The sequence below is a fragment of the Pseudomonas sp. 008 genome (genome assembly GCF_016861935.1).
Classification (GTDB): domain Bacteria; phylum Pseudomonadota; class Gammaproteobacteria; order Pseudomonadales; family Pseudomonadaceae; genus Aquipseudomonas.
In genome coordinates, this window is the sequence record NZ_BOMA01000018.1 from 54,484 (window position 1) to 109,587 (window position 55,104).

The following is a 55,104-nucleotide window of genomic DNA, read 5'->3' on the forward strand; positions in this document are numbered from 1 at the left end:
TCTAGAAAAGATAGTTTTAGCCGGGGTATTTCATGATCTTGGTATATGGACGGCCAAGACGTTTGATTATTTGCCCCCGTCAGAGCAATTGGCAGAAGACTTCCTTCAGGAAATCGACAAGCTGGATTGGGCACAAGAAATTATCTTGATCATTCGCAACCACCATAAAATAACTCGGTCCCATAGCGATCCACAGAACCTTGCAGAGGTATTTCGCAAAGCCGATTGGATCGACGTCTCCCGCGGTGCGGTTGCTTTTGGACTCTCACGACAGAAGCGACGTGAGATATTCTCGGCCTTTCCAGATGCAGGATTTCACATTCGCTTAGTTCAGCTTTCGCTCAAACGACTGCTAACAAACCCACTGAGCCCACTGCCAATGATACGGCTCTGAATTTAGTGAGCCCACCCAGGCTGTGGTGATCACAATACTTCCAGACATTGAGCGCTTTTTTTGGGGGGGCCGCCCATACAGGAACACCCATACCACATAAATATAGGAATACCGACTTGCAAGAGTATGGGAGCGCCCGTAATACTTCGCGGATGGAATTTAAAGAAAGACTCAAAATCGCCCGTCGCCATGCCGGTCTGAACCAGACCGAGCTTGCCGAGCGCGCCGGCCTCACGCAGACATCAATTTCCGACCTTGAGCGCGGCAAATCGAAGGCAACGGCCTTTGCTGCTCAGATTGCTTCGGTCTGTGGTGTCTCCCCTATGTGGCTCGCTGAAGGCAGTGGCGACATGCTTAAAGGTGTTGCAGTAGCCGCTGAGCGCACTCAACCAAACGTGGCAATGTCAGACATTGAGGCATGGGATGACGAAACCCCGCTCGATGACGACGAGGTTTACGTGCCATTTCTCCAGGAAGTGGAGTTAGCAGCGGGCTCCGGCCGATTCGCGATTGCCGAAAGCGCCAGCGCCAGGCTGCGCTTCTTTAAGAAAGACCTTCGCCACAACAACGTTCAGTTCAGCAACGCGAAGTGCGTCGCGGTGAGCGGCAACAGCATGCTGCCGGTGCTGCGCGACGGTGCCACGGTTGGCGTCAACGTCGGCAAGAACACGTTGAGCGATATCGTCGACGGCGAGATGTACGCGATCAACCACCACGGCCAGCTAAGGGTCAAACAGGTATACCGCACGCCCACCGGAATTCGCCTGCGAAGCTTTAACCGAGACGAGCATCCGGACGAGGACTACACGTTCCAGCAAATCCAGGAGCAGCAGATTTCGATTCTGGGGCATGTGTTCTGGTGGGCGATGTATTCGCGTTGAAGGAATGGCATTTCAAATGGAAGTGAAGGTACGCCTGCCACAGATTGCCGGCCTTTTGCTGGCAGCACTCCTTTCGGGCTGCAGCAGCGCACCGAAGGAAAAAACGGAATTCGAGAAGCAAATTGACTCGGCGCCGATGCCCACCACTGAGGCTGATCGGCTGGAGCAATGCGAATATCTCAGCGACCTGCTTTATTTTGAAATGCAGGATATTGCCGGCTTGAACGGGTTTTCTGCTGCTTTCAAGCCTTTTGACCCTTCGAAATCCCAAGCACTTATCCGGCGCATGGATTCGATACGCTGCACCAAAGCAGAAAGTCGGAATTGGCTCCAACGTGCAGTCTTAGCAAAATAGATCAAATACACGCGCTGCTGAACGCCGTTCCTCGATGCCTGGGCGAGCTTGAGGCGTTCGTCGTACTGCGCGTGGCTGCACTCCCAAGAAGAATTTCAGCGCATCCAATCTCACCAAATACAGACCCCCTCTCACCATAAGAATGTGGGGGCGGCGGAATTATGGGAATACCCATTGACACGAATTACGGGAATACCTATATTTTAATTCAAGCCAACGCATCACAGGCCCAGCAGCACCAAAAGTAAGGCTCAACTGAGCAAAGGGTGACATCAAATGAAATAGGGAAATGACCATGACCGTAGACATCAGCAACTACACAATCGCTACACCGCTTCCAATCTCCGACACCAACCCGATCGCGCTTGAATTGATCGGCTGGCGGGCACTGCTTGAATGCCCGGAAGTTGTTTCGATGCTTCCAGATGGCTCGCTGCAAATGACGGCGCCGACGCTCGGTGCTTCGAGCAAGAGCACCCTGCGGACGCGCTGCGAGTGGAAAGAGCCAGGCTATTGGTTGTTCGCCAGCGCTGCTGACCACTGGAACCGACAAGAAATGCGAGTCACGAAGGTCAACTCGCTGCAGAAGGTTGTGATCAGCCAGATTCATGTTCAGGGTTCGGAAAGGCCACCTGTAAAAGTGTTTTGGAACAAAGGCCGAATCACGATGGGATTTCGATCGAGCTATCTCCAGGAAGACCCGGTGAACACGACGATTCTGGAAGACGTGCCACTCGGTGCACTTTTCAAAATCAACATTCACGCCAATTCGAGCGGCGCTGTATCCGTCTCGGCGAGCTGTAATGGCGTCAAATCCACCTCTGCAATCATGCGCCTCGACAACACCTGGGACACGAAAACTCTCGCCTTCCACGGCGGTGTGTACAACCAGATCGATTACTCCGACACCACTGACCCGCAAGACGGTTCGGTCTGCATCATCAGCGACCTTTCCATCACCCACCTCTGAAATCGCGCATTTCGTGCGAGCATGACAACCAGCGTCACGTCAGCCTGACGATAACTGCCCGCCCCTCTCAATGAGAGCGCATCGGAGTGTGATCTGTAGCAAAGCAGGCACCTGACCGGTAATCAGGCCAACCACTGAGTACGCCGGGCAGAGACCGGCGCAGGCAGAGCCAGAGGTGACGACCTCGCGCAGATCACCCCGATGCGTACGGCACGGATGAGTGCAGCCGAGTAGATATCCGAGCGAAATGCTCAACACGTCTCGAACTAAACAGACCACAAAAAGACTGCCCGGATGGGTCAATCATCACGACCTTGAAACCGCAAACGGTATTGCCCCGGGCTCTCCCCCGTCCATTTTTTGAAGGCGCGGTGAAACGCACTCGGCTCCTGAAACCCCAACTGTTCGGCAATATCGCTGATGTTCGCCTTAGTCTGGCGCAACCGTTCAAACGCCACCCCGCGCCGCACTTCATCCTTGATTTCCTGATACGAACAGCCTTCACGTCCCAGTTTCCGGCGAAAGGTACTGGGGCTCAGATGCTGTTCCAGGGCGAAGTCCTGCAAGGTCGGCCATTCGCTGTAATGGCTATGGCGCAGGCGCTGATGAACCTGCGATGCCAGCCCATGCTGGTTGCGGAAGCGGATCACCAGCCATTGCGGTGCGGTGCGCAAAAACACTTTCAGCGAGGCAAGGTCCTGAACCACCGGCAGCCGCAAGTAGTGACTGGCGAACTCGATTTCGGTGTGTTCGGTGCCAAAGGTCAGGTTGGGGCCCCAGAGCAAGGCGTCATCACGCAGCGACAAACGCTGATGACGAAAGTCCGCACGATCGATGGGAATTCGCCGCCCGCCCAGCCAACACAGCAGACTGATCATCAACACCAGAAACGTTTCTTCGCCCAGCCGGCTGACCTCGCTGTTCTGCGAGCGGGTCTGCAAGCTGATGACCGCACGCTTGCCACGCACACTCAACGTGCCGCGAAAATCACGCAGGAACAAGGCGAAATTGGCCAGGCACTGACGCATGGCTTTTTCCAGCGTCGGCTCCTGAATCAATGCCCGACAGATCAAGGCAAAACTGCCCGGCGGCATACCATGGGAGTCCAACTGGAAAAATTCATCGTTCAACTCACGAATCTGCGCCAGCCACAACGCGGCGAAAGCCGTGGCCGGCACCCGTGCTGTCGGCTGATCCATCAGTGCCGGATCAATTCCCACCTGTTCAAGGAGTGACCGCAGACGCTGCGGCTTCTCACGCAACGCATGGATCATGGGATACATGAAGTAAACCGCCACCGAATCCGTTTCCCGCATTTGAATGCCTCTCTCGTTACATCTGAACATGGCAAAAAACGCCATCACCCTTGAACAGTTTTGGCATAGGCCAGCGGCGCTGCTGATTCTAGACTCGTGCTCAACAAAAAAGACCTGTTCAAGAGAGCCAACATGAACCATTCCGATATTTTTGTAGTGAGCGCTGTCCGCTCTGCCATCGGCAGCTTTGGCGGTTCACTCAAGGATGTACCGCCTATTCAGTTGGCAACCGATGTTTGCCGCGCTGCTATCGAACGATCTGGCCTGGCGCCCGAGCACATCGGTCATGCGGTGATGGGACATGTGATCCCGACCGAGGCACGCGATGCCTACATCTCCCGGGTCGTAGCGATGAATGCCGGTCTGCCGAAAGAGACCCCGGCCTTCAACGTCAACCGTCTTTGCGGTTCGGGTTTACAAGCGATTGTCAGTGCCGCGCAAAGTTTGATGCTGGGGGATGCGGGCGCTGCGCTGGCGGGTGGCGTCGAGTCCATGAGCCGAGGCGCATACCTGTTGCCGCAGGCACGTTGGGGTGCACGAATGGGCGACATGCAGGCCATCGATTACATGCTTGGAGTACTGCAAGACCCGTTTGCCGGTTTCCATATGGGGATCACCGCTGAAAATATCGCCGAGCACTATGGCATCACACGTCAGGTCCAGGATGAGTTGGCGCTTCTCAGCCAACAGCGTGCTGCCCGGGCGATTGCCGAGGGGCGTTTTTCCGGGCAGATCGTGCCGATTGAAGTCGCGACCCGCAAAGGGACGGTTTCGTTTGCGACGGATGAGCATGTACGGGCTGAGGTCAACGTCGAGCAATTGAGCCGCATGAAACCGGCGTTCAAAAAGGACGGTACCGTCACCGCCGGCAACGCGTCTGGTCTCAATGATGGTGCCGGCGCACTGATCATGGCCACCGGTCAAACTGTTCAGGAACAGGGCCTCAAGCCCATGGCTCGACTGGTGGGTTATGCCCACGCAGGCGTTGAGCCCTCAATGATGGGGCTGGGACCGATTCCCGCCACCCGTTTGGTGCTCAAGCGTGCCGGCCTGACCGTTGCCGACCTTGACGTGATCGAGTCCAACGAAGCCTTCGCCGCCCAGGCCTGTGCCGTAGCGCAAGAGCTGGGCTTCGATCCGCAGAAGGTCAACCCCAACGGTTCGGGCATCTCGCTGGGCCATCCGGTGGGCGCCACTGGCGCGATCATCGCCACCAAAGCCATTCATGAACTGCACCGCTGTCAGGGCCGTTATGCCCTGGCGACCATGTGCATCGGTGGCGGCCAAGGCATCGCCGTGTTGTTCGAACGGGTTTGATCACAGGGACATACGCATGAACCTACAGAATATTGGCGTTATCGGCGCCGGCACCATGGGCAATGGCATCGCGCAAGTCTGCGCCTTGGCCGGCTTCAACGTAACCTTGATCGACATTTCCGAGAGTGCTCTGCAAAAGGCAATCGCGACCGTCGATAAAAATCTCGATCGCCAGATCGCCAAAGACACGCTCACGCTTGAGCAAAAGCTCGCTGCCCTCGACAAGATTCGCACCAGCACTGATTACGGCAGCCTGCTGAACGCGCAACTGGTGATCGAAGCCGCCACCGAAAACCTCGATCTGAAACTGCGCGTGTTGCAACAGATCGCCGCGCAGGTCAGCGCCGAGTGCGTGATCGCTTCCAACACGTCGTCGCTGTCCATTACCCAACTGGCAGCCAGCGTGAGCCAGCCTGAGCGTTTCATCGGCCTGCACTTTTTCAACCCGGTGCCGGTGATGGGCCTGATCGAAGTGATTCGTGGCCTGCAAACCAGCGATGCTACTCACGCCCTGGCGTTGGACATGGCAAAGACCCTCGGCAAGACCGCGATCACCGCGGGCAACCGTCCGGGATTCGTGGTCAACCGGATTCTGGTGCCGATGATCAATGAAGCGATCCTGGTGTTTCAGGAAGGCCTGGCCAGCGCCGAAGACATCGACGCCGGCATGCGCCTGGGTTGCAACCAGCCGATCGGGCCGCTGGCTCTGGCGGATCTGATCGGTCTGGACACGGTGCTGGCCATTCTTGAAGCGTTTTACGACGGCTTCAATGACAGCAAATATCGCCCTGCACCGCTGCTCAAGGAAATGGTCGCCGCTGGTTACCTGGGGCGCAAAACGGGACGTGGCTTCCATGCCTATGCCTGAGCGTTGCTCACGGTTTGCCGAGTACCGGGGCAAGGTGCTGGAGCTGTTTGCCAGCAAGGGTTTCGGTCAGGTCGGCATGCGTGAGCTGGCGACGAGCCTGGGGCTCACTCCAGGCTCGTTGTATCACCATTACCCCAGCAAACAGCACTTGCTGCTCGACTTGATCGAGGAGTTCTACGAGGAGCTATTGGCAACCTTGGGGCGCCTTGAGCAACAGGCGCCGGCAAAACGCGACAGGCTCAACAGCCTGATCCGCGCCCACCAAAATCTGCACCAGGAAATGCCCTGGCATTTTCGACTGGCGGAGCGCGACAGTGGCTGCCTCAACGAGGAGCAGCAGGAACAGGTTCGCCACTTGCGCGAGCAATACGAACGCAAATTGCTGCTGATGCTCGGAGCCAAACCCCGCGTGAGCGAACCGGCGCAACGGGCCGCAGGTCGAGCCATTGCAGCCTTGCTCAACAGCGCGCCCAGTTGGCTGATGCACTATTCGCTGGATGAACAAGAGCGCGATAATTTGATGGAAAACATGGTGAGTGGCGCCATCGAGCGATTATTGGCGCCAAAGACGCGTAATTGGGTGACGACTGCCAACGCGGGCGACAGTACGAAGCAGCCAACTACGAAATAAGCGGCTCTTCCTTGAACTGTACCGCCAGCAGATTCCGTACGACAAAGCCCCGATTATTCGGGGCTTTGTCATTTCTGGGGATACCTGCTGAGTGAGCCGGCAGACGTCGGAACAGTCGAGGGCTGCGGTCTTTTAACCCTCCAGCGCCCTTTGTTTACTGGGTGACTACAATCTTCCCGATCATCTGCGGGTGCAGCGCACAAAAATACTCGAACTCTCCCGGCGTATTGAACACCCAGGAAAAACTGTCATTCGTATCCAGCGCCCCCGAGCGAAACACCTTGTGGGTTTCTGCCACCGTGTGCGGAATCTGGTCGTCATTCACCCACGTCACTTTGGTGCCCACGGCCACGGTCAAATCCTTGGGTGCAAACATGAACTCCTTGATATCGATCTTCACCTCCTGAGCCCACGCCGGCATCGACAGCATCAGGCACACCACCGCCAACAGTCGCGTTTTCATCTGACCGCCCTCCCCTAGACCAGTGTCGAATCAATCAGCGCCAGCGGATGATCGCCCTGTGTCGCTCGCACATCGGTGATCCCCAGATAATTGCGCAATTGATCGGCGGCCACCGTCATCGGCCCCGGTGCCGGCGCCGCACCCGGTGCAGGTTGTGGGTAAGCCGTGCCACGGGCGGTGTGGAAGGTGATGTTGCCTTCGACTTTCTGGATAACCTGATGGATGTGCCCGTTCAATACCGTCACTGAACCGTACTTGCGCAGCATCGCAATCGCCTGATCACCATCCTCGGTGCCCCAGCCCCACGGCTGATAAATCGTCCACAGCGGAATGTGGGTAAACACGACGATGGGTGTACTGGTCTTCACTGCCCGCAAATCATCGGCCAGCCAGGCCAGTTGATCGGCCCCAAGGGTGGCTTCGTGACCGGCCTGGAAGTTGAAGACGTTTACCAGTGCGATGAAATGCACCCCGTGGTCATCGAAGCTGTACCAGCCGTTGCCTTTGGTGCCCTTGCCGTATCGCTCCAGGTAAAGCTTGCCGCCGCCCTCATCGAGGGTGTCGTGTTCACCTGGCACGTAATGCACGGTGGAAGGCAGGCCCTTGAGCAACTGTGCCGCCGTGTCGAACTCCTCAGGCTTGGACAGGTGCGTAATGTCGCCGGTATGCAGAATCAGCGACGGCGGTTTTGGCAGCTTGATGACCTTGTCGATCGCCACCTGCAATGTCTTTGCCGGCTCCGGGTTGGCTTCCTTGTTGAAGCCGATGTGCGAGTCGCTGATCTGCACGAAGTGAAACGTGCTGGCCAGTGCCTTGGGGTCGGCGACGTTGCCTGCCTCATCCAGCGCAAAGGCCCGGGGAATGCCGCCGCTCAGGGCCCAGATGACCCCTGCCCCGGCCCACGCCGAGCACTTGAGCAGCGTTCGGCGGTCAGGGTTCAGCAAGTCGTCGGTGTGCACTGGGGGGGTTGATTGAATGTCCATCGGTATGTCCTCGCAAGCGGACTACAGTGATGTAGCTGACACGAGGTAAACCTTGCGGGACGAGTGTTTATTCCGCATTGGAAAACAAATTCTTTTCAGGGAATAAAAGACCACGCATCACGGTTATAGGGGTGTGACAGTGCGGAAGCCACTATGAAGCGATTTGAGGACCTGATTGCGCCCCATCTGGACGCCGCTTACAACCTCGCGCGCTGGCTCACTGGCAACGACGCCGCCGCCCGCGATGTCGTGCAGGAAAGCGCCCTGCGCGCCTTCAGGTTTTTGCAGCGTTTCGCCGATGGCAACGCCAAGGCCTGGTTTCTGACCATCGTGCGCAATGAAAGCTACACCTGGCTCAAAGCCTCGGCCGGGCGCCATTGGGTTGCTTTCGATGACGACATTGGCGATGACGAAGGGGCGCTGAGCCACATCCAGACCCCGGAATTGCTGGCTATTCACACGGAAAACGCGGCGCTGATCCAGCAAGCGCTGTGTGCCCTGCCGCCGGTGTTTCGTGAGGTGATTGTGCTGAAAGAACTCGAAGACATGCCTTACAAGGACATCGCTTTGGTGGTCGATATCCCCATCGGCACCGTCATGTCGAGACTGGCCCGGGGGCGCGCGATGCTCAAGCTCGAATTACTGAAGTTGCACGATCATGAATGAACTCGACTGCACGGTTTGCCAGACACGGCTGCATGGTTATCTGGATCAGGAACTCGATCCTGCGACGGCTGCGGATGTGACTGCGCATCTGGCCGCATGCGCCGAGTGCTCGCGGCTGCATGATGAAGTGAAACTGCTGAAGGTCAGTGTGAAGCGCCAGGCGCCATATTACCCGGCGCCGGCATCGTTAGCGGCCAGCGTGTTTGCCACGGGTGTTCCCGCGACTCGCGCCGTCGAGCGCTGGCGGAAATGGTTCGCTCCGACGTTTTCTACGGCGGCGCTGGCCTTGGCAGCGGTGCTTTATGTGATGACGCCGGGCAGCGAGCAACCGCTGATGGACGAGGCTGTCTCCAGCCATGTCCGCTCGTTGATGGGCGAGCATTTGAACGATGTGGTGTCCTCCGACCGTCACACCGTGAAGCCCTGGTTCACCGGCAAACTCGACTTCTCGCCGCCGGTATTCGATTACTCGGCGCAGGGGTTTCCATTACTGGGCGGGCGGCTGGATTATCTGCAACACCAGACCACGGCAGCCCTGAGTTACGGGAGGGCCAAACACATCATCAATGTGTTTATCCTGCCTGTGCCGGAGGCAGACAAGCCGCGGCAGACCCAGACGATTCGTGGCTTTAACGTGGTGTCCTGGCAAACCAATCACATGCGCTTCGTGCTGGTTTCCGATGTGGAAAAAAGTGAGCTGGAGGCGTTCAGCCAGTTGCTCAGGGACGGTGCCTGAAGGGAGCACGGTTTCGCGTGCGCCGTCATTCTCTCTGTCGAGAACAATCAAAAATGGGGGCTCGCCCAACCAAGGCCTAGCACTCCGTGCTTGGTAAAGAGCCGAAGCTGGGTGAGCGGTGAGAACTCTATCCAGAGTTGCGCCCTGTGTCCCGAACACAATTCTGAATAAACCTGAACAGCCTGCGTCCGGCATAATCAGGTTTTACTCACTGCCAGTGCGCGACCACTCATCATGCATAGCGCCTGCTGTGCTGGCGACTATCCACGCCACTGCACAAGCCACTAGCGAAAACGCGGCAAAAGCCCCCATCACATGCAAGTAAGGCAGCACGTGATTCCACGCTCGAGCCACCCCCAGGAATGCGGCAAATAACCAGCCACTCATGGAGAGCGCACCCAACAGTGCAAGGCGATTACGGGCGCAGCTGTGTAACAAGACAAAGGGCGCCTTCTGCAGCAGTGGGAAACCGATCCGATGCAACAAAGCGCCGTTGAGGCTAAGCAGTGCGACGACACTCACCTTGGCCCAGAGCTTTTGATTGAGCAGATACGTGGTCCCCTCATAGAGGTAACCCTGGAGCACCAGCAGCAAGCCACTTCCCCAAAGAGCCAATAGCGCGAGCGTGACGATTTTTTGAGTCTCGTCGAGATACTCACGTTGCACCTGGCTCAACACATCCCTGCGCCAGCTCCATAGCTTTTGATCTGCCTGCAGCACCCTCCCCAGAGCAATACAGGTGGCAATCAGATGACCGTACACGAGTAGCATTTTGAGCATTACCTGGACCTTATTTTTATGTGGGCAATGCACTCCCTCGCACCCTTAAATTGAAACTAAATGATACAGATTCATATTTGTATCGAGCAAGTTACAAGCTCAACCATCCATCCGAAGCCGCCTGCCCTCTCGCACGTTTGCGGTGTTGCGCTGCTCCTTGAGCAACGCCCGAATACGAAAACGCCGCTCAATGAGCGGCGCTGGAGAATCCCGGTTCGCAACAATGACGAGCGGAGACAAAACATTCTGAACCCTGTACATCCCCTCCAAGTCGAAAAATAGACAGTCAGTAATCACTGAAGCATCCCTTTAAAAGGAGTCTTTTTCATGAAGATCTCGGAAGTTATGACGAAAGATGTTTTAACAGCCAAACCAAGCCAGACGATCCAGGAGGCTGCAAGCATGATGGCCAGGATCGATAGCGGCGCCATTATGGTTGAAGAGCAAGAGCGCCTGATTGGCATGATCACGGACCGGGACATCGCCATCAGAGCCGTCGCCGAAGGACTCACCGGAACAACCCCTATCAGTAAAATAATGAGTGGCGGCATCCGCTATTGCTATGAGGATGAAGACATCGAGCATGTCGCTAGAAACATGGCGGACGTCCACCTCCGTCGCCTGCCCGTGCTTAACCGAGACAAGCGTCTGGTTGGCGTCGTATCGCTGGGAAACATTGCCAGCACACGATCTCAGTCCGCCGCCGCGACTGTTTTGTGCGGCGTGGCACAGGCTCATTAACCGATTGGATAATGAGCCGTTCAAGTGTTCATCAGGATTACAGCCCCATGGATCCGACACGCTCGCCTGACCTGGAATCCGTTGGAAATTCGGCTTCAAGGCCAGGCGAGTCCTTCTGTAAATAGTCGCTGCCCCTTCCCCACGCAACGCACCCTTCGTTGAACTGCATTCGCGTTGCGCGACACGTTAGCCCGGCTCAATGAGTAGGTCTTTGTCTTCCGGGCCTAGCGCCGGCTCTTGATCCTCCAATTCGCCGGTTTCACGCTTCTTCTTCAGGCGGGTTCGAGCGAGCTCGGTGTCATAAGACTTTCCTTCAGCCAAGGCATGCAGGGTCGATGAAATTCGATAGAAACCACCACACGGTTCGCAATGAATGCGCAATCCTCCCCCGAACGAACGATCTTCCAGCGCATTGGTATTGCCACACAGCGGACAGTTCATAACCACCTCCTGAACATTCAGCTATAGCCGCTTTCAGCCCGCCATAAACGCTGACAACCTGGACAGGTGTGATGACGAATAGCGCGGATATGTTGATATCGACACGGGCGATCCAAGGAGGTTGCTTGTTTTTACATGACGGTCGAACGTTAGGCGTCGCTCGGCAGCTGCTGCATCTCTTGATCGTTCAGGAACCGCTGAAGATCAAAAGATCGCAGCCTTGGGCAGCGCCTACCGAGGGTGGCGTTACAACCGGGCGGAATCTAATCCGACGTCAGCGGTTGCCTGGAGCGACTCGGCGCGATGACCGACTTCTCCCCGGTGTCGCGATGCAACAAGGCAACGTTGTAGTCATAGCGGGATATCAACGGCACCGGCTCGTCGTTGCGGGACATCTTGAGCCATTGTCTTGTGCGCTCGATGTCAAAGGATTCGTTCCTGCCCTTCATGCTTTTAATCAGGTTGGCCGAGACCCTGAAGCGTCCACATCCAGCCGAGCATGCAACTTCTGACCAGTCTTCAGCCACATGAACAGTGTTAGAGACAGCGTGACAAATTAAGCACTTCATGTTCGATCTCCGTATCCATGAATTACCAACTGTAGACGATCCACGAACAAAGAACTCAGCGCCCAAAAAAACCGGATCAGTCCATCGCGCCGCCAAGTGACAGCCTGGCCAGGTGACCTGTCAAAGGGGCGATAAGTGAAGAGCCCGGCGCAATGGCCGGGCTCCGTTTTATCTTCTGTTTTCAAGCATCTTGTCGGCAAGCGCTTTGGCCCTTTGAATCAGCATGTTTTGCCTGTCTTCGTGGGTGGTTTCTCCTACCACCGGTGCCGTCAGATGGCTTTCGGCAATCAGCGCAGCACAGAAATATTGGTCCCAAACAGTGCTTTGCTCCGACGCCTGTCTAATCGTTTGGTCGGCGATCATATGCGGCTCCTTTTGATGAGGTAGCCTTTTCAGTTTACGCCCGAATCACCAACAACCTACGTTGCGCAGGACAGTCGGCACTGCCAATCGCTGGCGACAAATCGTTTCCTCGACTAGGATTTTTATCGCACAGGACTTCGCCCACTGTGTTGTCGGGCGACTCACAAGGGAGAGATAGATGACGCCTACTCGTATTACCGAGCAAACCTATCGTGGCTGGTCCAGCCCCATCTTGCTTGAACTCAAGGAGAGAGAACATCAACTGGATCCTTCGGCACGCCAGGCCCTGCGAAATGTCCTGGTCGAGAGAAGGCTTATAAACACTGGCAATCCTTCTGGCAGTGATCGGCGCAAGGCTGATCCGGCCGGGTAACAACTGGTTTTAGCAATAGCGCTTACCCACCTCATCACCGACGCTGCTGGCGCTCTGCCGGCAGCGTGCTTGTAAGCCATCCATAAATGCCAGACAAAAAAAAGCCCAGGCAGCTGATGGACGCCTGGGCTTTAAAAATGCATAAACCGTGGTGGTGAACGCGGGGCAATACTACCCAATCAATTGATCTGTAACAAGATATTTTGATTCACTATCCAGTTACTAAATATCGTAACCCATTAAATATCCACACTATTTTTGAGTCATCTACTGAAGAAGCCGTTACAGACAATCCCGAACAGCCTGGCGCAACGCTCCTGACTTGGCCCATGGAGGCCCTTGGTAAAGCGATACCCGGCTGCCATCCTTCGACTTCACGATATCCAGAATTTCGTCAGCTGTGATGACGCTCGGCGCAGTAATCCGATAGCCATTGGAAATCGCGGTTTGCGTCGTTCCCGCAATCTCCTGACGCCACAATGGCAATACACACCCGGCATATTCCTTGGGCGCCTTATCGCTGTATTTGCTGACATTGGGCTCACCGGGCACCAGGGATGCGGGCAATGAACAGCCCGCCAACGCAGCCACCGCTACTCCCGCTATCAACATCCGCATGATGCTTCTCTATCCTGAAAAACGGGAAATGTAGCCTGTACTTGGGCAGACATCCAGCAAACGCTGGGGTTACGCCGCTATAAAGGAGCTTTCTTATACAGAGGCTCCTATACAGAGGCCTCGCCCTGCCCCGGATCGACCCCCGAGCCGGAATCGGTATACGAACTCGCATTCAGATACTTCATCCACCGCTCGTACGCTTCATGCTGCCATTTCGTGACCCGTTCCCATTCCGGCCCACTGAACTGATGGGCTGAAATCAACTTCATCATTTCCGTGGTGGCCGCATCCAGGTCCGCGATCAGTTCATGCGCATGGTGTCTGAAATCATCAGTCGCCGTCATTTGAGATACCTCGCCCCAGCGAATAGATCACTACCTCCATACGACAGCAGAGCTGTCCACTCCCGTTGATTTTCCCGACCAGCGGAATACCTCCCATCCCTACCCCTTCACGCACACCACCTGTCGCAACGTGTGCAGCACTTCCACCAGATCACGCTGGGCGTGCATGACTTTGTCGATGTCCTTGTAGGCCATCGGGATCTCATCGATGACCGCCGCGTCCTTGCGGCATTCCACATGGGCGGTCGCGCGGATCTGGTCGGCGACGGTGAAGGTGTTCTTGGCTTTGGTGCGGCTCATGGTGCGACCGGCGCCGTGGCTGCAGGAACAGAACGATTGCTCGTTGCCGAGGCCGCGAACGATGAAGCTTTTGGCCCCCATGGAACCGGGAATGATCCCCAGCTCGCCCTTCTTCGCCGACACCGCGCCTTTGCGGGTGACCAGGATGTCTTCGCCGAAATGCCGCTCTTTCTGCACGTAATTGTGGTGGCAGTTCACAGCCTCCAGCGCAACTTCGAAAGGTTTGCGGATCACCTGCCGCGCCGCGTGAATCACCGCTTGCATCATCAAGGCACGGTTCTGCCGGGCGAAGTCCTGAGCCCAGCCCACCGCTTCGACGTAGTCATCGAAGTGCCGGCTGCCTTCCTTGAAGTAGGCCAGGTCACGGTCCGGCAGGTTGGCGATGTGCTGGCGCATGTCCGCCTGGGCCAATTGAATGAACAGCGTACCGATGGCATTGCCAACGCCGCGAGAACCGCTGTGCAGCATGAACCAGACGCGATTGGCCTCGTCCAGGCAGACCTCGATGAAGTGGTTACCGGTACCGAGGGTACCCAGGTGATGGCGGTTGTTGGTGCTGGCGAGTTTCGGGTACTTGTCGGTGATCGCCTTGAACCGTGGGTTCAGCGCTGCCCAGGCCTGATCGGCCTGCTGTGGAACACGCTCCCAGGCGCCTTCATCACGGCGGCCATGGCTCAACGTGCGGCCATGGGGCACGGCCTTTTCAATGGCAGTGCGCAGGCCGTGCAGGTTGTCCGGCAAGTCGGCAGCGGTCAGCGAGGTGCGCGCGGCGATCATGCCGCAGCCGATGTCCACGCCCACGGCCGCCGGAATGATCGCGCCCACGGTGGGGATCACGCTGCCGATGGTGGAGCCTTTGCCCAGGTGCACGTCCGGCATCACCGCTAGGTGCTTGAAGATGAACGGCATCTTCGCGGTATTGATCAGTTGCTGCCGGGCTTCGCTTTCAACCGGCACGCCTTCGGTCCAGAGTTTGATTGGCTTGCCGTTGGCGACTTCCAGCAGTTGGTAGGCAGGTTGTTGCATGATGTCGACTCTCTTTGGATCAGACGAACATAACGCTCCATCAAGGTAAATGGGATTACTATTTCGTAGCGGGGGATTGCAGGAGGTCATCATGTGGCTTAACGAATATGAACAGCAACTACGGCGCGACCTGCAAGGTGTGGCGTCGGACCTGAGGTGGTCGGCGGTAGAACTTTTGCGCATCGCAGAGCAGTTGCGCCTGGCCGGCAATGATGTGGACGCAGAGGCGACGCTCAGGCTGTGCTCCTTGTTCCAGGGCGATGAAGAGCGTCTGGCGGGCTATGCTGAAGAGGTGAAAGCAAAAACCATCACTCGAACGAAAGCTCACTAGAGAGCGCTGCCATGAACAAGCCTCTATGCGCGCTGATCGCCGTGCTGGCGGCGACAAGTGGCTGCAACACCGAATCACAAATTTACCGGGACCAGCCGCTGGTCGCCAAGGTCGAAGCCGGCATGACCAAGGACCAGGTCGAGCAGATTGGCGGCAAACCGCTATCGATCACCGATCGCACGGTGGAGCCAGGCACTTGCTTTGATTACAAGCTGACCCAGGCCGGCAATCAGCAGCCGTATAGCGTCAGCTTCGATGGCAGGGGCCAGGTCGACCATAAAGCCTTCATGACCTGCGCCGAGTGGAGTCGTGTCCAACGAAAAGCCAGAGAGTATTCCCCGTCCACGGGCGGGATGGGTGGTGGTTACTGACCTGTAGCAGCTGCCGAGCCTGCGAGGCTGCGTTCGGTGTGGGCCGCATTCGGACGAAGCCGTCGCAAATCCTGCAAATGAGGTGTACCTGATACACCGCGCCGTATGATTTCACGACTGCTTCGCAGCCGAACGCAGCCTCGCGGGCTCGGCAGCTGCTACAAGCGGGTACAAGCCCCGGCGTACCGGGGCTTCAGGCGCACTATTTGTCTGATTTGTGGCTACGCGATGATCTGCCCGACCGGGCTCTGTAGGCGGGAAGCGCAGCCGCATAGGCCAGTGCTTCTTCTCGGCTGCCAAAGGATCCAAGCCGGTCACCTTTGGTGCACACCCGCCACGGGCCACTGTTCACGCTGAGTACGTCATAGCCGTTCATGTGCATTTTGGTCAGCATCGGAACGCTCATTAGTCACCTCCATTTGGGCAGTGATAATCCAGGATCCACTCAACTACCTTACACCCGACCTTCGCAGAAGTGCCGACCAGACGTCGCGTCAGGATTCCGGCATCCCATTGCACTTTCAACCGCCCTGTCGACTCTAACCCTTGAAGCAGACACGTCTGCGGATTGCGGTCTGAATATTGCATTTTTATGTCTGTTTTATGACAAGCAGCAGTCAGGTAATCCATGAAAGTACGCGCAACCGTCATTTGCGAGCAGGATCGGCACATTCTCCTGGTGCGCAAACCCAGGGGACGCTGGACCTTGCCGGGTGGAAAAATCGAGCCTGGCGAAACCATCGCGGGCGCGGCCACAAGAGAACTTTATGAAGAAACCGGGCTAGGGGTCGATGGCCTCCTGTATCTGATGGAGCTGGAAACGATCAGCACCCGGCATCATGTCTACGAGGCATCAGTCATAAACGTGGCCGAGGCGCGGCCGCAGAATGAAATCATCGATTGCATCTGGTACCCGCTGGACGCCGTCCAGAACCTGAACACAAGCGACGCCACACTCAGAATCGTCAGAGCGTTTCAGCGTCGCTTGTAGCTCATCGCAGCCGACGCCTCCTTCGAAAGGTCAGCCCAGATCGCCGCCACCAACCGGCATGACCATGCCGGTGATGTAGGAGGCTTCGTCGCTGGCCAGAAACAGGATAGCGCTTGCCTGTTCATCCAGCGTGCCGTAACGCTTCATCAAACTGCTGTCGAGGGTCTGGTCGACGATCTGCTGATACCACAGCTTCTCCTGAGCGCTTTGTTCCGCAGTGTTGCGCGGAATCAGCCGCGGCGGCGCTTCGGTGCCACCGGGGGCGGTCGCGTTGACCCGCACCCCACGGCCGGCGGTTTCGAACGCCAGGCATGCGGTTAGCGCATTGACCCCGCCCTTCGCCGCACCGTAAGGCACGCGATTGACGCTGCGGGTGGCGATCGATGAAACGTTGACGATGGCACCGTTGCCTTGTTCAAGCATGAACGGCAGCGCGGCATGGCAACACCACAGCGTCGGGAACAATGAGCGGCGGACTTCGGCTTCGATCTGCGACTCTTCATAGTGCTCGAAAGGCTTGGCCCAGATCGTGCCGCCGACATTGTTGACCAACACATCGAGGCGCCCGAAGCGCTCGACGGCGGTGCGCATCACGCGGCTGCATTCGCTGTATTGCTCAAGGTCGGCGGTCAGGGCGAGCACCTGGCTGTCCCGCCCCAGTTCTTTCTGCAACTCGAACACCAGATCGGAGCGGTCGACCAGAATCAACCGCGCACCTTCGGCGGCCATGCGTTCCGCCACACGCCGGCCGATGCCTTGGGCGGCACCGGTAATCAGCGCGATTTTTTCGTGGAATCTGTTCATACATACCCTCGTTGCGAAATCGCTTTCGCGGGAACACGATCTGTAGCAGCTGTCGAGCCCCAGCGAGGCTGCGTTCGGCTGCGAAGCAGTCGTGAATCCGGCAAACGCGGTTTACCTGACATACCGCAGTTTTTTATTTTGCGACTGCTTCGCAGCCGAACGCAGCCTCGCTGGGGCTCGACAGCTGCTACTAGAGCGTGTCGCGGCTCAGGCTGCGCTGGCGGCAAATTTCTCGTAGTAGAAGTTCGCAGGCGCGATGCCTTGATCGCGAATGAACTGGCTGACCGCTTCGACCATCGGCGGCGGGCCGCACAGGTAGACATCGACGTCGCCATCGTTCAGATGCCGTGGCTCGATGTGCTGGGTCACGTAGCCCTTGAGCGGGTGCCGACTGTCGGGGTTGGCCACGCAGGCGCTGAAGCTGAAGTTCGGGATTCGTGCGGCAAAGGCTTCCAGTCGATCGATTTCCACCAGGTCGAAATCGTTGGTCACGCCGTAGATCAAATGCAGCGGATGCTCGCTGCCCTGCTCGGCGATTTTTTCCAGCATCGCGGTAAACGGCGCCAGACCGGTGCCACCGGCCAACAGCAATAACGGCCGACGGATATCGCGCAGATAGAAACTGCCCAACGGTCCGGCCAGGCTCATGCTGTCGCCGGCCTTGGCCATGCCGGTCAGGAAACTGCTCATCAAGCCGCCGGGCACGTTGCGAATCAGGAAACTGACTTCGCCGTCACGCTGCAACGAGCTGAATGAATACGCGCGGGTCTGCTCGCTGCCGGGAACCCCGAGGTTCACATATTGCCCCGGCAGAAACGCCAGTTTGCTCAGGGACTCGCCTTTGATCGACAGCGCGATGGTGCTGTCGGACAGCTGACGCACGGCGCTGATGGTCGCGTCGTAGCTGGTCTGACGGGTACGGCAGACATCCGATGAAACCGGCACCCGCACCACGCAATCGCTCTGCGCACGCATCTGGCAGGTCAGGACAAAACCCTGCTGCGCTTCGTCGGCGCTGAGGGCGTCTTCGATGTAGTCCTCGCCCAAGTCGTAGCGCCCGGCTTCGGCGAAACACTTGCAGGTGCCGCAAGCGCCGTCGCGGCAGTCCAGCGGAATATTGATGCCCTGGCGGTACGCGGCATCGGCCACGGTTTCGCCGGCGTTGGCGTCGATGAACCGGGTGACGCCATCTTCGAAATTGAATGCTATGGAATGAGTCATGACGGCCGCCTCAGAGGTGGTAAACATCAATGACCTGGCGAACGTAGTCGTTCTTCAGGATCACTTTCTTGGCCAAGATCAGCGGGTTCTCGCCGCGCACATCCAGGGTGTAGAAACTGCTGCCGAAATAGCTGTCGACGGTCTTGTAGCGAAAGCTCAGGGTGTGCCAGTTGAAACGCACCTTGCACAGGCCGTCGGCCTGTTCGATCAGCTCGATATTGCTGAGGTTGTGCGAGGTGCGGGTGTCCGGCACGCTGGCACTGGAACGCTCGGTCTTGATACGGAAGATGCGGTCTTCCAGGCCCGTGCGGTTGCCGTACCAGATCAGCGAGATTTCCCGCTGCGGATCGATGGTCAGCTCGTCGTTGTCATCCCAGGACGGCATCCAGAAAGTGGCGTCCGGTGCGTACAACTCCAGCCAGTCATCCCATTGCTTGTCGTCGAGGTAGCGCGCTTCGCGGTAGAGAAAATCGCGCACCGCGTCATAGGTCATGGTCATTGCACGGCCTCCACTGCAATCAGTTCGGACTGTTCGGTGGCCAGGGCCTTGAGCATGGTCTGCTGCCAATATTTGTGTTGCAGCACGAACAGGCCTTCGTCTTCGGTACGCACCCCGCTGAGCAACGGGTGCAGGTCGATTTCCTTGGCCGCGTCATCGGCGCCTTCAATCCAGTGTTCGGCACCACGGGACATGTCGTTCCAGGTGGTAACGCTGCCCTGGTAACCGGTCTGGCAGGAGCGAAACTCTTCCAGATCGTCTGGAGTGGCCATGCCGCTGACGTTGAAAAAGTCCTCGTACTGCCGAATGCGGCTCGAACGGGCGTGGTCGCTTTCACCTTTGGGCGCGATGCAGTAAATGGTGATTTCGGTGCGGTTGACCGAGATCGGCCGAGCGATGCGAATCTGCGAGCTGAACTGGTCCATCAGGTACACGTTCGGGTACAGGCACAGGTTGCGCGAGTTCTCGATCATCCAGTTGGCGCGGGCCTGGCCGAAGTCCCGGGCCAACTCGTCGCGACGTTCGTACAGCGGACGGTCTTCGGGGTTGGACCAACGGGTCCAGAGCAGCATGTGGCCCTTGTCGAAGGAATAGAAACCACCGCCCTGCTTGGCCCAGGTGCCGGCGCTCATGGTCGGATTGCAATCGCCGGCTTCGCGCTGTTTGCGCTGGTTCTGGGTGGCGGCGTAGTTCCAGTGTACGGAGCTGACGTGATAGCCGTCGGCACCGTTTTCAGCGGTGAGTTTCCAATTGCCTTCGTAAATGTAACTGGAGGAACCGCGCAGCACTTCCAGGCCATCGGCGGACTGGTCGACGATCATGTCGATGATCTTCGCCGACTCGCCCAGGTGCTCCGCCAACGGCACAACGTCGGCCTTGAGGCTGCCGAACAGGAAACCGCGATAGGACTCGAAACGCGCGACTTTGGTCAGGTCGTGGGAGCCTTCGCAATTGAAGCTCGCCGGGTAGCCGGCCGCCGCCGGGTCCTTGACCTTGAGCAGCTTGCCGGAGTTGTTGAAGGTCCAGCCGTGGAACGGGCAGGTGTACGAACTCTTGTTGCCGGTCTTGTGCCGGCAGAGCATCGCCCCGCGGTGGCTGCACGCATTGATGAAGGCGTTCAACACGCCATCCTTGTTGCGCGCGATGAAGATCGACTGGCGCCCCATGGTGGTGGTGTAGAAATCGTTGTTGTTGGGGATCTGGCTTTCGTGCGCCAGGTACAGCCAGTTGCCTTCGAAGATGTGTTGCATCTCGAGGTCGAACAGCCGCGGGTCAGTGAACATCTCGCGCTTGCAGCGATAGATACCCTGTTCAGGGTCTTCTTCAAGCAGGGAGTGAAGGTATTCGGGTCGCAGGGACATGGCCGCCGCCTCCATTGTTTTTATTCAGGCAGGGCCATGCTAGGACGTGGGGATGGGGCGGACTATCCGCGGGGTGCAGACCTGTATCCGTTTTGTGCAAGGGGCGGTCGGTGGTTGATGATTGCCAATGTGGCGAGGGAGCTTGCTCCCGCTGGGCTGCGAAGCGGCCCCCGGCATTCTGTCAGGCACACCGCGTCGGCAGGATTTACGACTGCTGCGCAGCCGAACGGGGGCAAGCCCCCTCGCCACAGGTTATTCGTCAAACGTCTTGGCAATCAATGACGGCGCTTGAGGGTGTCGGAAGGCAATTCGCCGAACTGTTTGCGGTAGCTGTCGGAGAACCGGCCCAGGTGCAGGAAGCCGTAATCCATGGCCACTTCCGTGACGTTGCGCACGTTGCAGGTCGGGTCGCTCAGGTTGGCGTGAATGCGTTCGAGCTTCTTCTGCCGGATGTAGTTTTTCGGCGTGTCCCCCGCATTGCGTTCGAACAGCCCATAAAGCGAACGCAGGCTCATCCGCGCCTGGCGCGCCAGCTCTTCGCTGTCGATGTCTTGCTTGAGGTTGCGGGCGATGTAATCGACCAGCGCCTCGAACGTGGCCGAGGCTGAGCCAGGGTCGGTGCGCATGACGTTGGTCCTCATCAGGCCGAGCATCTTGCTGACCACGATTTGCGCATAGTGCTCCTGCACGCGAGGAATCGGCTCGGCGGCTTCCGCCTCCTGGCAAATCATCGCCAGCAGGCCGACAAAACCTTCCAGTTGATTGAGCTGATAACGGTTTTCCAGAAACCGCACGCCCTGCCCCGGATACCGCCAGCGCTGCTCCTCGCACACCGACTCCAACAGCCGGGTGGGGACTTTCAGGATGAATTTTTCGCAATCACTGGAATAGGTCAGATCCACCGGATCGTCCGGGTTGATCAGCAGCAACTCCCCGGGCGCGAAGTAATGTTCCTGACCGTGGCCACGCCACAGACAATTGCCGCGCAACAACACTTGCAAGTGATAGATGCTGTCCAGCGCGCCAGAGGTAACCCGCACGCTGGAGCCATAACTGATGCGGCACAGATCAAGGCTGGCGAACTTGCGATGATCGAGGCTGGCCAGCGGTCGGCCGGCCCTGGGCATCTGCAGGCAATGGTTGCCGACATGCTGATTGACGTAGCCCGACACTGCATACGGGTCGGCATGGTCGAAGATTCTGCTGCGATGACTCAACAATTGCGCTTGCATCATCGGTTCACTCTCATTGTTGTTATCAGTGGCGCCGCCATTCTAGTGTCCTGCCCGAAACACAGAAGGCCACGAGATAAACGGTCGGTTATCTCATGGCCCGGTTCGGCTGGTCGAGGGTATCAGTCCTCGAGTGCGCGGACCCGTTCGTGGCGTTGCTGCTCCTCAGGCTGGGCGGACGACTGCAGGGTGAAGTCGAAATCGATTTCAGCAAAGCGACCGCTGACGCCATGGGCCGCCGCACGCTGCGGATCGTCGCTGAAGGTGATCTTGGCGATCAGTTCGTCACGGGTGGCGTAGGCGAAATCGTCATGCAGGTACTGATCGCCATCGAGGTTGATCTGGGTGGTCAGGTGACGATGATCCGGTGCCGAAATGAAGAAGTGAATGTGCGCCGGCCGCTGGCCATGACGGCCCAGTTGATTGAGCAGTTGCTGGGTCGGACCATCCGGCGGGCAGCCGTAGCCCGACGGCACGATGCTACGGAAGCGATAACGGCCCTCGGCATCGGTGACGATCCGGCGACGCAGGTTGAACTCGGACTGGGTGGTGTCGAAGTACGAATAGGTGCCGCCGGTGTTGGCGTGCCAGACATCCACCACCGCTCCGGCCAGCGGTTCGCCGGCGGTGTTGAACACCCGGCCCTGCATGAACAGAGTCACACCCGGATCGACGCCGTCATCGAGACGCGCTTCGCCTTGCGACAGCGGCGCACCCGCCACATACAGCGGCCCCTCGATGGTCCGCGGGGTACCGCCGGATTTGCCGGCCTGCTCGTCTTCGGCATCCATCAACAGGTCGAGGTAATGCTCAAGACCGAGCCCGGCAACCAACAGACCGGCCTCCTGCCGCGCGCCCAGCACGTTGAGGTAATTGACAGCTTTCCAGAATTCTTCCGGGGTCACGGCCAGGTCTTCGATGATGTTCACCGAATCACGCAGGATGCGGTAAACCAGCGCTTTGACCCGCGGATCGCCGGCTTCATTGAGCAGGCCGCTGGCTTCTTCGAGAAACTTCTGGACACTGGCGGTGTGGGAAATCTTGACGTTCATGGTGGATCCTCATCTTGTAATTATTAGCGTAGCGAACTGAACAGGCTGGGTTCAGCGGTCATCCTCGCGAATGGAAGAAGGATGCCGACACAGCGCGTTGACCTCGATCGCCATGTACGGGTACAGCGGCAATTGCATCAGCAGGTCGTGCAGTTCCTGAACGCTGTCGACATCGAACACGCTGTAATTGGCATAGAGCCCGGCGATGCGCCACAGATGACGCCACTTGCCTTGCGCTTGCAGGCGCTGGGCCAGGGCTTTCTCGTCGGCCTTGAGCTGAGCGGCGCGCTCCGGGTTCATGTCGACCGGTAAATTCACGGTCATTTTTACGTGAAACAGCATGATGCCCTCCTCAGGCTTGATGAACGACAGTGGAACTTTTGTCCCGACGGAAAAACGCCAGGCGTTCTTCATCCAGAACCAGGCCCAGCCCCGGTGTTGACGGGACGTGCAGTTGGAAATCGCGGTAGACCAATGGCTCGCTGAGGATGTCTTCGGTCAGCAGCAGCGGGCCGAACAATTCGGTATCCCAGCTCAATGTATTCAGGGTGACGAAGGCATGGGCCGAGGCCAGCGTGCCGATACCGCCTTCGAGCATGGTGCCACCGTACAGGCCGATACCGGCCGCCTCGGCAATCGCGGCGGTTCGCAGCACGGCGCGCGGGCCGCCGTTCTTGGCGATTTTCAGAGCGAACACCGAAGCGGCGCCTTCCCGTGCCAGATTGAAGGCATCTTCCACGCATTCGATGGATTCATCGGCCATGATCGGCGCCGGGCTCATGGCATTCAGGCGCACCATGCCGGCGCGGTTATTGCGCGAGATAGGTTGTTCGATCAGGTCGATGCCGTTGGTGCCGAGGATCCGGCAGGCCCGCAGAGCGACTGCTTCGTCCCAAGCCTGATTGACATCGACCCGCACGCTGGCGCGATCGCCCAAGGCCTTTTTGATCGCAATAACGTGAGCCAGGTCGCGGTTGACCTCGCCGGCGCCGATTTTCAGCTTGAAGATCCGGTGGCGGCGCAGGTCGAGCATTTTTTCCGCTTCGGCAATGTCCTTGGCGGTGTCGCCGCTGGCCAGGGTCCAGGCCACCGGCAATGCATCGCGAACCCGTCCACCCAACAGTTCGCTGACCGGCAGGCCAAGGCGCTTGCCCTGGGCGTCGAGCAAGGCGCTTTCGATACCCGATTTGGCGAAGGTGTTGCCACGAATGCTGCGCTCCAGGCGCAACATCACGGCATTCACATTGCCGCTGTCCTGGCTGATCAGCAGTGGCGCGAAGTGTTTGTCGATGTTGGTCTTGATGCTGTCCGGGCTTTCGTTGCCGTAGGCCAGGCCGCCAATGGTGGTCGACTCACCGATACCCTCAACGCCATCGGCACAGCGCACCCGAATGATCACCAGAGTCTGGTTCTGCATGGTGTGCATCGCCAGTTTGTGTGGGCGAATGGTCGGCAGATCGACGATGATCGTCTCGATCGATTCAATGGCTGTTGCAAGCATGTCGCGATACCCGTCAGGTTCTTAAAGTTCTGGAACCGATTCTGGTACGGCTTTTTTCGGGAAGCCAATATAGAATTGGTCTGACTCGATACCTTAAAGGTATTTAACAGATCGACGTCCGGAGGCCCCATGGAACTGCGTCACCTGCGATATTTTCAGGTGCTGGCTCAAACCCTCAACTTCACCCGCGCCGCCGAACTGCTGCACATCGCCCAACCGCCGCTGAGCCGGCAGATCCAGCAGCTGGAAGACGAACTCGGGGTGTTGCTGCTGGAACGCGGCCGACCGCTGAAGCTGACCGACGCCGGGCGGTTTTTCCATGAACACTCCACCGCCCTGCTCGAACAACTGGGCAAGGTGTGCGACAACACGCGGCGGATCGGCCTGGGCGAAAAGACCTGGCTGGGCATTGGCTTTGCGCCCTCGACCCTCTATGGCGTGCTGCCGGAACTGATTCGCCGGTTGCGCAGCGGCGAGCCTCTGGCGCTGGAGTTGGGGCTCTCGGAAATGACCACGTTGCAACAGGTGCAGGCGCTCAAGGCCGGGCGCATCGATGTCGGCTTCGGGCGCATCCGCATCGACGACCCGGCCATTCTGCAGACCGTGCTCACCGAAGATCGACTGGTCGCCGCCCTGCCCGCCGGCCATCCGCTCCTCGCCAGGCCCATCAGCCTTCGGGAACTGGCCAAGGAACCCTTTGTGCTCTATCCCGGCAATCCGCGCCCGAGTTACGCCGACCACGTGATCGCATTGTTCGAAGCCAGTGGCGTGCACATCAAGGTGGCGCAATGGACCAACGAGCTGCAAACGGCGATTGGTCTGGTGGGGGCGGGAATCGGGGTGACGCTGGTACCGGCCTCGGTGCAGTTGCTGCACCGCGACGACATTGGCTTCACTCCGGTGCTGGAAGACAACGCGATCTCGCCGATCATTCTCAGCAGGCGCGTGGGCGATGTGTCGCCGGGGTTGAATCATTGCTTGCGGATGATCGATGAACTGCTGCCGCGCGACAGTTGAGCCGTAAATGCAATCCGTAGCAGCTGTCGAGCCCCAGCGAGGCTGCGTAGCGGTCGTGAATCCGGCTAATGCGGTCTGCCTGATGTATCGCGATCTCCGATTTTACGACTGCTACGCAGCCGAACGCAGCCTTCGGCAGCTGCTACAAGAAGTCGCGGTTAGGCCACGACACCGGCGAACGCTCGGCGACCTGCACGCATTTCTGTGCGAAGTTCGCCAATCAGGTTGGAAATATCGCGAACACTGATCAGTTTGTCGGGGGATACGCCGGTGATCAACAACTCAATCCGTCCGGTGCTCTGATCGAAAACCTTGATCCGCAAGGTTTCATTCTGGTTCACGGTGCATTCGCAGGAGAGCGGCTTGAAACCGGACTCGACAATCTGGCAAAGCTGCTCAATTGAAACCATGACAGACGCCCCTCCATGGACGGTTTTCCGATTGGATCCACTGAGATTAGTTCAGCTTGCGCAATGCGCCAGTGAGCTTCGTAGGAGCTGGCGAGACTGCGTTCGCCGTAGCAGCTGTCGAGCTTGCGAGGCTGCGTTCGGCTGCGCAGCAGTCGTCAAACCAGAACTTGCGGTGCATCAGGCAAACCCCGCCAGCCGGATTCACGACTGCTGCGCAGCCGAACGCAGCCTCGCAGGCTCGACAGCTGCTACACAGTCAATCACCCCCGACGTCGTTCAGTGAGCATCCCCATCCCATATCCAATTCCAGATCCCTGGCAAACGAACAGGCTCGGAACTCTGCTTGACGGTGCGCGCCATGGCCGCCCGCTGTAGCGCTGTCGTGTCGTCGTAAAACGGTTTCTGCGCCGTGACCAGACCGGTGGCGTTGGCACTGTCGAGGAGGATTTGCAGGTATTCGCGGGCATGCCGGGCGGTGTAGCGGTTGAGGTCGTGAAAGGTCACCACCACCGGAATCACCCCGTCCACCGTCGGCAACTGGCCAAGGGCGATGCGCTCGCGCACTTCGGACAGCTGCCGCAGCATATTGGCCCGCCGCCGAGGGCTGGCATTGAAGCCCCAGATCTTGCCGTCATTGGCGCTCAGGTCGGTCAGCAGTACGTGCATGCCATGCTGTTGGTAGGCGGCGAAGGTGCGTTTGTCGTAGTTCCAGAACGGCGGACGCACCAGGTTCGGTGGAGTGCCAGTGATCGCGGCGATGTCTGCGCTGCCGTTGGTCAGCGATTGCTCCAGTTGTTCCGGCTCCAGGGAGCGATGGTTGGTGTGGTGGGGAGTGGCCGTGTGGAAGCCCAGCAGATGCCCTTCGGCCTGCTCGCGCCGCATGAGCTGGCGGCCCACGTCACTGCCGCCGGCGCCCGAGGCTCGGGTCTGCACGAAGAACACGGCTTTGATGTCCGGTTGCAGCGGATTGTGCGCCAGGCTGTCGAGTACAGTGGCGGTCGGGTTGTAAAAACCGGACGCGCTGGGCCCGTCGTCGAAGGTCAGCAGAAAGCGGATCGGCGCCTGCGCTTGCAGACGCTGTTGCGTCTGCGGCGTCATTTCAATGGGCGCGGCGATGCAGCCAAACAGGCCGACAGCGATGGCGAATACGGATAGAACCTTGATCAACTGCTTCATGTTTTGCCTTGGGCCAGACCTTGCGACCGTCACGTTTAATGGCAAAAGCCCCTCGCCCATTTATCCTTCGACCGGCCCGCCAATCGCTGCGAGCCGAGGTTGGATAAGGGTACACAGTGTTTGGTTCCAGCGCCTGCTCCCCGGGTGATTGCATTTCAAACTACAAAAACTAAAAAGCCCCGCCATCAATTGGCGGGGCTTTGGGGATGTGCAAACCGATCAGGGCTTCAGCGGGCGTTCCTGGTCGCGGTCCGACAGCTCTTTACCGTCGTCGGGGTGCTTCCAGTCCGGCATCGAACGCTTCTGCCGCTCGATTTCTTCCTCCGTCGGTTCATCGGTCTCATCATCCAGGTCCGGATGCTTTGGTTCAGTGGCCATGCCCACCTCCCGTCCTCAAGGGATCATCCGTTAAGCGTAGAACAGTTTCGCGCCGGACGACTCAGAGCCACCAGCGCAGCAAAAAGAAAAAGCCCATGCTCAACAACATGCTGAGCAGAGTATTGCGGGTGTAAAGCACCAGGCCCACGGCCACCAGCGAACTGATCAGGTAGGGGTTGTCCCACTGCAGGTTCAACTGTTTGTCGGGCATGAACACAATCGGCCCGCAGATCGCGGTGAGCATGCCCGGCACCGCGAAACCGAGGAACTGCCGGGCATTGCTGCTCAGGCGTACCGGCAACCGAGGCTCAAGAAATACGTAGCGGTTCAGGAATACCAGCAGGCCCATCCCGATAATCACAGCCCAGACCATCATGTGCGCCCCACGTAGAGTTTGTTGCAGATAAAGCCCGCCGTCATGCCCGCCAACCCCGACAGCACCAGCGCCGAACCCCATTGCCAATAGCTGAACAGTACCGAACAGAACAGCGAGACCGCCACGCAGACCACCGTCGGAACGTTGCGCACCACCGGCGTGATCAAGGCGATAAACGTCGCGGCGATGGAGAAATCCAGCCCCAGGTGTTCGAGGCCCGGAATGCTGCTGCCCAGCACAATGCCCGCCAGGGTGAAGAGGTTCCATGCGATGTAAAACGTCAGGCCCACGCCGAGGGCGTACCAGCGGTTGAACTGCTGTTTGTCGTGCTGGCTGGTCAGGGCGAACAACTCGTCGGTGAGCAAAAAACCCAGCCCGATACGCCAGCGGCCCGGCAACGGGGAAATCACCGAACGCATGCTCATCCCGTACAACAAATGCTGGGAGGTCAGCAGCAACGTGGTCAACAGAATCGAAAAGACCCCGGCACCGCCCTTGAGCATGCCGATGGCGACCAATTGCGCCGCGCCGGCAAACACGATGCTCGACAGCCCCTGGCCTTGCAGGGGCGTGAGGTTGGCCTCGATGGCCATGGAGCCGGCCAGCAATCCCCAGGGCGCGGTCGCCAGGGACAACGGCATGATGGCCGCGGCGCCACGAAGGAATGCAGTACGCGGCATGAATGAGTTGGACATAACGCTCTACAACCAGGGAAAGACGTCAGACTGTGCCAGCAGTCATGGCCGATGGCTTGAACAATCTTGCGCACTTGCAACGACTTCACGATTGACAAATACCCCGTCGGCTTTTAAAACTGGGCGCCTCATTCAGGGTGTAAGCAACCATGTCCGCAACCTTCAACCTCAACACTGTCGTCATTGGCTTGATTGCCAAGGCGCAAGGTTGCGTTGCGCACGCCCCTAAATCGAAGAAACAGTCGCTCATGTGACCGGGGCGCGCTGTCCCGTCAGATGAGCTGACAGGACATTGAGCGCGACGGACACCCCTCCTCCTGCTGACTTCCTTCTACGCTTCTGACGGTGACGAAATCGGTCAACCTTCAGGAGAAAGTGCATGTCATCGTTTCAAGGTATCTGGGTTCCCATCGTTACGCCGTTTCACAATGGTGCGATCGACTTCGCCGGATTGCGGCGGCTGGTCAGTCGTCTGCTGGAAAAAGGCGTCGATGGCATAGTGGTCTGCGGCACCACCGGGGAAGCCGCGGCGCTGGGCAAACACGAGCAACTGGCGGTGCTCGATGCGGTGCTGGAACAGGCTCCACCAGAACGTGTGGTCATGGGCCTGGCCGGCAACAACCTCACCGAGTTGCTGCAATTTCAAAGCGAAATCCTGAAGCGTCCCCTGGCGGGCTTGCTGGTGCCGCCGCCGTACTACATCCGCCCTTCCCAGGCCGGCCTCGAAGCCTTTTTCAAGACCGTCGCCGATGCGTCCAGCGCCCCGATTATTCTCTACGACATCCCCTATCGCACCGGCATAGCCTTCGAGCAGGCGACCCTGCTCCGGATCGTCACCCACGAGCGGATCGTCGCGATCAAGGACTGCGGCGGCAACCCGGCCAACACCTTCGCGCTGCTCTCCAGCGGCAACGTCGACGTGCTGTGCGGCGAAGATAATCAGATCTTCGGCGCGCTATGCCTGGGTGCCAAAGGCGCGATTGCCGCCTCAGCCCATGTTCATCCCGAACTGTTCGTGACGCTGTATCAACAGATTCGCGACAACCGCTTAGCGGCCGGCCGAACGACCTTCTTCCAGTTGCTGCCGCTGATCCACAGCCTGTTCATCGAGCCCAATCCCGCCCCGGTGAAAACTGCCCTGGCCCTTGAAGGATTGATCCGCGACGAGCTGCGAGCGCCAATGCAACGCAGCAGTGAAAGCACGACGGTGCGTTTGAAAGAAGTACTGGCAGCGCTTGAAGGCGGCAATCGATAGAGCACGGGCGTCCAGCCCGAGTACCATGGAGCGATTCACATAACGCGTCAGGGAATCGACATGTTTTACCGAATCGCCGCCGACGGGCTGGTGCTGTCTCACTTGCTGTTCATTCTGTTCGTGCTGTTCGGCGGACTGCTGGTGCTCAAATGGCGCCACCTGATCTGGTGGCACCTGCCCGCCGCCGCATGGGGAGTGATCGTGGAAGTCTTCCACCTGGCGTGCCCACTCACCGAATGGGAAAACCGCATGCGCCACGCGGCCGGGCAAACCGGTTACGGCGGCGGCTTCATCGAACATTACGTGTGGCCGATTATTTACCCGGCCGGGCTGACGCCCACGATTCAACTGGCACTGGGCAGCGTGGTGTTGGCGCTCAACATGCTGATCTATGTGCGGCTGTTCCGGCAATGGAAGCATCCGACCCGTTCAGGCAGTAATCACCGGTCCGGTTGAACTCAGTTGGCGATAACACTCATGTTCCGGCCACTGGCCTTGGCCACATACAGCGCCTTGTCCGCGGCGCCGACAATGTCGTCGGGCTGGGCTTGCGAGGCTGGGTCGTAGGCGCAGACACCCACGCTGACTGTGACCACGCCTTCCACGCCCCCAACGTGTTCGATGTCGGCCTGCTGAACCGCACGGCGGATGTTTTCCGCTACCAGAAACGCCCCCACGTAGTCGGTACCGGGCAGCACCACCGTAAACTCCTCACCACCGAAGCGAGCCGCGAGATCGCCGGGGCGCTTGATGTTTTCGGTGATGATCGTGCTGATTTTGCGCAAACACTCATCGCCCGCCAAATGACCGTAGTGATCATTGAAGCTCTTGAAGTGGTCGACATCGATCATCAACAGCGCAAGATGGGTCTGGCTACGCCTGGCACGGCCCATTTCCGCGAGAATGAACAGGTCGAATTGACGCCGGTTGGAAAGCCCGGTCAGTGCATCCTCCAGTGCCAGCAACTCCAGGCTGCGGTTGACCTCGATGAGTTTGTCCTGAGTCTCCAACAGATTGTTCTGAATGTGATTCTGCTGCTTCATGAGGCGGATCAGGCGATAACCGAGAGCCCCCAGAAACCCCAGCAGCAACAGGACGATGCCCGCACTGAATATTGACTCCTGCCGCCAACTGGCCAGGACTTCATCCTTGTCGAGCCCGGCGAAGACGACAAGCGGATACCCCTCGACCCGTCGAAACCCCACGACCCGCACCACCCCGTCGACAAAGGACCTGACCGTTGCCGTACCGGAATCGCCCTTGGGCAACAGCTGGGTAAACAGCGGCCCTTTGGCAACACTGGTGCCTATATCGGCTTCGTTGAACGGGCGCCGAACGACGATGGTGGCGTCATCGGAGATCAGGTTGATCACGCCGTTATTGCCCATGTCGATGCTGTTGTACAAATCCAGGAAATGCTTGAGGTAGATCGAAGCCACCACCACGCCGGCAAACCGGCCATCAGGGTGATTGATCCGGCGTGACACGGTCATGATCCACTCACCGGTCGAGCGACTTTTTATCGACGGACCGATATGAGGGCCGCGGTCGGGATGATCACGGTGGTAGATGAAATATTCACGGTCGGAATTATTGGCATTGGGCGGTATGACGTTAATGGCGTTGGCGAGCCAGCGTCCTTCTTCATCGAACACGAACAGCCCATGGATCTGTACCAACTCACTGCGCTGAGCCTGGAGCAAACGTTGCAGTCGGGGAAGTTTTTCCGGTTGCATGCCATCGATTTCGAGGCGGTCCACCAGGGAGAACAGTAGCGTGTCGGCTTGCTTGATCGATGCGTGCGCCTGCGATGCCAGGGTTTGCGCCAGGTTGGACATTGCCACTTCGCTGTCACGCAGATGGTACTGACGCGAGTTCCAGCTTTCCCCGATCACAATGGCCATCAAGGACAGGCACACCGCAATCAGCAGAGAAACCGCGTATCGAACCTTGAGCGTTGTCTCAACCGGCTCGGGCACCCAAGGCGTGGCGAACCGGGTGTGTTCAATACGATCTTTTACGGACGGATGCCCCATGACGCTCCCTGAATCCCTTATGACATGGCGAATTTTCCCGTTCGCCCTTTTAGCGCCAGCCAGCCGTGACCGGCGCTCAAACCTTTACAACCCGATACGATAGGTGATTTGCACGAAAAGGCTCATCGAAATCATCCGCCGGATCAGCGAGGATGATAGCACCCGTTACTTAAGGCTTCCCGCCAGAAACTGCTTCAACCGCTCGCTCCGAGGCTGCTCCAGCACACGGCTCGGTGCTCCCTGTTCCTCCACCCGTCCCTTGGCGGCCAGGGTGCCCAGCAGGATTTTCGGGCCAAAGCCTTCCAGAAGCATTTCGCTCTCCGTGTTTTTATTAATGAAGAGGATGGTCAAACTGAGCGGCCCGGACGGCCGCCCTGTTTCAGGTATCGAGAGGCGTCATTTCGCGCCGTAGACGTCGAAATCGAAGTACTTTTTGTTGATCCGTTCGTAAGTGCCGTTGGCCAGAATCGTCGCCAGCGCTTTGTTCAAGTCTTCGCGCAGCTCGACATCACTCTTGCGCAAGCCGATGCCATCACCGACGCCGAAAAAACCGGGGTCATCCAGGGTGGCACCCGCAAATTCATAGTCCTTGCCCCGCGCAGTGTTCAGAAACCCGTAACTGGCCTGGATCGCGCCCTGCAGCGAGGCATCGAGTCGCCCCACTACCAGGTCGGCGTACACCTGGTCCTGATTCTGATAGGAGAGAATATCTACGCCCTTCGAACCCCAGACAGCTTTGGCATAAGCCTCCTGGGTCGACCCCTGCTCCACGCCAATACGCTTGCCCTTGAGCGACTCCAGGGAGGGCAGCAAGCCCGATCCACGCCTGACCACCAAACGCGCCGGCGCATTGGACACCTTGTCGGTAAACGCAATCTGCTCCAGGCGCTTGGGCGTAATGGTCATCGACGAAGCCACCGCGTCGAACTTGCGCGCCAGCAGGGCCGGGATCATGCCGTCCCAGCTGCTTTCAACCCAGACGCAGCGAGCATGCAACTCGGCGCAAAGCGCCTCGGCGATGTCGACCCCGAAGCCGGTCAGCGTGCCATCCTGGTTCTTGTATTCCAGCGGTGGGTAGGTCGGGTCGACGCCCAGCCTCAACACTTTGCCGGACCAGTCGGCCGCTCCGGCCAGGCCGGATGCCGTGAACAACACCAGTGATACAGCCGCGATCATTTTATTCATTGTTATTTTTCCTCTAGGGGCTCGCCGAGCCAGGTTACCGACAGCTTTTTGTACAGCCGCAGCGCTTGAAAACTCCGCCGCTCAACGCAGAAAACCCTCGACCAGCTTCACCCAATAACTCGCCCCGATCGGCAGACAGGCATCATTGAAGTCATAGCCGGGGTTGTGCAGCAGACAGCCGTTGTCGCCCTGGCCATTGCCGATCACCAGATAGCTGCCCGGGCACTTTTCCAGGATGAAAGCGAAGTCCTCACTGGCTGTGAAGGGGCGCAGATCGTCAATCATTTGTCCTTCGCCCAGCCAGTCCTGCGCGACCTGACGGGCGAACGCTGTCTGCTCGGGATCATTGATCAACACCGGATGACAATGCTGATAGTCGATATGGGCCTGTGCGCCGAAACTGGCGGCCTGGCCCTCGACCAGCTCGGTAATTCTGAGCTCGAGTAGCCGGCGAACTTCAGGGGTCAACGCTCGCACGCTCAGACTCATTTCGGCGAACACGGGAATGACATTCGAAGCGCTTCCGGCATGTATGGAACCCACCGTGATAATTGCCATGTCCTGCGGGTTGACGTTGCGCGACACAATGCTTTGCAAGGCGATTACGATCGAGGCGCACACCACCACCGGATCGATGGCCTTGTGCGGCACCGCGCCGTGGCCGCCGTGGCCGATGATTTTGATCGTCACCGTATCGGCAGACGCCATGAACGGGCCGCTGTAAAACCCCAGATGCCCGACGGGATAACCCGGTACGTTGTGCATGGCAAACACCGCATCACACGGGAACCGTTCGAGCAGGCCGTCTTCAAGCATTTTCCTGGCACCGCCCAGCCCTTCTTCGGCCGGCTGGAAAATCAGATGCAATGTGCCGTTGAACGCCCGGGTTTGTGCCAGGTATCGAGCGGCCGCCAACAGGGTTGCGGTATGCCCATCGTGGCCGCAGGCATGCATCACACCGTCAATCCGGCTGGCATACGGCAGGCCGGTGGTTTCCTGAATCGGCAGTGCATCCATGTCGGCGCGCAAGCCAACGGAGCGCCCCTCACCGTTTTTCAGCGTCGCGACAACCCCGGTCCGGCCCACACCGGTGCTGACCTCAAACCCCCACTGCGTCAAACACTGAGCAACCCGCTCACTGGTGGCGAATTCCTCGAAGCCCAACTCGGGGTGCGCGTGAATGCTGTGCCGCAAAGCGATCATTTCATCCTGGATCGCTGCAATACCAGGCAAGACAGGGCCGGCGTTCATTGTTGTATTCCCTCGATAGGTCTGGGCGGCTGTTGGGGTCGATCTTAGGGAACGGAATCCGGGCTGGGGAGACGCAGTTTGGTTATGATGACAACCATTGGTTGTCGTCACGGTGAGCATATGAAACTGCATCAACTACAAGCACTGATCGCCAGCGCCGAAACCGGCAGCATCCGCGCGGCCGCTCGCTCGCTGGATATGTCCCAGGCCGCGGTAACCAAAGCACTTCGCGAACTGGAAACCAGCCAGCAGTTGCCGCTGTTCACCCGAACGCCCAACGGTCTGAACTTCACGGAGTACGGCAAAGTGCTGCTGACTCACGCCCGGCTCGTGATCAAGCAACTCGAACATGCGCAGACAGAGCTTGATCACCTGCGAGGCAAGGCTCAGGGGCGGCTCTGTGTCGGGATCACGCCATGGATTGCCTTGACCTTCTTGCCCGAAGTGGTGCTGGCCTTTCGGGAGCGAATGCCGGAAATCCGGCTGGAACTGTTCGAAAGCCTGATGGCCGTGGCCCAACCGCTGCTGCGCGATGGCAGCATGGATTTTGCGATCGGCCAGCTTCACCCGGCACAATCAACCCAGGAATTTGCCTGCGAAACCCTGCTCGATTACCAAACGTCGGTGTTGGTCCGCCAGGGCCATGCACAACAGAATGCTCGATCGATCCATGAGCTGCTGGAGCAGAACTGGACCTTGAACTATGCACCGGACGGTCACGATGGGCTGATGCAGGAGTTGTTCTGGAAACACGGAGCACAAATTGATGAGAGCCGAATCGTCCGCGCCCATTCACTGGCGATCCTGCAGATGATGGTCGAGCGGGCCGACATGTGCACCTGGGGGCCCTCCATCGTGAGTATCGCCCCGCCCTTTCTCGGCCGAGTGGTTTCCCTGGGACTGACCGAACAATTCGAACCCAGGCAGTTGAGCATCGTGACACGCCGCAACGGCGCGCTGAGCAATCCGGCACTGTGCTTCACCGATTGCCTGTTACAGGTCATTCGGCGTCACGCCCGCTCGGCCAAAAAGGAAGACCGACAACTCTTTGAAACGCTGCACCTGCGGGTTTGAGAAGGATCAGGCGCGCGTCTGTTTCAATGCCTCAAGCCAGGCCGGATTCAATTGCGTCTGCTCAGTATCGATGCCCAGTGCTTGCATCCGCGCCGCGTGTTGATCCATCTCGCGGGCCAGCTGACTATGGTCGCTGGAGTTGCCGTCCAACTGGTGCATCTGGCTCAGCCCCAAGTGATAAAAGCGCAGCAGTTTCATGGCGGCAGGGTCGCCCTGCTCCACCGCCGCCGTCACCTGGTGCATGACGTTGGTGACGCTCATCAGGCTGCGCTTGAGCTGCCAACCATAGACCGCTGGCGCCATCCACTCCTGGCTCCAGAACTTGCCGCGCATCAGCGCCACCGTCAGCAACAACGCGGCAAACACACCGCCCACGTTGAACCGCAGATTATCGCCGCCGGGTTCACCGAACAACGTCACCGCCGCCGTCGACAGCACCATCGCCAGCGCCAGGAACATCAGGGCGATGATCACCGTGCTGCGCCGCGTCTGGCGTCGATAGGTTTCGGCATTCATTGGCTGGATTTCGAACATCGCGACGGGGTTCCTTGCATCGATGGTAAAAGGCGCTGTGACAAAAAGACTGCGAGGCATTATCGCCTCCCCGAAGGATTTAGCTATGCTGGAGCTCCTTTTCATCTTTTCATCGTCAAACGGGAGCATGGCGATACAGCGCAGTTCGTGCCATCTTCATCATGGATACACACTATTCGGATGCCATGCGCCGTTGCTGGCGGGTGACATCGTTTTAAGGATCTTTGAATGACCCAACGACATGTAATCAACGCCTCGGTCAGCCCTAAAGGCAGCCTGGAAACGCTCTCCCAGCGTGAAGTACAGCAACTGAGCGAAGCTTCATCCGGCATCACCTACACCCTCTTCCGCCAGTGCGCCCTGGCCATCCTCAATACCGGCGCCCACGTTGATAACGCCAAGACCATTCTGGAAGCCTACAAAGACTTCGAAATCCGCATTCACCAGCAAGACCGTGGCGTACGCCTGGAACTGCTGAACGCCCCCGCCGACGCTTTCGTCGATGGCGAAATGATCGCCAGCACCCGTGAAATGCTCTTTAGCGCCCTGCGCGACATCGTCTACACAGAAAACGAACTCGACGCCTTGAGCATCGACCTGAGCACCTCCCAGGGCATCAGCGACTACGTCTTCCACCTGCTGCGCAACGCCCGCACCCTGCGCCCCGGCGTCGAGCCGAAAATCGTGGTGTGCTGGGGCGGCCACTCGATCAACACCGAAGAATACAAATACACCAAGAAAGTCGGCCACGAACTCGGCCTGCGCAGCCTGGACATCTGCACCGGTTGTGGCCCTGGCGTGATGAAAGGCCCGATGAAAGGCGCGACCATCGCCCATGCCAAGCAACGCATCCACGGCGGTCGCTACCTCGGTTTGACTGAACCTGGGATCATCGCCGCCGAGGCGCCGAACCCGATCGTCAACGAACTGGTGATCCTGCCGGACATCGAGAAACGCCTGGAAGCGTTCGTGCGGGTTGGCCACGGCATCATCATTTTCCCCGGCGGCGCGGGCACGGCCGAAGAGTTCTTGTACCTGCTCGGCATCCTGATGCACCCGGACAACCAGGACCTGCCGTTCCCGGTGGTCCTTACCGGGCCGAAAAGCGCCGCACCGTATCTGGAGCAACTGCACGCCTTCGTCGGCGCAACCCTCGGTGAAGAAGCGCAGCAGCACTACGAGATCATCATCGACGACCCGGCCGAAGTAGCGCGGCAGATGACTCAGGGCCTCAAAGCGGTCAAACAGTTCCGCCGTGAGCGCAACGACGCGTTCCATTTCAACTGGCTGCTGAAGATCGACGAAGGCTTCCAGCGCCCGTTCGACCCGACCCACGCCAACATGGCCAACCTGCAACTGAGCCGCAACCTGCCGCCCCACGAACTGGCCGCCAACCTGCGCCGCGCGTTCTCCGGCATCGTCGCCGGCAACGTCAAGGACAAGGGCATCCGCCTGATCGAAGAACACGGGCCGTACCAGATTCGCGGTGATGCCGAGGTCTTGCAGCCGCTGGACCACTTGCTCAAAGCCTTCGTTGCCCAGCACCGGATGAAACTGCCAGGCGGCGCGGCGTATGTGCCGTGTTACCAAGTAGTGGCTTGATACGCAAAACCCTGTGGAAGCGGGCGTGAGTTGCCGTTTAAACCACCGGAAACAAGAAACCCCGCGTGATGCGGGGTTTCTTGCATTTAAGGGGCTCAGTCAGGAACCCATTGTGGCGAGGGGGCTTGCCCCCGTTGGGTTGCGAAGCGACCCCAAAACCTGCAACTGCATGTTTTCAGATACACCGCATATACCGGTTTTGCGACGGCTGCGCCGCCGAACGGGGGCAAGCCCCCTCGCCACAACAAGCCCCTTTGCCACAGATTCTGGCTAGCCCTGCGGATCGAGGTTATCCAGCACCCGGTTCACCGCCAACTCCCCAAGCATGACCACCGATTGAATCCCCAGCATCACATTGCGATGTGGCATGTCCATCAGTCCGGCGAACTCACTGAGCATCATGCTCGCTGACGCCAGGGATTCGCAGGCGTTAACCAACAGGGTTTCGTTATCGACCTTCTCACCCACATGGTAAATGGTGCTGGGTTTGCGCTTGGTGGCTTTGGGGATGGGTGGTTTGAGGTAGTGGTCGAGGGCGCGGTCGGCGGCTTCGTGGAGTTTTTTGGAATCGAGGGATTCGTAGGGGGATGTTGGATCGGTTTCTGGTGGATTCGGTGTTGGTTTGAACATGTGAAGCTCCTTGATGAGTGAAGCTACCGCCGTTCGCGGTCAAACGAACAAGGTGGCAGCTGTACGCGGGTTGACCGACCGGACATCAAGGAATCCGGCACACCGAAGTGTCCCACGCACAGCCACCGCGACACGATATTTCAGGCAATGCCTGAAAAGGTCTTGGACGCTGGCGCGCCTTGATTTGTTCGGACGGTCAAATCCGATCGCTGATTGGTCAGCGACCCGGAAACGATAGAACCCGGCCTCAAGGCGCACAAGCCGGCGGATTCTGGCGTAGTCGTAGGCAGCGGCGCAAGGCTGTGTAGCCTGAGTGAGTATCTGGAAGTGTCGTTTAAACAATGCTTGTTTAGCGGTCTGATACCCAGCCTTGTGATGGCTGTACCGGCCTCATCGCGGGCAAGCCCGCTCCCACAGGTGTCTGCTTTGACCAAAGGATTTGTGAACGACAGCGATCACTGTGGGAGCAGAAAACAAAGGAAAACAAAGGGGACAGATTTATTTTCTGACCACTACGCGCGAAGCAAACATCTGGCCGGCGTCCCCTTTCCCACGTTTTTGCTCACCCATCAAAAAAGAATCGTGGTCTACCCCCTATGTCCCATCAAGTCTCATGACGCGGGCGTAGCGTTAATATCAAAATCACCTTGCTCATTTATTTCCGCATCCGCCTTCAATATCTCAAAGTCACAACGACCTTTATTCAATCGAATTTTTATCTCATATAGCCCATTTGCATGAGGACTAACGAACTCAACCTGAAGAGCGTAATCTCCGTCGACCAACTCCAAAGACAAAACATCCGAGATACTACCGACTTCAATATTGCGATTATTTACCGTGAATGGCACTTTGAAAGCCCGCACCACATCTGCACTCAGCTTTGGCACTTCCTCATTAATAAAGAGATCAATCTTATGATCACCCTCATCAACCAACGCTCTAAAAGAAGCACTACCTACTCTCCAAGAAAATCCTTGCGTATAGCTTCGATCGCTCCAATCGTTATACGGCTGATCAAGCGAGCTTAGGAATACGCAAAATTGTGAGTACGATAAATATACATTCACTTCAAACTTAGCCATCAGTCCACCACCTTAATCCTGACTTTCTCTCCATCAGACAACCCGCGACATGCACTCCCTATGCATGCACCAGCCCCATATTATCCTTCGGACTTATAGGTCTAACACTCGCTCCCGCCCCACCTTCCTTAAACATAAGCATTAGGGGACAGACCACGCTTTTGCTTACCATCAAAAAAATCGTGGTCTGTCCCCTATTCCCACGTATTCCCACGAATTCCGACACCTGATTTTATAGTAAACTCAACTTTATACAAACTCCAGAAACAAAGGGAGAAACAAAGGGGACAGATTTATTTTCTGACCACTACGCCCGAAGCAAACAAATAAACCCGCCCCCTTTTCCCGCCCTAGAACACTAAAACACTCACACTACACCAGATCTCATCAAAGCAACTTTCCACAACCCACCAAAACCATCAAACTCTAAACTTAAATCATAACCATTGTAGCTATATTTCACCCAAGGACTTATATAACCAATTAGCGGATCCTTTTTCCCTTCCACTCTCTTCGTTGCCGGGCCTAGCTCATCCGAAATTCTTCTATCGGTCCATTTTTGTGCCGACTGGCTAAGTATTTCACCCCTGTAAGCGGAATAACCCTCATGCTTTTGCACAAAAAAATGAACATGATTCAACTTCTCAGCGCGAAAGCCAAACTCCAATCCTAGCTTCATAAATTTATAGAATCGAGTCTTCCCTAAGGGATCGTTATAAGCATCTGGAGCTTCCAAAATAATTGGAGTCTCCGAAAACCTACTGAAAAACTGACGAACACACTCACTTTCACTCTTGCCGAGAGCATCGATAAATTCAGCCCACGTCACCATTAGTCAATTACTCCAATCTAGAAACAAGGTGAGAGATTTATTTTCTGACCACTACGCCCGAAGCAAACAAACAAATCCGTCCCCTTTCCCGTCTGTCCCCTTTCCCGAAAACTACAACTCAATAAAACCAAAAGCCTGACGAAACTCTTGCTCTATAGTAGGGCTGCATCTAACTTCTCCAGCGCCTCATCTACCGACAAAGGCATATCGTAAGGCTTCATCCCGCGACGAACAGCTATGCCATACAGTGCATACTCCTCATCATCACTATGTTCCCAATAAGGTACGCTTCCGATGATTTGGTAGATTTTAAAAATCTCACCATCAAACTCCATGAGATCATACAAAAAATATGGCGCGCGGATTTCAACAAACTGCGCCCCACCATTAAGCGTAAAGTTCTGCTCGTTAAATGGAGTACGATCAGGGGTTAAGCCTTTTGCACCAACTAACTAGGGCACCGACCAGATCAAAATATTGCCACTACCCCTCGATTGACCTCTTCGCCAAAATCATTGACTCCAAGAAACCAGCCAGCGGAATCTTTAGAACTGAGTTATTCAAGTCAGCAAACACCTCAAGCTCTAACTTATCCACTCCTTGGTCCTGATTAATTTGAGCCACCGACTCTCCCTTATATTGAATTTCAATAGTCAACTTCTCATAGCGACTATCGCTGAATCCCAAAATCTCAAAGTCAGGATTGCTGTCAAGTTTCATAGCTGCACCTTCGGATCTAAGAAGCCAGAGAATGTGCCATCACTGTTGAACCGTAGCCCTCTACCATCCGGCGCTCTCACCTCTAGCCCACCCCGACTAAAATTTTTATAGGTTGCGTCAGGATGTTTGAGAATTTCATTAACAATTCCTTGAGCGGTAGCGTTTTGCTTTTCAATCCCACCTGAAAGCTTAGGGAATGTTCCGGTTGAGCGCTGCCCAGATGCATGTTTTGTCAGGGCTCTAGCGGACTCTGTCAGACCCTCCTTATTAAAAGCATTAGGGGACAGACCACGCTTTTGCTTACCATCAAAAAAATCGTGGTCTGTCCCCTATTCCCCTTCCGTGGCAAACGATGCGCCACGAGTAGTGCCTTCAGTTCGAGCAGGTACTTCCTGTGTGTAATAACGAATTCGCCCATCAGGGAGTGTCCTCGTGACAGCGGCTGTCTGTTGTGCTTTCTGCAACCCTGAAAGCTTTGCCCTTAAAGCAGCTTGAGCATTAACATTTGCTGCCTCACTTGTTGCAGTGGTTCCTTTTGCACCAACTGAACTTTAAATATTTTACAGCTAACAATTTTCTATTATTTTTGGATTTTTAGGTCCACCCCATACTATCTTTCGATAAAACCCAGTCAGCATTTTTTGATCTCTTAAAAACTCAAACACGTCGGCGGGACACCAATCTGGACCACCGGAAAAGCAAACTCCCTCATCTCGTAATTTTGCGAATAGCCTTATCTTAAAGTCTTGATCGGGAGCAATTAATGATAGTGTTTTTTGTTCTTTGTCTGGCACTACGACAAACCCAAGGCCTACTAGTAGCTCAACCACACTATCATCTATTACCTTTACTACTATTTCCGATAACGCTCCTTCAGAAACAAAGGCTTTCGTAATAGATTTCACAGAACTCATTTCACTATCACCGTAGTAATGGTTTTCACTTTCGCTGAATCAATCGTCGGAATTGATTCAATAACCATCTCCGGGCCACCTCCTGGAAGATGCTGACCTGCACCTTGAAAGTATTCATTTCCCTGCAGAGGGCTATTCGGAGACATTTCTGTAATTCCATCCACTTGGCGCACCTTGAATCCATTACCCATAGAACCCGGTTGCAACCCCATTGCCTGCTCAAGCTGAGTTGCCTGCGACCTAGTTATCACCGTCTCTCCTCCTATATTCAGCGGCCCGGTAATACTAGAAATTGCCTCTCTATCAGTTATATAAGTTCCGTTACGACCAATGGTCGGATAGCTATCCCAACCAATGGGGCTCGCATTGAAACCTTGATTTTCTTCAAGCATAGCAGCCTGACGTTGGCGTGCTGCTTGGACAGGGTCTAGAGCGCCAACTATTTCCCCTTTTGCTCCCGCAATCTTCGCCTCAGCCGCCACCAACTCCGCCAGATTACCCCCAGCCTTCGGCCTCAGTCCACCCTCGGCGGTTTCGTAATAAAAGACACCATCAGAGCCGACGACTTCAGTATTACCGGTCCTGGTATTAACGACCCGACGATAGCCATCCGGCAGAACCCCCGTCTCGTTAAATGCCGCTCCTGCTGAACTACCCTCACGATAACCCGCTGGAAGTACAACATTGTCAGCGGCTTTAACGACCGCACTCTCCGCCCCCAACTTGGCCAGCGTCTTAACCCGGTTCACCGGAAGGAAGTTCAATGCAAATTCAACATCGCTTTGCGCACGGATCGCGGCGCTGGCGGCGGTGTTGCCCTGCATGTCGTACAGGCTTGCCAACGCCGCTTTGGTTTGGCTCGCCTCGACGCTGCTCATCAACGAGTCCAGCGGATGTTTGGTCAGCCCGACCAGGCCATTGGCGATTTGTTCGCTGCCTTGCACCGGGTTGCTCAGCAAGGCCCACGCCGAACCCGCCGCCTCGGACAATGCCTTTCCCGTGCCTTGGGCGCTGCCGGTTACCGTGCCCCAATCTGTCAGGCCCGGGCTGACAGCCAGGTTCTTGCGGTAGAAGTTGGCGTATTCACCACTGAGATCACCCGCGTAGAAGCCCTGCAGGTTGACGACGTTGATAGAGTTGTCCGCGTACTGCGCCGCATGGGTGCTGCTGTAGTTGGCGATTAACGCGGCGGTTTCGGTGGGGGTGTAGGTTTTCTCGGGACCGGTTGCCGGAATATCCGTCGCTGCTGCGGGTGCGTACGTGGCGCCCAGCGGTGCCAGCGCGATGCCCAAATGCTTCACCGTCAGGGCATCGGGCGCGGCACCTTGGCCACTCAGCACGCCGTTCCAATCTTTGTCGGTGTAATAAACCAGCGCTTTGGCCAGGCGTCTTTCCGCTTCTGCAGGGCTGAGTCCGGCTTCCTTCGCCAGACTGTCAGCCTGTTTCTTCAGAAGCGGAATTTCGTCTGGATGAAGTTGGCGGTTGTACTGATCGGCCATCAGCGAAACCCAGGCCGCTTTCTCAACGTCTTTACCAGCAAGACCGGCGGCGGTCAGGCCGACGATTTGTGCGGCGGCCTCGCGATATTCCGGCTGCTTGCTGAAGACATCATTCAAGGCGCCAGCCATGGCCTGGCTGGCACCGGCGGCCACCGCACCGGTCGCGAAGTCGCCGCCCGTGGCTGAGGACATCGCGCCACCCATCATGGCGTGCAGCGCGGTTCTTCCGGCGCCACCCTCGGCCCACAGTGCCATGCCGACCGAGTCTTTATTGGCCGCAGCTTTGAGGTACTCTTTTTGGGCGAAGCTGCCGACCTGGCTGAACCCCACCGCCGCGGCAACGGTCCCGGCCTGGGTCACAAGTTCATCGACCAGGTTGTCGCCCAGGCTGCCACCGTTGACCGCGGTTTTGACCACGCCCGAGGTAACGCCTTGTGCGCCGGCATGCACGGCGAAACCACCTATGCCCTCAAGGGTGGATAAGTCGAAACCCTTGGTGATGCTGTTGTAAGGCTTGGTTGTCCCGCCCAATTTCGGGTCGATCACGCCGGTGGTAAACCCTGCGACCATCCCGGAAATGGCAGCATTTTTCAGGCTGTCGCTGCTGAACGTATCTTTAACAGCCGCGCCCAGATTGCCCTTGTTGTTGATTACGCTGACAGCACCCGTACTGGCCATGGACGTCATCGCCGCCGTCGCAATGACGTTACCCCAGCCTGCCCCAACATAGGTCGCCCCGGCGGCCACGGCCTCGGCCGTCGTCGCCGCCGCCATCGCGGAGGCAGTGCCAGCCTGAGCCCCCGCCGCCGCGCCCGCCAGGCCACTGGCCGCACCTGCGGTGAGGATCGTCACGACGATGATGATCGCCAGCATCGCGCCCTGGCCCAGGCTGGAGTGGCTGTACTTGAAGGAGTCATGCACCTCCTTCACCTGGCGCCAGTCCACGTCGCCGCGTTTTTCCGCTTCCTTGATCCAGGCCAGTTGCGGGTCAGCCTTGACCATCGCATCGATGGTCTGGCTGACGGTGTTTTGATTGATCTGTTTGATGTCGATTTTCAGCCCATCGACAGCCCGAACGGCCAAGGCACCCTGGGCAACCAGCGTGCTCTGACGCAACGTTTCATCGGTATTGCCCTTGCCCTTGGAGCTGGTCCAGGCCAGGTCGCTCTTGCTCTTGGTGTGGCTTTCGTCGTGGTAGTCCTTGACCCCCTCAAACGTGATGGCGCCGCCACTTTCAAGGATCAGGTCTTTGCCACTGTTGAGCTTGGCAACCTGGTAGCGCTGATCACCGGCACTGGCGAGGGTGAGATTGCCGCCGGTGTTGATTTCGGTACCCACATGGGTGATCTGCGTCACCTCATCGCGCTGAGCCTTCTTCGCCCCCCAGTTCCCCTTCTCCTTCATGTCATACAGCGTGTGCGTGCTGTTCTGCGCCGCCAGCAGGTTCAGCTTGTTGCCGCTGTACAGATACGCTTCGTTGCCGGCGATGATCTTGCTGGCGATGAGGTTGGTGTCGCGAGCCGCCTGGGCGTTGAAGTTATTGCCCGCGCTTAGGATGCTGGCGACCTGGGTGGTGCGGTCGTTTTCTTCGGTGATGCGTTTTTTGCCGTCCTTGGTTTTGCTCTCGACGTTGTGAATGTCGTCAGCAGAGGTCACGTTGAAGTCTTGGCCGGCCTTGATGTTCAGGTTGTTCCCGGCCTTGACTTGGCTGGCAATGACATTGACGTCGCGGCCCGCATCCACGGTCAGGTTGCCGCCGACAGTAACGGTCGCGGCGAGGTTTTTCACATCAGTGGTGATGCTCGACTTGTGGCCGCCGTCGCTGAATTCATGCTTCTCGCTGGCGTCGGTTTTGGCCGCCAGGTTGATGTCCCGGCCCGCCGTCAGGGTCGCGTTGCCGCCACTGCTTATTGCGCCGTGGCTGGTCAGGTCGCGGCCGGTCACAACGGCCAGGTTTTCCCGGGCGCTGATGCGGCTGCCCGCGTCGGTCAGGGTGCGCATGCCGGCGCCGTCGCGAACCCGGATTGCGGTGCGGTCGTTGATGATGTCGCCCCTGAGCGCGACAAGGCTGACCTGGCTGGCGCGGATCTCGCCGGCCATGGCGTTGCGAATGCTGTCTTGCGCCAGCATTTGCAGGTCGTTGCCGGCCTCGACCAGCCCGCCCTGATAGACGCTGCCGGCGCTTTGGATGTTGAGGTTGTTGCTGGCGCGCAGTGTGCCGACGTTGATCAGATCGCCGCCGGTGAACAGGTTCAGGTCACGGCCCTGGACCAGGCTGCTGCCACGTACGTTGCGGGTGGAGGTCTGGGCCAGGTACAGCACTGGCACGAGGACTTTTTGCCCGTCGACGATGCGATTTTCCATCCAGACGATGTCATGGGTCAGCGCGCTGACTTGCTCACCCGTCAACGAGACGCCAAGGCTTAGACGCAGCGCGTCCTTGCTGGCGAGGGCGTTGTCCATCAAGTAACGGTATTGCTCATAATCGCTGGTCAAGCCGCTGGCGAGAAAACGCTGGCCAGTCTGCGCCAGCACCGCATCGCGAATCAGGCGCTGCTCGTACAGGCCATCACCGAGTCGGCGCCAATTGCCGTCGGCGTTGACGTTCAACTGCTTGAGCAGGTAGTCCGAACCAAAGAACCGCGACAGGTTCGTGAGGTTCGGGTTGGTTTCGATCATGTAGTGACTGGTCGGATCGGGGTTCTTGATGAACATCCCGTACTCGCCGTTGGGCAGCTGGAAGGTGGGCCCGGACGTAGGGTCCACGGAGATGAACGGGATGCCGCTGTAATCCACCGGTTTAAAGACGCTCTGTACGCTGCTGTCCGTCGCGATACGCTTGCTGGTCACTGCGCCGGCATCGCTCACCTGCGGGTTGAGGTTGATATCGATCCCGCCGACCCCGACACCGGTCTGGTCATCGCCCAGCGTGCCGGTCAGTTGTTCAAGCGTGTTCTGGTGCAGCGTTCCGTTTTGCACGGTGCGCGTGACGTTCAGGTTGACGGTGCCGCCGGCCTGAATCGTCGCGGCGTAGGTCGGCTGAAGATTGTCGGTCCAGACGGTGACGTTGCTTTGCTCCTGGAAGCGGCTGTCACTGGAGCGAGATTTCAGCAACTCGAAGCGGGCATCATCGTAGTTGCCGGCGGCCACGGCCGCGTTGAAGGCCGGGATGTCGACGTACTCCATCTGGTCCCAGTAGCCGGTGGAAATGCGCCCCGGCGTACCGATCTTGATGGTGTTCTGCCCGGTGCGGGTGGACGCGCCCTGATTGAGCAGGTCATCGGCAATGATGGTCAGGTTGTTGTTGGCGGCCAGCAGGCTGTAGCGGTTCTGCACGCTTGAGGCCTGGATGTTGAGGTCTTTGCCGGCAACCAGACGCGCCGAAGCAGAGTCCTTGGTGGCGCGCTCGATGAACGTTTGGCCGATGGTGATCTGGCCGCGTTTGAAGGAGTCATGACCGCCGCAGTGTTGGCCGCACACCCAGTTCAAGGTGCCGCTCACCCGCTCCTGGCTCAGTTCGAATTCGGCCTTGGCGTTTTCCAGCGAGGCGGCATAAAGGCTGATGTTGCCTTCGCTTTCAATCGTCCCGGAGAGGTTGCGCAAGCTTTGCGCCTGACTGTCACCGATACCGGCGAAGCTCAGGTTGCCGACGCTGTAGAGGTCGCCATACCGGTTGAGCAGGCTACTGGCGCGCAGGGTCATGTCACTACCGCTGAACAGCAATGCATCGGCACCGTTGGTGATGCCGCCGGTGGCGGTGAGGTTGACCTTGCCTTGGGCACCCAGTGTGCCGCGGTTGTCGATTTGCGCCGCGTCGATGCGCAGGTTCTGGCGTGCAGTCAGGTAACCGAGGTTATCCAGCGTACCGCTCAGGTTGAGGCGTATGTCGGTGCCCGCGCCCATGCGTCCGCCGTCCTGACTGATGTCATGGGCGGTGATGCCGAGTTTCTTTTGTGCGGATAACCGACCGCTGTTGAGCAGATCGCCCGTAAGGTTCAGCGTGAGGTCGCCGTCGCTGAGCAACTCGCCGCCGTTGTTCAGGCTTTCAAGGTTGAGCACCAGAGCGGTGCTGCTGGCCAGGCGATCGCCGGACCGCAGCGTCAGCGAATCGCTGGTGTACGTCAGCGCCTCGTCGAGCTGTGCACGACCCAGCCCATCCACCGCGCCAAAGTTCCAGTCGCCACTGCCCAGGCCGGTGATCCCGCCACCGGCCCCGGTCAGGCTATCGAGGTGCAGGGTAAATAACCCGGAGTTGGCGTGTTCGAGGGTCCCGCCTCGGTTATCCAGCGAGCGGGATTCAAAACTGAACGATGTGTTGCCCACCTCGATGGTGCCGTTGCGGTTATTGACGGCGCCGTTGAAGTCGACGGTGCTGATGTCGTCTGGCGAGGCGCGAAGCGTACTGGCCTTGTTGCCCAGCGCACGGATCCGCCCCGAAGCGCTGTTATCCAGCGTATCGCCCTGAAGTGTCAGCCAGCTATTGGATTCGATCAGGCCACCCTGGTTGATCAGCGAATCGACGGTCAGCTTCAGTTCGCCCTTCAGGCTGGCGATCATGCCGGCCTTGGTGCCGTCGCGGCGGTTATCGAGATTGCCGGCGGTCACCTCGACGGTGTTGCCCTGGATCGCACCGCCAAGGTTGTCGATGCTGCCCTTGCCGAGCTTCAGGCTGGCAAGCCCTGCGTCGGCGAGGAGCATGCCGCCGTTGTTGACCAGGCGTTGAGCATCAACCTCGATGGTTTTACCGAGCACCGTGCCGGCGCTGTTGTCCAGCCAGCCACCTTGCAGCAAAAGGCCGCCGTCGCTCTGAATGCGCCCTTTGTTATTGAGCAGCTGCGCCTTGATGGCCGCCGGATCGAAAATCAGGCTCATGCCCTGGGCGCCTGCCGCCAGCAGCCCTGCGTTGCGGTTGTCGAGCCCCGAGGCGTTCAGATCAATGCGCTCGCCGACGATTTTCCCGCCGCGGTTGTCAACCTGGCCACCCGGCGCGCGAATGCTGACCTTGGACCCCAGCACGCTGCCGAGCTGGTTATTGAGGCTCGAAGCTTTCAGATCGAGGTCACCTTTGACCGCCAGTAGCCTGCCGCCCTGGTTGATGACCTCCTGGCCCGTGACTGACAGTTTGTTTTGCGCCTGAAGAGTGCCCGAAGTGTTGTCGAACCTGCCGCGGATGTTCACCTGCGCATTGCCGGCGCTGGCAGACAGCAGGCCAGAGCGATTATCCAGCGTGGCGGTATCGACAATGAGGTCGCCAGCGTCGATTTGCCCATTACGGTTATCCAGCTGGCGAGCGGTGATTGTCAGGCTTCCGCCCAGCACCTGGATCAAGCCTTCGCGGTTGTCCAGGCTGTCGAGTTGCAAGGACGCCGCCTGCCCCGCGCCAAAACCGATCACCCCTGCCAGGTTGACGATGGCCGGCGCATTGAGCACCAGCGAGCGGTCACCGACGATTCGCGCGGCGGTGCCCTGGTTGGTCACCCGGGCGCTGGTCAGATCGACCGCCGCGCCCTGAACCACGCCCTGATTGGTCAGGTCTTTGCTCGCACGGATACTCAACGAGCGACTGGCTTCGAGGCTGCCGCTGTTGGTCACCGAGGGGCTGGTGATGCTCAGGTCACCCGTGGTGTTGCGGCTGTTATCGGCTTCAATGCCCGCGGCAATCACGCCGGAGTTACTGAGTTTGTCGGCATTGATGTCGATGCGGTTGCGTGCGGCCAGGCTCTGCCGGTTGACCAGCTCGCCGGGCGTGCGCACATCGACACTGTCGGCGTAAGCCTTGCCGGTCATCTCGACACTTTGCGCGTTGACCCGCAAGGCACCTTGGGCCGATGTCTGCGCCATGCTCAGATGGCCGCCGGCATCGATTTGAATATCGCCGGCACTGGCAGCCATGTTGCCCGCCAGCTTGACCCCGACACCCTGCTCGGTACCCATCAGTTTGATGGTATTGGCATACATCCCGCCCAGCGCCGCCGCATCGATTGCCAGTTGAGGCTTGTCGGCATCACGGGCCGCGCGAGGCGTGGTGGCCAGGCTGTCGGCGTTGACGTTGTTGGCACCGGTGATGACATTCAATTGCCGGGCATGGATGTCTGCGTTGATCTTCGCCGAACGGGTAATCAGGTCGAATTGATCAATGTTGGCCGCATCAAGCCCCATGCCATCGATGGTGATGCTGCCGCCATCCACCTCGAAGTGATCAAGCTTGCCGCTGCCGTCGAGTACAGGCTTGCCGGTGCTGAGGGTCACGCGCGGCGTGTTGATAAAGCCGCAACCGTTACAGCTCACGCCGTAAGGGTTGGCAATGATGACCCGCGCTGACTGGCCTGCCACTTCGATATAGCCGTTGAGCTGGCTGGGACTACCGCCGTTGACTTCGTTGAGGATGGTGCCGGCTGCCCGTCCACCGAGCTGGCTGTTGCCCAGAATGTGGCCACCCAACTGGGTGTTCTGCACCGCGTTTGTCGCGTTGTTGAGGATCACGCCCTGTTGACCGACGTTGTAATCCTTGAACTGGTTGTGCGAAAGCCCGGCGCCGTTGGGCGCGGCAATGTTGATCACCGGTACGCCGTTGCCGGCCTGCCCCAGGCTGGTCTGAGTACCGCCGCTGACGGCGATGCCCTCGGCCTGGGCCCAGATCGGCTGCCAGAACATGACGTTCGCCAGCAGCAATGCCAGCCAGCGTTTGGACATGCCCAGGAAGTGCGTGCGAGGGGCCACGGCAGCCGAAGGCTGGCGGGACAGAAAGGCAAACTGGTGAACGTCCATATTCAAAAATCCCGACGCAACGACAAATTAGTTAGAGAAACAGGTCGACCTGGAAATAGATCGGCGCCTCGCGCTCGGTGAGCACGGTGGGGCGTTCCAGCGAGTGGGCGAAGGTCACGCGAGTGGCGAGGTACTTGCCACGGGCGAAGATCTCCAGAGAGTTGCTGGACATTCGGCCATGCACTTCGCCGTTGTATCGGTCATTGCTGATCACGCCTTGGTCATAGCCGACACTGGTGCCGTACTCGCTCAGGACCGGGCGTAGCCAATCGACGGTCACCGGGCGGGTCCAGCGCAGTTCGTTGCGCCAGTAGCCGCCGCTGTCCCCGGATAAAAACTGGTCTTTGTAGCCACGCACCGATGAGCTGCCACCCAGGCTGATGCGTTGCGGGCTGAACAGCACGTCTTCACTGCGCTGGCCCGTGGCGAGGCTGCTGAACGTGAAGGACTCACCCAGCCAGTTGAACGGCAACAGGTAACTGGCCGTGGCGGTGTACTTTCGATAGCGTGCGTTGGCGGTAAGGTTGCCGGCCGCATCACGACGCTGGTCGTTGCCTTGCGCATCCAGCGCGCCGATGCCCTGCTGCATGCCCAGGTCCAGGTTGACGAACGAATGGCCGATACGCCGACCGTGGTTGATACCCAGCTGGGCTTCGGTAATCCGCTGGCTGCTGTTATCCAGGCGGCTGTCTTCGATGTAGTTGTTGGTGCGCAGGTGGGAGAAGCCGGCATTGATCGAGGTTTTGCTCACCGCATCGCGATGGACGAGGCGCTCGGCGCGCAATTGATGACTCTCGCTGTCGCCGCTCTGGCTGAAGTTGAAACCATTGCCTTGGGCCTGGGAGCGGTATTCGCTCTGGCTGTAGGTATAACTGAAGTTCCACCAGCCCCAAGGCACGTTGTAATAGAGCATGGCGTTTTTCGAGGTTTTCTGGTGATCGCTCACCGCGTCATGGCCGCCGCGCAACATCAACTGGTCGGCCAGCCCCAGCGGGCTGTCCCACTCCAGGCCTGCTCCCCACTGCTGTTCACCGGTGCTTTTCTGACCGTCGTTGTTACGCGACAGGCTGGCACGCCAAGGCTTCTGTGGGGTGTTCTTGACCAGCACGCTACTGCCGCCGACCTGAACGCCGGGGGTCAGTTCCATTTGCGCCTGATTGGAGGGCAAGCGGTTCAACTGATCCACCAGTTGTTCTATTTCACGCAGATTGAGCAATTCACCCGTTTTACCGGGGAAGGTCATGGACAGTTCCCGATCGGAGATATGGCTGTCGTCAGCCCCCTTCAAACCCTCGAGTTTGCCCTCGACTACAAACACACTTAAGTGGCCGCTGGAGAGGTCTTGCTGCGGCAAGTAAGCGCGGCTGGTGATCATGCCCTTGCCGATGTAATGGTCGGTGATGACCTTCAGCAATTCGTTGAGTTGCGAGACGCCCAGGCATTGACCGATATAAGGCTTGAGCAAGCGCTCGCGGTCGGCAGCGGACAGACTGTCGGCGCCCTTGAGTTCGATGTCTTTGATCGGAAAGCAACGTGTATCCACCGGGGCGGCCGGTGTTGCGGGCACTGTTGGCTTGCCCGGCAGTTCCTTGAGTTCTTCCAGTCGACGCTGCTGTTCTTCAATCAGGCGGTTCTGGCGATCGCGGATCAAGTCCTGGTCGCCCGGCGTTGGCAGGCTGGCGCCATAGGCATTGCTCTGCGTACCGATGCCAAACAATAGCGCGCACAGCACCGGCCACATCCGTGGGGAGATAAACATAACGCTCCATGTCATAAGTGCTGAGGGCGCAGATTGATGCCCGCAGAGGAAGGGTCGTAGTCACCCTGAAATTGATGTCAGAAATACTGGCCAAGTGACAACAGCCATCATTGGCGTGAAACAGACCGCACACATTTTGAAAGATTCAGCCGACAGGAAAATTATTATCAGCTGCGTCAGAGCCACTGAACGACGCGACGGGCTCGATGGCGTCTTCGGTGCAGTCATTCAAGATTGGACGGGATAAGCACCAAAGCCCTTGCATTGCACATGGGTGGCGAGGGGGCTGCTGTGAACCGATTTTTTACGAACATCGCAGATCAAACAGGTGCAAGCGAACCTGCTCGCGACAAGGCCCAAAAGCCCCCCCTCCAACTCTCGATCAATCCGCCAACCGCGCCGCAAGAGATTTGGCCTGGCTCGCCACGTCGGTCACCGCTGTACTCTCCCACCACATGCCGCGCAACGGCGGCCCCATGGCGAACAAACGGCTGGCGACCTGCCCGTCGGCACCCAGTACCGCGCCATCCACCGCCGCGGCAATGCCCAGCGCCAATGGCCCCGGCCGTACCAGCCCGCGAGCGAGCAATTGCTGGGGCAACGGCCGCGCCACCCGGCGCCAGTCGTATTCGATGCCGCTGGAGTTGATCAGCGCCGCGCCATGCACCACGCAGGTTTGCGCCTCACCACGACGACGAATGCGGATGCTGACCTCACCGTCCGACGCAGGCTCGAGCCCCTTGAACGATGCGGCATGAATCCGCAACCGCCCTTCCCCATGCAGCCGCGCCACCAACTCGGCACTCAACGGCGGCGAGCGATGGTGATGGCTTTCCCACCATGGCCGTACATGCCGCACAAATTGCCGGCGTTGCCGATCCGTCGCCTGACTCCACAACCGTCCGATGTGGGCCCGCACCGTGTCCAGCGGCGCTTGCCAGTCGATGCCTTGAGCAATGGCATCGCGACAATGCCGGCGCAGTTCGCGCACCAACTGACGTGGTGTGCGAATACTGTGGTCCTCGGCGAGAAAATCCACCCACGCCGGCGGTTGTCGGCGCACATGCGGCAGCAAACCATGACGGGAGAACACTTCGATCGGCCCACGATGCCCGGCCTGCTCCAGCGACACCACGGCATCGACCATGGTCAGCCCCGAGCCGATGATCAGCACCGTCGACTGCGGGTCGAGCTGACGCATGGCGGCCACATCCCACGGGTCGAGTGCAGCCGCATTCAAACCGCTGGACTCGGTCTGCGGCGTGCGTGCTGCCGGGAACATGCCGGTAGCGAGCACCGCGAATGCGCCTTGCAGATGCTGGCCATCGTTCAAGGTCAGTTGCACAGAGTCGGCAGAGGTCTGCAGGTCCACCACTTCGGCCCGCACATGCTCGACACTCGAACCCTTCAACACGCCCACCGCCTGCGCTTCGGCCAGGCGCTGTTGCACATAAACGCCGAACAGCCCGCGCGGCGGAAACAGTTCACTGACCGGCACATGCTGCTGATCCGACTCCGGCCAGCCACCGGCGGCGATGTGTTCGGTCAGCCATTGGGTCAGGTCATCGGCGTTGTCCGGGTCGACGCTCATACGCGCCGCGTTACCGTTGAGCGTATGGCCCAGCTCCACCGCGCTATAGGCTTCGCCACGGCCCAGTTCTGCTCGCGGCTCGATCACCAGAATCCGGCGCTGACCGGGCAACCGCAACAACTGCGCCGCCAGCATCGCGCCGCTCAAGCCGCCGCCAATGATCAGGATGTCAGCGTGACGGATGGCGTTTGGGGTGTCAGTCATGGCGTTCTCACTGGTCACTGTTTACCTAGATAGAAGTCGTGCAGATCGCCCCGTGCCAGTAACTCATCGGTGGCACCGGACAGCACCACGCGACCGGTATCGAGGACGTAGGCCTGTGAGGCGTACTTGAGTGCCACGTTAATATTTTGCTCGGCAATCGGGAAGCTCACCTGCTCGTCTCGATTGAGTTGCGCGACGATGTCGAAAATTTCCTGGACGATAATAGGCGCCAAACCCATGGAAGGCTCATCGAGCAGTACCAAAGTAGGACGAGTCATCAACGCGTGGCCGATGGCGACCATTTGCTGTTCGCCACCGGAAGTCAGCCCGGCCTGGGTTTTGCGTTTGGTTTTCAGGCGTGGAAACCAGGCGTAGATGCGCTCCAGATCCGCCGCCAGGTCCTTGCGGCTCAGACCGCGAACGAAGCTACCACTGCGCAGGATGTCCCCCACCGTCAGTTGCGCGAATACGTACCGGTCCTCCAGGACATGCACCATGCCCTGGCGCACGCGAACACTCGGATCGCCCCCCACAGTATCGCGGCCGAGAAACTTGATCGTTCGGCGATTGGCAGGCGTCACTCGCGGTCGCGGAGGCTGGCCTCGATGGCAAAGTGTGCGGCGAGCTGAGCTTGTGAGCGACGGCGATGGCTTCGGCGTCCGAGTGGATGACGTGGGCGGTGCGAGGGGATTGGGCAGAGGCTGTCATGGGCCGACTCCGTGGTTCCGGGTGAGTACCCAGAGCCTGTTGCAGAAGTCATGCCTGAAAAGGAATTGCGTAATTTCAACAGGTTACCGAACTGCCCTGAGAGGTTTCCCCTACAGAAAGACAGCAAACTGTTTGATAGCTGTTGATAGGCGGACAGTAGTGCCTGGCAATATTCAATCTACGAAAAGCCGATCCAGATGACGCAATAACAAATCGACACTCGCCAGACAGAATCTGTCATCAGGCCCATTGTTAAGTGCTGGATCGGCGAAGGGTGCAGCCAATCGCCTATGGGGCGATCAGTCTTTCAATTCATAAATCGTCTCTGGTGAAAAAAACCTGTTCGCACCTCGAGTCAACGAATAACTGGCAACTGCTGAATCCCCCTGAGAAAACGATCGGCCCTCTACGTTGAAATTCAGTGGCTTACCCAGGTTAACCTCGTTAAATACCAATTCAGTAGACCATGTGCCGTAAGCCTTTAGCTGAACGTTTAGTGTGTCGCCGGCCTTGGCCTGCGAAATAACAGGCACTTGGAGCGTGCCGCCATTCACTACCGCTTCTCTGTAAATAACCGCCCCTTCTGCCTGAAGGATAGTGGAAGCCGGCAATTCCGGATCAATTAGGATTTCTTTCAGTTCATAAGTCATACCTAAACTCTCCCTACTTTGGGTAGCATCATCGCCGCGATTGGCAATGACCATTGTGAGTACATCAGTGCGCTTCTATTGGGCGCCCGCCCACAGGACTTGTCTACTGTCAGAACTAGCAGGTCTGTACAACTTATAGAGATCGCATCAGGCCTGAAATCAAATCACCACATTACGCACAAACTGTGCTGCCACATCTCTATCATTACGATAGGAATGCGGTTGATGACTGGCAAACATGAAGAACTCACCCGTGA

57 protein-coding genes and 4 pseudogenes (2 of these 61 cut by a window edge) are annotated in these 55,104 nt (G+C 58.2%); 19 read left to right on the top strand and 42 right to left on the bottom strand.

The features are described from left to right. From JUI81_RS28485 to JUI81_RS28500, 4 genes are all read left to right on the top strand, one after another. Positions 1-394, top strand: the 3' portion of a protein-coding gene (locus JUI81_RS28485) for an HD domain-containing protein (RefSeq protein ID WP_096480634.1). 140 nt of this gene lie to the left of the window's left edge; 394 of the gene's 534 nt are visible here — the last part of the coding sequence; the start codon falls outside the window, past its left edge; the stop codon is at positions 392-394. A gap of 152 nt (positions 395-546) precedes the next feature. After that, on the top strand, positions 547-1,275 hold the full coding sequence (locus JUI81_RS28490; RefSeq protein WP_019582773.1) for a helix-turn-helix transcriptional regulator: 729 nt from the start codon (positions 547-549) through the stop codon (positions 1,273-1,275). A 16-nt stretch (positions 1,276-1,291) separates the two neighbouring features. Next, on the top strand, positions 1,292-1,630 hold the full coding sequence (locus JUI81_RS28495; protein WP_019582774.1) for a hypothetical protein: 339 nt from the start codon (positions 1,292-1,294) through the stop codon (positions 1,628-1,630). Between the two features lie 295 nt (positions 1,631-1,925). Then, complete coding sequence (locus JUI81_RS28500) at positions 1,926-2,600, top strand: polysaccharide lyase family 7 protein (RefSeq protein WP_026286569.1); 675 nt, start codon at positions 1,926-1,928, stop codon at positions 2,598-2,600. Positions 2,601-2,899: 299 nt separating this feature from the next. On the opposite strand, the gene JUI81_RS28505 is transcribed toward JUI81_RS28500, so the two are convergent. Continuing rightward, on the bottom strand, positions 2,900-3,916 hold the full coding sequence (locus JUI81_RS28505) for an AraC family transcriptional regulator (protein ID WP_019582775.1): 1,017 nt from the start codon (positions 3,914-3,916) through the stop codon (positions 2,900-2,902). Between the two features lie 132 nt (positions 3,917-4,048). Between JUI81_RS28505 and JUI81_RS28510 the strand changes: the two genes are divergently transcribed. The 3 genes from JUI81_RS28510 to JUI81_RS28520 are packed head-to-tail and all read left to right on the top strand — an operon-like array spanning position 4,049 to position 6,732. Further along, positions 4,049-5,233, top strand: a complete 1,185-nt coding sequence (locus JUI81_RS28510) for an acetyl-CoA C-acyltransferase family protein (protein WP_204125486.1) — start codon at positions 4,049-4,051, stop codon at positions 5,231-5,233. A 16-nt stretch (positions 5,234-5,249) separates the two neighbouring features. After that, entirely contained in the window at positions 5,250-6,101 is an 852-nt protein-coding gene (locus JUI81_RS28515) for a 3-hydroxybutyryl-CoA dehydrogenase (RefSeq protein WP_028940995.1), read from the top strand. Further along, complete coding sequence (locus JUI81_RS28520) at positions 6,088-6,732, top strand: TetR/AcrR family transcriptional regulator (protein ID WP_050438322.1); 645 nt, start codon at positions 6,088-6,090, stop codon at positions 6,730-6,732. The genes JUI81_RS28515 and JUI81_RS28520 overlap by 14 nt, the downstream gene beginning before the upstream one ends. Before the next feature lie 154 nt (positions 6,733-6,886). On the opposite strand, the gene JUI81_RS28525 is transcribed toward JUI81_RS28520, so the two are convergent. After that, the gene (locus JUI81_RS28525) at positions 6,887-7,195 is read right to left on the bottom strand and encodes a cupredoxin family copper-binding protein (RefSeq protein ID WP_007941931.1); all 309 of its coding nucleotides are present in this window, start codon (positions 7,193-7,195) and stop codon (positions 6,887-6,889) included. A gap of 14 nt (positions 7,196-7,209) precedes the next feature. Then, positions 7,210-8,178 carry a metallophosphoesterase gene (locus tag JUI81_RS28530; protein ID WP_019582779.1) on the bottom strand — a complete coding sequence of 323 codons (969 nt, stop codon included), beginning with the start codon at positions 8,176-8,178 and terminating at the stop codon, positions 7,210-7,212. A gap of 153 nt (positions 8,179-8,331) precedes the next feature. Here JUI81_RS28530 and JUI81_RS28535 point away from each other — a divergent pair, with 153 nt between their 5' ends. Together JUI81_RS28535 and JUI81_RS28540 are read left to right on the top strand one after the other, a co-directional pair. Then, on the top strand, positions 8,332-8,844 hold the full coding sequence (locus JUI81_RS28535; RefSeq protein WP_204125487.1) for a sigma-70 family RNA polymerase sigma factor: 513 nt from the start codon (positions 8,332-8,334) through the stop codon (positions 8,842-8,844). Further along, positions 8,837-9,580: an anti-sigma factor gene (locus tag JUI81_RS28540; protein WP_204125488.1), complete on the top strand. Its 744-nt coding sequence runs from the start codon at positions 8,837-8,839 to the stop codon at positions 9,578-9,580. The genes JUI81_RS28535 and JUI81_RS28540 overlap by 8 nt, the downstream gene beginning before the upstream one ends. A gap of 204 nt (positions 9,581-9,784) precedes the next feature. On the opposite strand, the gene JUI81_RS28545 is transcribed toward JUI81_RS28540, so the two are convergent. Continuing rightward, the gene (locus JUI81_RS28545) at positions 9,785-10,360 is read right to left on the bottom strand and encodes a hypothetical protein (RefSeq protein ID WP_204125489.1); all 576 of its coding nucleotides are present in this window, start codon (positions 10,358-10,360) and stop codon (positions 9,785-9,787) included. Positions 10,361-10,687: 327 nt separating this feature from the next. On the opposite strand from JUI81_RS28545, the gene JUI81_RS28550 reads away from it, so the two are divergent. After that, complete coding sequence (locus JUI81_RS28550; RefSeq protein WP_018927979.1) at positions 10,688-11,101, top strand: CBS domain-containing protein; 414 nt, start codon at positions 10,688-10,690, stop codon at positions 11,099-11,101. 186 nt (positions 11,102-11,287) lie between these two features. Here JUI81_RS28550 and JUI81_RS28555 read toward each other — a convergent pair whose 3' ends face one another. The 3 genes from JUI81_RS28555 to JUI81_RS28565 all read right to left on the bottom strand — a co-directional run bounded on the left by JUI81_RS28555 (position 11,288) and on the right by JUI81_RS28565 (position 12,474). After that, positions 11,288-11,542 (bottom strand): hypothetical protein, encoded by a 255-nt coding sequence (locus JUI81_RS28555; RefSeq protein ID WP_204125490.1) that lies wholly within the window; start codon positions 11,540-11,542, stop codon positions 11,288-11,290. A 263-nt stretch (positions 11,543-11,805) separates the two neighbouring features. After that, the gene (locus JUI81_RS28560; RefSeq protein ID WP_172901198.1) at positions 11,806-11,991 is read right to left on the bottom strand and encodes a hypothetical protein; all 186 of its coding nucleotides are present in this window, start codon (positions 11,989-11,991) and stop codon (positions 11,806-11,808) included. A gap of 288 nt (positions 11,992-12,279) precedes the next feature. Beyond that, on the bottom strand, positions 12,280-12,474 hold the full coding sequence (locus JUI81_RS28565) for a hypothetical protein (protein WP_018927982.1): 195 nt from the start codon (positions 12,472-12,474) through the stop codon (positions 12,280-12,282). Positions 12,475-12,652: 178 nt separating this feature from the next. Here JUI81_RS28565 and JUI81_RS28570 point away from each other — a divergent pair, with 178 nt between their 5' ends. Further along, positions 12,653-12,847, top strand: a complete 195-nt coding sequence (locus JUI81_RS28570; protein ID WP_081625797.1) for a hypothetical protein — start codon at positions 12,653-12,655, stop codon at positions 12,845-12,847. A gap of 282 nt (positions 12,848-13,129) precedes the next feature. Here the strand turns inward: JUI81_RS28570 and JUI81_RS28575 are convergent, their stop codons facing one another. The 3 genes from JUI81_RS28575 to JUI81_RS28585 form a co-directional block, all read right to left on the bottom strand. Continuing rightward, positions 13,130-13,465, bottom strand: coding sequence for a hypothetical protein (locus JUI81_RS28575; RefSeq protein WP_018927983.1), 336 nt, complete (start codon positions 13,463-13,465; stop codon positions 13,130-13,132). A 107-nt stretch (positions 13,466-13,572) separates the two neighbouring features. After that, complete coding sequence (locus JUI81_RS28580) at positions 13,573-13,809, bottom strand: hypothetical protein (RefSeq protein WP_028940999.1); 237 nt, start codon at positions 13,807-13,809, stop codon at positions 13,573-13,575. A 99-nt stretch (positions 13,810-13,908) separates the two neighbouring features. Then, complete coding sequence (locus JUI81_RS28585; protein ID WP_204125491.1) at positions 13,909-15,135, bottom strand: RtcB family protein; 1,227 nt, start codon at positions 15,133-15,135, stop codon at positions 13,909-13,911. Between the two features lie 91 nt (positions 15,136-15,226). On the opposite strand from JUI81_RS28585, the gene JUI81_RS28590 reads away from it, so the two are divergent. Both JUI81_RS28590 and osmE read left to right on the top strand, forming a co-directional pair. Continuing rightward, entirely contained in the window at positions 15,227-15,466 is a 240-nt protein-coding gene (locus JUI81_RS28590; RefSeq protein ID WP_019582784.1) for a hypothetical protein, read from the top strand. A gap of 11 nt (positions 15,467-15,477) precedes the next feature. Next, positions 15,478-15,837 (top strand): osmotically-inducible lipoprotein OsmE, encoded by a 360-nt coding sequence (osmE, locus tag JUI81_RS28595; protein ID WP_204125492.1) that lies wholly within the window; start codon positions 15,478-15,480, stop codon positions 15,835-15,837. A 202-nt stretch (positions 15,838-16,039) separates the two neighbouring features. Here the strand turns inward: osmE and JUI81_RS31925 are convergent, their stop codons facing one another. Then, complete coding sequence (locus JUI81_RS31925) at positions 16,040-16,243, bottom strand: hypothetical protein (protein ID WP_007941550.1); 204 nt, start codon at positions 16,241-16,243, stop codon at positions 16,040-16,042. 222 nt (positions 16,244-16,465) lie between these two features. On the opposite strand from JUI81_RS31925, the gene JUI81_RS28600 reads away from it, so the two are divergent. Further along, positions 16,466-16,828, top strand: coding sequence for an NUDIX hydrolase (locus tag JUI81_RS28600; protein WP_019582786.1), 363 nt, complete (start codon positions 16,466-16,468; stop codon positions 16,826-16,828). A 30-nt stretch (positions 16,829-16,858) separates the two neighbouring features. On the opposite strand, the gene JUI81_RS28605 is transcribed toward JUI81_RS28600, so the two are convergent. The 8 genes from JUI81_RS28605 to JUI81_RS28640 all read right to left on the bottom strand — a co-directional run bounded on the left by JUI81_RS28605 (position 16,859) and on the right by JUI81_RS28640 (position 24,498). Further along, positions 16,859-17,632 carry a 1,6-dihydroxycyclohexa-2,4-diene-1-carboxylate dehydrogenase gene (locus JUI81_RS28605; RefSeq protein WP_064617053.1) on the bottom strand — a complete coding sequence of 258 codons (774 nt, stop codon included), beginning with the start codon at positions 17,630-17,632 and terminating at the stop codon, positions 16,859-16,861. Between the two features lie 207 nt (positions 17,633-17,839). Beyond that, positions 17,840-18,853: a benzoate 1,2-dioxygenase electron transfer component BenC gene (gene benC / locus JUI81_RS28610; RefSeq protein ID WP_204125493.1), complete on the bottom strand. Its 1,014-nt coding sequence runs from the start codon at positions 18,851-18,853 to the stop codon at positions 17,840-17,842. A 10-nt stretch (positions 18,854-18,863) separates the two neighbouring features. After that, the gene (gene benB / locus JUI81_RS28615) at positions 18,864-19,352 is read right to left on the bottom strand and encodes a benzoate 1,2-dioxygenase small subunit (RefSeq protein WP_018927991.1); all 489 of its coding nucleotides are present in this window, start codon (positions 19,350-19,352) and stop codon (positions 18,864-18,866) included. Continuing rightward, entirely contained in the window at positions 19,349-20,713 is a 1,365-nt protein-coding gene (gene benA, locus JUI81_RS28620; protein ID WP_204125494.1) for a benzoate 1,2-dioxygenase large subunit, read from the bottom strand. The genes benB and benA overlap by 4 nt, the downstream gene beginning before the upstream one ends. 275 nt (positions 20,714-20,988) lie before the next feature. Continuing rightward, positions 20,989-21,948: an AraC family transcriptional regulator gene (locus tag JUI81_RS28625; protein ID WP_275406305.1), complete on the bottom strand. Its 960-nt coding sequence runs from the start codon at positions 21,946-21,948 to the stop codon at positions 20,989-20,991. 119 nt (positions 21,949-22,067) lie between these two features. Continuing rightward, positions 22,068-22,997 carry a catechol 1,2-dioxygenase gene (catA, locus tag JUI81_RS28630; RefSeq protein WP_018927994.1) on the bottom strand — a complete coding sequence of 310 codons (930 nt, stop codon included), beginning with the start codon at positions 22,995-22,997 and terminating at the stop codon, positions 22,068-22,070. A 51-nt stretch (positions 22,998-23,048) separates the two neighbouring features. Next, positions 23,049-23,339 carry a muconolactone Delta-isomerase gene (gene catC, locus JUI81_RS28635; RefSeq protein ID WP_028941006.1) on the bottom strand — a complete coding sequence of 97 codons (291 nt, stop codon included), beginning with the start codon at positions 23,337-23,339 and terminating at the stop codon, positions 23,049-23,051. Between the two features lie 10 nt (positions 23,340-23,349). Continuing rightward, positions 23,350-24,498: a muconate cycloisomerase family protein gene (locus tag JUI81_RS28640; protein ID WP_028941007.1), complete on the bottom strand. Its 1,149-nt coding sequence runs from the start codon at positions 24,496-24,498 to the stop codon at positions 23,350-23,352. A 129-nt stretch (positions 24,499-24,627) separates the two neighbouring features. Here JUI81_RS28640 and JUI81_RS28645 point away from each other — a divergent pair, with 129 nt between their 5' ends. Beyond that, positions 24,628-25,515, top strand: a complete 888-nt coding sequence (locus JUI81_RS28645) for a LysR family transcriptional regulator (RefSeq protein ID WP_019582794.1) — start codon at positions 24,628-24,630, stop codon at positions 25,513-25,515. A 158-nt stretch (positions 25,516-25,673) separates the two neighbouring features. Here the strand turns inward: JUI81_RS28645 and JUI81_RS28650 are convergent, their stop codons facing one another. The 5 genes from JUI81_RS28650 to JUI81_RS28670 form a co-directional block, all read right to left on the bottom strand. Continuing rightward, positions 25,674-25,925, bottom strand: a complete 252-nt coding sequence (locus tag JUI81_RS28650) for a DUF1652 domain-containing protein (protein ID WP_086945508.1) — start codon at positions 25,923-25,925, stop codon at positions 25,674-25,676. A 276-nt stretch (positions 25,926-26,201) separates the two neighbouring features. After that, positions 26,202-27,101: a polysaccharide deacetylase family protein gene (locus tag JUI81_RS28655; RefSeq protein ID WP_204125495.1), complete on the bottom strand. Its 900-nt coding sequence runs from the start codon at positions 27,099-27,101 to the stop codon at positions 26,202-26,204. A gap of 219 nt (positions 27,102-27,320) precedes the next feature. After that, positions 27,321-27,479 (bottom strand): hypothetical protein, encoded by a 159-nt coding sequence (locus JUI81_RS28660; RefSeq protein WP_019582797.1) that lies wholly within the window; start codon positions 27,477-27,479, stop codon positions 27,321-27,323. 61 nt (positions 27,480-27,540) lie between these two features. Next, positions 27,541-27,852: an AzlD domain-containing protein gene (locus tag JUI81_RS28665; protein ID WP_162830927.1), complete on the bottom strand. Its 312-nt coding sequence runs from the start codon at positions 27,850-27,852 to the stop codon at positions 27,541-27,543. Next, complete coding sequence (locus JUI81_RS28670) at positions 27,852-28,550, bottom strand: AzlC family ABC transporter permease (RefSeq protein ID WP_018928001.1); 699 nt, start codon at positions 28,548-28,550, stop codon at positions 27,852-27,854. The genes JUI81_RS28665 and JUI81_RS28670 overlap by 1 nt, the downstream gene beginning before the upstream one ends. Before the next feature lie 379 nt (positions 28,551-28,929). On the opposite strand from JUI81_RS28670, the gene dapA reads away from it, so the two are divergent. Further along, the gene (gene dapA / locus JUI81_RS28675) at positions 28,930-29,805 is read left to right on the top strand and encodes a 4-hydroxy-tetrahydrodipicolinate synthase (protein WP_204125496.1); all 876 of its coding nucleotides are present in this window, start codon (positions 28,930-28,932) and stop codon (positions 29,803-29,805) included. Positions 29,806-29,865: 60 nt separating this feature from the next. Continuing rightward, on the top strand, positions 29,866-30,261 hold the full coding sequence (locus tag JUI81_RS28680; RefSeq protein ID WP_204125497.1) for a DUF2784 domain-containing protein: 396 nt from the start codon (positions 29,866-29,868) through the stop codon (positions 30,259-30,261). A 2-nt stretch (positions 30,262-30,263) separates the two neighbouring features. Here JUI81_RS28680 and JUI81_RS28685 read toward each other — a convergent pair whose 3' ends face one another. The 4 genes and pseudogenes from JUI81_RS28685 to JUI81_RS28700 all read right to left on the bottom strand — a co-directional run bounded on the left by JUI81_RS28685 (position 30,264) and on the right by JUI81_RS28700 (position 34,277). Next, positions 30,264-31,841, bottom strand: a complete 1,578-nt coding sequence (locus tag JUI81_RS28685; protein WP_204125498.1) for a sensor domain-containing diguanylate cyclase — start codon at positions 31,839-31,841, stop codon at positions 30,264-30,266. 165 nt (positions 31,842-32,006) lie between these two features. After that, positions 32,007-32,102: pseudogene (locus JUI81_RS28690) on the bottom strand (histidine/lysine/arginine/ornithine ABC transporter ATP-binding protein); the annotation flags it as partial. Positions 32,103-32,237: 135 nt separating this feature from the next. Further along, positions 32,238-33,017: an ABC transporter substrate-binding protein gene (locus tag JUI81_RS28695; RefSeq protein WP_374707279.1), complete on the bottom strand. Its 780-nt coding sequence runs from the start codon at positions 33,015-33,017 to the stop codon at positions 32,238-32,240. 90 nt (positions 33,018-33,107) lie between these two features. Next, a complete protein-coding gene (locus tag JUI81_RS28700) occupies positions 33,108-34,277 on the bottom strand; it encodes a M20 aminoacylase family protein (protein WP_028941014.1) in 1,170 nt (389 codons plus the stop codon). Between the two features lie 84 nt (positions 34,278-34,361). Here JUI81_RS28700 and JUI81_RS28705 point away from each other — a divergent pair, with 84 nt between their 5' ends. After that, a complete protein-coding gene (locus JUI81_RS28705) occupies positions 34,362-35,351 on the top strand; it encodes a LysR family transcriptional regulator (RefSeq protein ID WP_196808882.1) in 990 nt (329 codons plus the stop codon). 6 nt (positions 35,352-35,357) lie between these two features. Here the strand turns inward: JUI81_RS28705 and JUI81_RS28710 are convergent, their stop codons facing one another. Next, positions 35,358-35,885: a DUF3087 domain-containing protein gene (locus tag JUI81_RS28710; protein WP_019582805.1), complete on the bottom strand. Its 528-nt coding sequence runs from the start codon at positions 35,883-35,885 to the stop codon at positions 35,358-35,360. A 228-nt stretch (positions 35,886-36,113) separates the two neighbouring features. Between JUI81_RS28710 and ppnN the strand changes: the two genes are divergently transcribed. Next, positions 36,114-37,487: a nucleotide 5'-monophosphate nucleosidase PpnN gene (gene ppnN / locus JUI81_RS28715; protein ID WP_018928007.1), complete on the top strand. Its 1,374-nt coding sequence runs from the start codon at positions 36,114-36,116 to the stop codon at positions 37,485-37,487. A gap of 270 nt (positions 37,488-37,757) precedes the next feature. Here ppnN and JUI81_RS28720 read toward each other — a convergent pair whose 3' ends face one another. The 13 genes and pseudogenes from JUI81_RS28720 to JUI81_RS28775 form a co-directional block, all read right to left on the bottom strand. Next, complete coding sequence (locus JUI81_RS28720; RefSeq protein WP_019582806.1) at positions 37,758-38,117, bottom strand: DUF6124 family protein; 360 nt, start codon at positions 38,115-38,117, stop codon at positions 37,758-37,760. A gap of 611 nt (positions 38,118-38,728) precedes the next feature. Further along, positions 38,729-39,202, bottom strand: a complete 474-nt coding sequence (gene comJ, locus JUI81_RS28725; RefSeq protein WP_019582807.1) for a competence protein ComJ — start codon at positions 39,200-39,202, stop codon at positions 38,729-38,731. Between the two features lie 367 nt (positions 39,203-39,569). Continuing rightward, positions 39,570-40,034: a hypothetical protein gene (locus tag JUI81_RS28730; RefSeq protein WP_019582808.1), complete on the bottom strand. Its 465-nt coding sequence runs from the start codon at positions 40,032-40,034 to the stop codon at positions 39,570-39,572. Positions 40,035-40,186: 152 nt separating this feature from the next. After that, positions 40,187-40,369, bottom strand: a complete 183-nt coding sequence (locus JUI81_RS28735; RefSeq protein ID WP_019582809.1) for a hypothetical protein — start codon at positions 40,367-40,369, stop codon at positions 40,187-40,189. 148 nt (positions 40,370-40,517) lie between these two features. Further along, entirely contained in the window at positions 40,518-40,754 is a 237-nt protein-coding gene (locus JUI81_RS28740; protein WP_019582810.1) for a hypothetical protein, read from the bottom strand. 566 nt (positions 40,755-41,320) lie between these two features. Then, positions 41,321-41,668 (bottom strand): hypothetical protein, encoded by a 348-nt coding sequence (locus tag JUI81_RS28745; protein ID WP_155954664.1) that lies wholly within the window; start codon positions 41,666-41,668, stop codon positions 41,321-41,323. Further along, the gene (locus JUI81_RS28750; RefSeq protein WP_204125499.1) at positions 41,665-49,935 is read right to left on the bottom strand and encodes a DUF637 domain-containing protein; all 8,271 of its coding nucleotides are present in this window, start codon (positions 49,933-49,935) and stop codon (positions 41,665-41,667) included. The genes JUI81_RS28745 and JUI81_RS28750 overlap by 4 nt, the downstream gene beginning before the upstream one ends. Before the next feature lie 31 nt (positions 49,936-49,966). Next, positions 49,967-51,694, bottom strand: coding sequence for a ShlB/FhaC/HecB family hemolysin secretion/activation protein (locus JUI81_RS28755; protein WP_371929196.1), 1,728 nt, complete (start codon positions 51,692-51,694; stop codon positions 49,967-49,969). A 382-nt stretch (positions 51,695-52,076) separates the two neighbouring features. Then, the gene (locus JUI81_RS28760) at positions 52,077-53,489 is read right to left on the bottom strand and encodes an FAD/NAD(P)-binding protein (protein WP_019582671.1); all 1,413 of its coding nucleotides are present in this window, start codon (positions 53,487-53,489) and stop codon (positions 52,077-52,079) included. A gap of 14 nt (positions 53,490-53,503) precedes the next feature. Further along, positions 53,504-54,058 (bottom strand): annotated as a pseudogene (locus JUI81_RS28765) (ABC transporter ATP-binding protein); the annotation flags it as partial. An 11-nt stretch (positions 54,059-54,069) separates the two neighbouring features. Next, positions 54,070-54,197 (bottom strand): annotated as a pseudogene (locus JUI81_RS32065) (SfnB family sulfur acquisition oxidoreductase); the annotation flags it as partial. Positions 54,198-54,496: 299 nt separating this feature from the next. Then, a complete protein-coding gene (locus JUI81_RS28770; protein WP_026331963.1) occupies positions 54,497-54,847 on the bottom strand; it encodes a hypothetical protein in 351 nt (116 codons plus the stop codon). A gap of 159 nt (positions 54,848-55,006) precedes the next feature. Beyond that, a pseudogene (locus JUI81_RS28775) lies at positions 55,007-55,104 on the bottom strand (Cro/Cl family transcriptional regulator); its annotated part runs 52 nt beyond the window's last position; the annotation flags it as partial.

Excerpts from the sequence above, each read along its gene's own strand:
- JUI81_RS28490 (WP_019582773.1), top strand. The coding sequence starts at position 547 with ATGGAATTTAAAGAAAGACTCAAAATCGCCCGTCGCCATGCCGGTCTG.
- JUI81_RS28495 (WP_019582774.1), top strand. The coding sequence starts at position 1,292 with ATGGAAGTGAAGGTACGCCTGCCACAGATTGCCGGCCTTTTGCTGGCA.
- JUI81_RS28500 (WP_026286569.1), top strand. The coding sequence starts at position 1,926 with ATGACCGTAGACATCAGCAACTACACAATCGCTACACCGCTTCCAATC.
- JUI81_RS28505 (WP_019582775.1), bottom strand. The coding sequence starts at position 3,916 with ATGCGGGAAACGGATTCGGTGGCGGTTTACTTCATGTATCCCATGATC.
- JUI81_RS28510 (WP_204125486.1), top strand. The coding sequence starts at position 4,049 with ATGAACCATTCCGATATTTTTGTAGTGAGCGCTGTCCGCTCTGCCATC.
- JUI81_RS28515 (WP_028940995.1), top strand. The coding sequence starts at position 5,250 with ATGAACCTACAGAATATTGGCGTTATCGGCGCCGGCACCATGGGCAAT.
- JUI81_RS28520 (WP_050438322.1), top strand. The coding sequence starts at position 6,088 with ATGCCTATGCCTGAGCGTTGCTCACGGTTTGCCGAGTACCGGGGCAAG.
- JUI81_RS28525 (WP_007941931.1), bottom strand. The coding sequence starts at position 7,195 with ATGAAAACGCGACTGTTGGCGGTGGTGTGCCTGATGCTGTCGATGCCG.
- JUI81_RS28530 (WP_019582779.1), bottom strand. The coding sequence starts at position 8,178 with ATGGACATTCAATCAACCCCCCCAGTGCACACCGACGACTTGCTGAAC.
- JUI81_RS28535 (WP_204125487.1), top strand. The coding sequence starts at position 8,332 with ATGAAGCGATTTGAGGACCTGATTGCGCCCCATCTGGACGCCGCTTAC.
- JUI81_RS28540 (WP_204125488.1), top strand. The coding sequence starts at position 8,837 with ATGAATGAACTCGACTGCACGGTTTGCCAGACACGGCTGCATGGTTAT.
- JUI81_RS28545 (WP_204125489.1), bottom strand. The coding sequence starts at position 10,360 with ATGCTCAAAATGCTACTCGTGTACGGTCATCTGATTGCCACCTGTATT.
- JUI81_RS28550 (WP_018927979.1), top strand. The coding sequence starts at position 10,688 with ATGAAGATCTCGGAAGTTATGACGAAAGATGTTTTAACAGCCAAACCA.
- JUI81_RS28555 (WP_204125490.1), bottom strand. The coding sequence starts at position 11,542 with ATGAACTGTCCGCTGTGTGGCAATACCAATGCGCTGGAAGATCGTTCG.
- JUI81_RS28560 (WP_172901198.1), bottom strand. The coding sequence starts at position 11,991 with ATGAAGGGCAGGAACGAATCCTTTGACATCGAGCGCACAAGACAATGG.
- JUI81_RS28565 (WP_018927982.1), bottom strand. The coding sequence starts at position 12,474 with ATGATCGCCGACCAAACGATTAGACAGGCGTCGGAGCAAAGCACTGTT.
- JUI81_RS28570 (WP_081625797.1), top strand. The coding sequence starts at position 12,653 with ATGACGCCTACTCGTATTACCGAGCAAACCTATCGTGGCTGGTCCAGC.
- JUI81_RS28575 (WP_018927983.1), bottom strand. The coding sequence starts at position 13,465 with ATGCGGATGTTGATAGCGGGAGTAGCGGTGGCTGCGTTGGCGGGCTGT.
- JUI81_RS28580 (WP_028940999.1), bottom strand. The coding sequence starts at position 13,809 with ATGACGGCGACTGATGATTTCAGACACCATGCGCATGAACTGATCGCG.
- JUI81_RS28585 (WP_204125491.1), bottom strand. The coding sequence starts at position 15,135 with ATGCAACAACCTGCCTACCAACTGCTGGAAGTCGCCAACGGCAAGCCA.
- JUI81_RS28590 (WP_019582784.1), top strand. The coding sequence starts at position 15,227 with ATGTGGCTTAACGAATATGAACAGCAACTACGGCGCGACCTGCAAGGT.
- osmE (WP_204125492.1), top strand. The coding sequence starts at position 15,478 with ATGAACAAGCCTCTATGCGCGCTGATCGCCGTGCTGGCGGCGACAAGT.
- JUI81_RS31925 (WP_007941550.1), bottom strand. The coding sequence starts at position 16,243 with ATGAGCGTTCCGATGCTGACCAAAATGCACATGAACGGCTATGACGTA.
- JUI81_RS28600 (WP_019582786.1), top strand. The coding sequence starts at position 16,466 with ATGAAAGTACGCGCAACCGTCATTTGCGAGCAGGATCGGCACATTCTC.
- JUI81_RS28605 (WP_064617053.1), bottom strand. The coding sequence starts at position 17,632 with ATGAACAGATTCCACGAAAAAATCGCGCTGATTACCGGTGCCGCCCAA.
- benC (WP_204125493.1), bottom strand. The coding sequence starts at position 18,853 with ATGACTCATTCCATAGCATTCAATTTCGAAGATGGCGTCACCCGGTTC.
- benB (WP_018927991.1), bottom strand. The coding sequence starts at position 19,352 with ATGACCATGACCTATGACGCGGTGCGCGATTTTCTCTACCGCGAAGCG.
- benA (WP_204125494.1), bottom strand. The coding sequence starts at position 20,713 with ATGTCCCTGCGACCCGAATACCTTCACTCCCTGCTTGAAGAAGACCCT.
- JUI81_RS28625 (WP_275406305.1), bottom strand. The coding sequence starts at position 21,948 with ATGATGCAAGCGCAATTGTTGAGTCATCGCAGCAGAATCTTCGACCAT.
- catA (WP_018927994.1), bottom strand. The coding sequence starts at position 22,997 with ATGAACGTCAAGATTTCCCACACCGCCAGTGTCCAGAAGTTTCTCGAA.
- catC (WP_028941006.1), bottom strand. The coding sequence starts at position 23,339 with ATGCTGTTTCACGTAAAAATGACCGTGAATTTACCGGTCGACATGAAC.
- JUI81_RS28640 (WP_028941007.1), bottom strand. The coding sequence starts at position 24,498 with ATGCTTGCAACAGCCATTGAATCGATCGAGACGATCATCGTCGATCTG.
- JUI81_RS28645 (WP_019582794.1), top strand. The coding sequence starts at position 24,628 with ATGGAACTGCGTCACCTGCGATATTTTCAGGTGCTGGCTCAAACCCTC.
- JUI81_RS28650 (WP_086945508.1), bottom strand. The coding sequence starts at position 25,925 with ATGGTTTCAATTGAGCAGCTTTGCCAGATTGTCGAGTCCGGTTTCAAG.
- JUI81_RS28655 (WP_204125495.1), bottom strand. The coding sequence starts at position 27,101 with ATGAAGCAGTTGATCAAGGTTCTATCCGTATTCGCCATCGCTGTCGGC.
- JUI81_RS28660 (WP_019582797.1), bottom strand. The coding sequence starts at position 27,479 with ATGGCCACTGAACCAAAGCATCCGGACCTGGATGATGAGACCGATGAA.
- JUI81_RS28665 (WP_162830927.1), bottom strand. The coding sequence starts at position 27,852 with ATGGTCTGGGCTGTGATTATCGGGATGGGCCTGCTGGTATTCCTGAAC.
- JUI81_RS28670 (WP_018928001.1), bottom strand. The coding sequence starts at position 28,550 with ATGTCCAACTCATTCATGCCGCGTACTGCATTCCTTCGTGGCGCCGCG.
- dapA (WP_204125496.1), top strand. The coding sequence starts at position 28,930 with ATGTCATCGTTTCAAGGTATCTGGGTTCCCATCGTTACGCCGTTTCAC.
- JUI81_RS28680 (WP_204125497.1), top strand. The coding sequence starts at position 29,866 with ATGTTTTACCGAATCGCCGCCGACGGGCTGGTGCTGTCTCACTTGCTG.
- JUI81_RS28685 (WP_204125498.1), bottom strand. The coding sequence starts at position 31,841 with ATGGGGCATCCGTCCGTAAAAGATCGTATTGAACACACCCGGTTCGCC.
- JUI81_RS28695 (WP_374707279.1), bottom strand. The coding sequence starts at position 33,017 with ATGATCGCGGCTGTATCACTGGTGTTGTTCACGGCATCCGGCCTGGCC.
- JUI81_RS28700 (WP_028941014.1), bottom strand. The coding sequence starts at position 34,277 with ATGAACGCCGGCCCTGTCTTGCCTGGTATTGCAGCGATCCAGGATGAA.
- JUI81_RS28705 (WP_196808882.1), top strand. The coding sequence starts at position 34,362 with ATGATGACAACCATTGGTTGTCGTCACGGTGAGCATATGAAACTGCAT.
- JUI81_RS28710 (WP_019582805.1), bottom strand. The coding sequence starts at position 35,885 with ATGTTCGAAATCCAGCCAATGAATGCCGAAACCTATCGACGCCAGACG.
- ppnN (WP_018928007.1), top strand. The coding sequence starts at position 36,114 with ATGACCCAACGACATGTAATCAACGCCTCGGTCAGCCCTAAAGGCAGC.
- JUI81_RS28720 (WP_019582806.1), bottom strand. The coding sequence starts at position 38,117 with ATGTTCAAACCAACACCGAATCCACCAGAAACCGATCCAACATCCCCC.
- comJ (WP_019582807.1), bottom strand. The coding sequence starts at position 39,202 with ATGGCTAAGTTTGAAGTGAATGTATATTTATCGTACTCACAATTTTGC.
- JUI81_RS28730 (WP_019582808.1), bottom strand. The coding sequence starts at position 40,034 with ATGGTGACGTGGGCTGAATTTATCGATGCTCTCGGCAAGAGTGAAAGT.
- JUI81_RS28735 (WP_019582809.1), bottom strand. The coding sequence starts at position 40,369 with ATGGAGTTTGATGGTGAGATTTTTAAAATCTACCAAATCATCGGAAGC.
- JUI81_RS28740 (WP_019582810.1), bottom strand. The coding sequence starts at position 40,754 with ATGAAACTTGACAGCAATCCTGACTTTGAGATTTTGGGATTCAGCGAT.
- JUI81_RS28745 (WP_155954664.1), bottom strand. The coding sequence starts at position 41,668 with ATGAGTTCTGTGAAATCTATTACGAAAGCCTTTGTTTCTGAAGGAGCG.
- JUI81_RS28750 (WP_204125499.1), bottom strand. The coding sequence starts at position 49,935 with ATGGACGTTCACCAGTTTGCCTTTCTGTCCCGCCAGCCTTCGGCTGCC.
- JUI81_RS28755 (WP_371929196.1), bottom strand. The coding sequence starts at position 51,694 with ATGTTTATCTCCCCACGGATGTGGCCGGTGCTGTGCGCGCTATTGTTT.
- JUI81_RS28760 (WP_019582671.1), bottom strand. The coding sequence starts at position 53,489 with ATGACTGACACCCCAAACGCCATCCGTCACGCTGACATCCTGATCATT.
- JUI81_RS28770 (WP_026331963.1), bottom strand. The coding sequence starts at position 54,847 with ATGACTTATGAACTGAAAGAAATCCTAATTGATCCGGAATTGCCGGCT.